Consider the following 57671-nt stretch of genomic DNA (forward strand, 5'->3'; position numbering starts at 1 on the left):
AGTCATAAATCTTAGGAATAATACCTGAAGTCGATACTGTAATATGACGTGCACCGATATTTAAACCATTGTCATGATTGACAATTCTTAAGAAGTCCATCATTTCATCATAGTTTTCAAACGGTTCGCCGATACCCATAATAACAATTTGCGATACACGTTCATCTGTCGCATCTAAAGCTTTTTGAACAGTCAATACTTGAGAAACAATTTCCCCTGCTTCTAAGTTGCGTTTCAAACCGCCTAATGTTGACGCACAGAACGTACAACCGATACGGCAGCCGACTTGTGTTGTCACACATACAGAATTGCCGTATTCATGACGCATTAATACTGTTTCGATTGTATAGCCGTCTTGCAGTTCAAATAAGAATTTGATGGTACCGTCACGGCTTTCTTGTTTCACTACCGTTTCTAGTGTTGTAATTGTAAAAGTGTCCTTTAACAATTCACGCAAGTCTTTAGATAAGTTTGTCATTTCATCGATACTATCGACACGTTTTTCGTAGAGCCATTGAAAAATCTGCTTTGCTCTGAATTTCTGTTGGCCATGTTCCACTAACCAATCTTGCATTTCTTCATAACGCATTGAATAGATTGATTGCTTGTCAAAATCGGGAAGAAAACGATTCTTTTTCTTCTTTTGAGTAGTAATCATTACTTAATTTTCCTTTCTTCTTATCTTTGTAATAAAGAAACCATCTGAATTAAAGTCTTGCGGCAAGATTTGCAACGTCTTGACCTTCTCTCCGGTTCTAGGATGCGAGAATGGTTCAAATTCAAAGTCTTTGTTTTGTTTTAAAAATGTATAGATAACATTTTCGTTTTCCATCTGTTCTATTGTACATGTTGAATAGACAATTACGCCACCCGGTTTTACGAAATCTTTAATATTATTCATGATTTTCAGCTGTAATTCGACTAAACCGTCTACAGTATCTTTTGTCTGTGCATATTTTATTTCCGGCTTATGACGCAATACGCCTAACCCGCTGCAGGGTGCATCCACTAAAATTTTATCATATTTTTTATCATAAGGCTGTGTCGCATCGTGTTGGAAAGCATGTACATTATTTAAACGCAGCTTCTTGATGTTATGTTCGATTAATTCAATTTTGTGTTCGTGAATATCTGTCGCATCAACCTGTCCGGTGCCTTGAAGCAATTCTGCTGTTTGGCAAGCTTTTCCGCCAGGTGCACTGCAGGCATCTAAAATCATTTCTCCTTCAGACGGTGCTAAAATTTCAGCGACGAACATCGAACTTTTATCTTGAATCGATACATAACCGTCTTTGAATGCACGGCTTTCAACAACTGGACGGCCATAGATATGCAGACAATATGCAATATCGTTGTCTTGCTGTACTTCGTACTCTTCTTTTTCTAATCGTGCAATCGCATCTTCAACAGTTGTACGATTCGTATTGACGCGGACTGTTTGTCCTGGACGTTCAATCAAAGATTTTGCGATAGCTTCAGTTGTTTCAAGCCCATGATGTGTCACCCAGTGTTTCACAATCCATTTAGGAAGGCTGTATTCAATCGCAATACGCTGCTGATCATCTTTAATCTCTGACGGATTTGGTAATACACTGCGCATCATATTACGCAAAATACCATTCACAACTTTACTGTTATGCAGGCCGCCGCGTTGTTTTGCGATTTCTACGGCTTCATTAATAATCGCATGATCTGGAATTTTATCTAGATACTTATATTGATAGATGCTCATCCATAAAAGCGTACGCATCCACCCTTTGATTCTTGTTTGTACAAACGGCTTTAAATAATAATCTAAAGTGAATTTATGTTTTAAAGTACCATACACTAATTCTGTGAATAAGCCTTTATCTGCACGGCTCATGTCGCTTTCTTTCAGTACTTCGTTAATTTTCAAATTACTGTACGCTTTGTCTTGGTTAATCGACAATAAAGTTTCAAATGCTGCTTCTCTCACTGTTTGCATTAATTTAAGACCTTCCCAACTAAGTAATCTTGATAACCGCTTAAGAAATTCGCAGTCGGCATACGTTTTTTGCCTGACAATTGAATTTCCGTCAAGGCAATCGCATCCGCTGAACCCGTTCCTATGATAATCGCTTTTTTCGTTGTTTCTATAATTTCTCCAGGTTCGCCGTTTTTGCCTTCAACAATTTTTGCCGCATATAACTTCATATTCGTATCATCTAATTTAGTATATGCTACTGGCCATGGTGATAAACCGCGGATATGGTTGTAGACTGCTTGTGCAGGTTGTGTCCAATCAATACGTTCATCTTCTCGGCTGATATTTGACGCAAAAGTAGCTTCTGATTCATTTTGTTCAATACGATCATTCGTTCCGTTAATAATATCCGGTAATGTTTTCGCTAATAAATCTGCACCTAAGAAACTTAATTTATCATGCATTGAACCCACATCATCATTTGCTTCGATATCAATGGCTTGCTGCGAAATAATATCACCCGCATCTAATTTAGGTGCCATATACATAATTGTGACACCTGTTTCTTTTTCGCCATCGATAATCGCTTGGTGAATCGGTGCACCGCCTCTGTATTTCGGCAATAAAGAAGCATGCACATTAATCGCACCGAGTTTTGGTGCATCTAATAAAGCTTTAGGAAGAATTTGACCGAATGCAGCTGTTACAATCAAATCAGGCTCCAAGTCAATCAACTTCTGCAAGTCATCTGAAGTTGAAATCTTTTCAGGTTGATAGACTTCAATTCCATGCTCTAAAGCAACTTTTTTAACAGGCGGAGGTGTCATCACACGTTTACGCCCTACCGGTCTGTCTGGTTGTGTCACCACTGCGATAACATCCTCTTTAGCTATCAGCATTTCTAATACTTTTGTAGAGAAATCAGGTGTTCCCATAAATATAATTCTACTCATCTTCTAAATACGCCTCCAATTTTTCTTCTGTCAATTGCTTTTCTATCTTATCGGTAAATGGAATGCCTTCTAATTGATCTATAATATGCAGCAGCATTCTCGCAACATCATCATAGGCTGTTAATTCTACTGTGTTGCCTTGTACATCATTGCTTTGAACGACAATCATTTTGCTTCTTTCTACTGTCCCGAAAACACCAGGAAATGAAACATCGCCTTCTAAATCTGTAATAGTTTCATCAGATTGCCGAACAATTTTCGGATTGATCAACTGTAATAAACCTTCCGCTTCCATATCTATAATGGCTGCTTGTTGTGAAACCCCGATTTGCGGTGCGCATAACGCTGACGCTTCACAATCATACAAAGTATCTTCTATATTTAATAATAACTGTTTTAAGTCACTGTCAAACTTATTTATGCTTGATGCAGGTTGGCGCAAAATTTTACTGTTCGCAGATACAAGAGGTTTCACTGCCATTTTTATCGACTCCTTAAAAATTCATCATTCCATTATAGCGTAAATCTACCAGAAAAGCGACCATTGCTTTTCTCCCTCATTTTCTACATTTTTGTGAAGAGGGTTCAATTTTATATGAAATGGGTATACTATTAACATTGTATAAAAATTTGATTTATACGGATAGTTTGTTGAAGGTGGTGAAGTAAAATGGATGATATCACAAGAGATCAAGCATTTATCGTTGCAGTGCTTTATAAGTACTACACAGAACATTTAAATGCAGGTATGTCACCAGAACAAGCCAATGATTTCAAAGATTCACATACGCTTCATGATGATTATTTCTGTGACAAAGACAAAGCAACTTTCCTAGACAACCTCAAAGTCCTTTTTGATAAAGACTATGTTGATGGTGAATGGGATGGTACAAAAATAAATGATGTACGTGTTTCAGAAAAAGGGTTTGACGCAGTGGATACAAATTTATTAAGTAAATAAAAATAAGAGATAAAAACAGGCGGGTAATTTTCTAAGAAAATGAAAATCACCCGCTCTTTTATTCTTTATTTATAATCTTTGCTGAAAACTATATTCTTTTTAATTAACACTAACATGTATGGAGCAAGCACAATTAAGAAACACCAATTATAGATTGCAATCCGATCAGAAAATGCTTGGAAACCAAACAAACCGAACTCAGTACCTGATAATAAAAGATATTTCATTAAATCTGCGGTAATAATTTTTGTTAGATACAATCCTAAACCTAATATAACAATTAAAATTGTGAACACTAAAAAATCTAAACGGTTACCACTAGACCCAGATAAATAGTAAAACTGAGCTGATGTATACTCCTTAAATATAGACAATTGTCCAAATATTTTTTGGTTTATTCCAGTTAAAAATAACAAAATTGACAGTCCAAATGATATAAATGCAAATCTCACGCGAATATAACGACTCAACATTAAAATCGGTACTATTAAAATACTGGAAGTATGAATCAACGGCAATAATAAAAACCATAGCTTTTTCCACTTTTTAAAATGAAACATAACTATTACCAAACTAATAACCAGCAAATGTCTAATAATGTTTGTAGACATGGTTAAATAGATAGGGCTATAAGTATAAAAGATAAGTGCAAACAAAGCTAAATTTTTATCATCATAAAAATGGTAGATTCCAATTGCAATAAGTAAGTTAATGATAACTACAATGATGATAAACGTATATTCTTGAAAACCTTGCAGTAACAGCCAAGCTATTATTCTGAACAAAGGTTCAAAAATATCCAACGTAAAAATATGTACAAAATCAGTGTCTTTTATATCTTCAAATGCAATCTGATATGCTTCGTAATCCGTGGCACTTGTAATTTGTTTCTCAAACAATACATAAAATAAATTTGCTGTAAAAATCATATAAATACAAAATGCGATACCCTTACTTAGTTGAATGTGAGAAAGATAAATAACAATTAATAATAGTATGAGAGTCAAAGTGATAAATATCATAAGCAATCAAAGTTCCTATCTCCAATGCCGTTATTACATATTCCACGGCATAATTGTTTCGTTTTTAGCAGTACTAAATTCAAACACTTCTCACACTCCTTTTAAATTCAAAAATTTACTACGACCACCACACAATTTATACATCCTTAAGAGCAGAATAGGTTGTCATTAACTTTAGGTTTTTAAAACAACCAAAACTTCTTATGCGATGTTTCAATCGGCTGATATTTTGTAATGCGTTGATTTTCAATCACCTTTGTATTATTTTCTATCATTTCGTTAATTTCATTTTGATAATCTTTTAACCTGTGGACCTTTTTTAGTTCACCTAATCGAAATGGTCTTTGTTCTGCGTGATGTGCATCAGATCCTATGAAATGAACAAGTTGATGCTCAATCATTTGCAAGGATTGGTTTTGAATTTTCCTTCCCAAATCACCTGCTAATGAAGATGCTGTTAATTGGCTTAATGCACCTGCACTGACAAGTTGGTATAACAAGTTAATGTCTTTCGAAATTGCTTTATTACGTTCAGGATGAACAATAATTGGTATAAAACCTTTAGTTTGTATTTTATAAATCAAACTAGGCATATAGTGAGGTACAGCGTTTGTAGGCATTTCGATTAATAGATACTTTGAACGATTCACGCCTTTTATTTCACCGTTCTCGATTTCATTTATTATTTGGTCCGAAACTCTAATTTCTTGTCCTGGATAGATTATCAAATTTAAATCTCTAACCGCTTCTAAAGCATTTAATTTTTGAACACACACTTCCACTTGGTCAAACGTATTATTATAGTAATGATGAAGATGGTGTGGTGTTGCAATTATCCCAGTAATGTTTTGCTGTGCAGCTTGTTTCAATAATTTTAATGTTTCATCAATGTTTTGTGCGCCATCATCTACGTTTGGCAAAATATGATTGTGAATATCTATCATTTACCGCTTTCTCCATAATAAGAATAATAACTTGAAGAATTATCTTCAGTTGTTTTGTTTAAAACCACCCCTAAAATTTTGGTACCTGTGTGTTCCAATAACTCTTGAGCTTTCTTAATATCATTGCGATTATTCTCTTTAACATCTATAACTAAAACGACATAACCACTATGTTCTGCCAGTAATTGCGCATCCGTCACTGTATTAACGGGCGGTGTATCAATTATGATCAAATCATAAATTTTATATAGTCGATTCAATACAGTTTGAAATTGCTTAGATCCAAGTAACTCTGAAGGATTAAGCGGTATTGGGCCTGATGTTAATAAATCTAAAATTTCCACATCAGTGTGTTTTATTGCTTCATCAAACTCTGCTTGATTAATAATTAAACTCGACAACCCATTACTATTCGAAGTGTTAAAAACATAATGTTGTGTTGGTTTTCTCATATCCCCGTCAATCAGTAAAGTTTTGTACCCCGCTTGTGCATATGTGACTGCCACATTAGAAGAAACGAATGATTTCCCGACTGAAGGTCGTTCTGATGTAAACACTATAGATTTAATATCATCTTTTTCTGTTGAAAACATGATATTGGTACGAATACCTTTAAACTTTTCACTAATGACAGATTTAGGATCATTTTTTGTAATTAAACCATCTTGGATGACGTGTTGGCGCTGCTTAGACATAAGTCAAAAACGCCTCCCTTCTATTTCTTCTTGCTTAATTCAGTAATTGAACCTAACACAGGCAGATTCAATACTTCTTCAACATCATTTTCATTCTTTATTCTTTTATCAAACAGCAGCTTTAAAACAATGATAAAAAAAGCTGAAATTATGCCGAGACAAAAACATATACCACCATTAACCAATGGTCTAGGAGATACCTTTTTAGCATCGACTGCTTTCGATAAGACAGACACATTATCAATATTCATGATTTTGCTTGCATCACGACTAAAAACATTTGTAATTTCATTAGCTACCGTTACTGCATCTTTCTCACTCTTACTTGTAACGGTAATATTTATAATTTGAGATTCTGCTTGATTGTTAACTGTCAACATTTGAGATATTACTTTACTTGAATATTTACCTTGCAATTCTTTTGATACTTTATCTAAAATCCTAGGACTCTTAATAATTTCACCATAAGTTTTAACAAGATGAATATTTGATTGGACTTGTTGTGCCATCATTTCATTGTTGCTTTTCTTTTGATTCACTAAAATTTGAGTGGTTGTTGCATACTTTGGTTGTATTAAAAAAAAGCTAATGAATAGACCTAAAACTAGAAAGCATAAAGGTAAAATAATCAATAACTTAATATATTTTTTTAAAATGACCAACAAATTGACTAAGTCTAATTTCTTTTTTATGATGTCCTCCGCTATATGTATTTTGCACTATTTTATTGCACGTAATACATTATATAGCATGTTCATGTATTTTTGTATTGGAAATTCTTTAATTTATATAAATTTGTGCAAAAAAAGCACCTACTTAATGAATAAACATTAGTAGATGCTATAAATTAATATAAGCGAACATACTGCAAAAGATTTCCATTACTGAATTAGTATCACTCTAACTTCCAATTCTTTATTCACTTACAAATCAAGAGTTTAAATGCTGACGCTTTAATACCTTTATCTTTCTGATTTGATATTTTAATTTTTCAAACTGACAAGCTATTACAAATGTTGCTTTGTTGATTTTACCTGCTTTGTATAATGCATAAAAGACATAGAGTACGCCTTCATGCATTTTCTTTAGATTCGCAGTCAAACCACTATCTCCAAAATCTTCTTTAAATGAATAACACATTACTTTATTGATAAAGACGCCTTTTTTATGATCGCCTAATAATCTGCCCCACATCATTAAATCTTCTACATATCGCATTCCTGGTTCAAATTGATATTGTCCATCATTTTTCATGATTACAGAACGTACTGGAATTTTGTTTTTTAATAATATTGGTAATAATTTAATCGGTTGTGTAGTGAATGCAGCATCTTGATCTACTGCAGTTTGATCAAACTGTTCAGATTGATGCGCACTAAAATATGCATTTGTCTCTTCCATCACTTTCATTTGTACTTCTATTTTGTCCTTAGTCCATGCATCATCAGAATCTAAGAAAGCAAGATACTCACCAGTTGCAACTTCAATGCCTTTATTTCTTGAAGGACCGCAGCCAATGTTTTCTTTAAGCGAGACTACTTTCACCCCTTCAATTTGATTCAACGCTGCTAACTTTTTATCATCTTCAATTGTATTACTGCAATCATTGATAATAATGGTTTCTTTTACTTTCCTTGTTTGTGCTAACACTGACTCTACTGCTCTTTCAATCGTGTCATGTGCTTTAAAATATGGGATAATCACTGATACAGATTTTTGATTTTTCTTCATTATTTAAAATACCTATTAGCATCTATCTCTCTGTTTTGCCATATCCTTTCTGAGTTGTTCATTACATATGTTTTGAATTCATGGTTTTCTATCCGGTTATAACATTGATCAATACAAAAGATTCGCTTGTTGTTATTATGTGCATCACTACCAATAATATGAAATTTTTTATGTGCAATCATATATTGAGCTGTATTTTTTGTTGATTCACCATAATCACCAAGTATCGAAGCCGCATTCATTTGAAGTAAACAGCCTTTCGCTGCTAGTTCATCTAAACGGTGAAGTTCTTCACGAATTACTGCATTGCGTTCTGGATGCGCAATGATTGGTGAATACCCTCTTTCAATAACAAAATCAATTAATTCATCAATATAGTATGGATAACTATCAAAGGGCAATTCTAATAAAATATAGCGATGACTTTGACCTAGAGTCAGCAACTTATTATTATTAAAGTGTGTCATAAAATAAGGGTCTAAGTGAATTTCTTGCCCACCTTTAAGTTCAATATCTATACCTAATTCTTTAAATTTTTCATTTAATTGCTTAACCTTATACAAAATTTCATCTTTATCTGACTCGAAAACTTTCGTTTTAAAATGCGGAGTTGTTATGATTTTATCAATTCCAATCGAGGCAGCATAACGAGCCATTTCTATTGATTCTTCCATTGTTTTCGGACCATCATCAATGTCAAAAATAATATGATCATGTATATCAATCATATAGATTTCTCCTTTCTCAACATACTTCTTAACACAAATATCAGATGTTCATTTTTTAACATTAAATTACAAATTAAATATATTAAAATTCCCGTAATAATTTCGATCATTGTCGTTAACATAGGGGGATGTAAATAAGGTGCAATAAATACAATTACAATATACATCAAACAACTTGATATCAAACTTTTTACAATACTTGCTGAGTGATATATAATTCCTTCTTTTTTTATGTCGACAAAACGCCAAATTAAAATAATTGTTTCAGCAATAATACGCGCAACAGCGATACCATATATTCCTATGGGAAATATCAATGCAAATGACAAAATAGTATTTACGAGACCATCCACAATCAGCGACAAATTATATGAAGCTACGCGATGTTTAGCCAATAAATATTGGCGGCTCATCATCATGTTTAATGGAATAATGACCAGCAAAATAGATAATACCGTCATCAATGGTACTGATTCATAAAAAGATTTGCCAAAGAACCAAATATAAAACTGAGGCATAATCGCTATGACACCAAAAACCATTGGGATAGTCAGTAACAATTGCACATGAATGTTACTTTCTAATATTTTTTTAATAGATTTGTGGCCGTTTTGAGTTAATTTTGTTAAACGCGGCAACATAACTAAATCAATTGTATTAACTAATATAATTGCAACGGTCAAAATATTGAATGTATTTGAAAATATCCCAACATCTTTGTAAGTTAAACTAACACCTATTACTAAACAGTTCAGACTGGTAAATAAGTTTAACTGTCCATTAGGCAAAAAATAAGCGAACGAAGACTTAATAATAAATCCTACTTGCCGCCATTGAATCGATGTAAATTCAATCTCCCTAAACAAATTGAAAAACAATGGAATTTGATTAAAAACAGTAATGGCCGCAATTATGAAAGTATAAAGTGCTAGATCTGATGGATCATGTACAAAGCACACTACTACTATTAAAACTAAAAAGGACATTAACATATTTATTAAACTTGGCAATTTAAACTTTTCCACGCCTGCATAGTACCAAGATATATCAAAAAATGCTCCAATTAAAAATATTCCCTGCAAATAAAAAATCAATTGGTAACTATCTATAAACCAAAATACCATCAACAGATAACAAAATAATACAACTATTGATAACAGTGCCTTGCTTACAAATATATTCCAAAACGTTTGGGAAAGTTTTCTTTTTGATTGATCATTCTCTGCTATCAGACGATTAAAATAGAGTTGTACTCCTAAACTCGCAATCATTAAAAAGTACTGGACAATTGTAAATGAAAATGAGGAAACACCTACACCACTTGGTCCAAATGCTCTTGAAACTATTGGAATTGTAATCATAGGTGTCATCATTCTAATAACTTGATATAACCCTTGATAAATTAAATTTTCTTTTAAAGTGCCCTTATTCACATACTTCACTTCTTTTCTGGCTAATATACTTACCTATTCCAAAGATAAGACCGATAATCAAAGCGACATAACGTGAGTTATTAAGTGAAACGGTCATACTATATATCACTATGACACCCGAAATGATAATCAAATAATTATAATTGTCTTGAATTTTACGCACTTTCAGTAATTGATATAGCCGTTGAATCAATAAATATATAAAGATGATCGTAAATACAGCGCCCCATTCAGCTACGATTTGAATTAAAGTGTTATGGGCTACAAATCCAACGTTATTAATTTGTTGACCAACATGTGTATATTCTAATAAACCAATACCAAAACCATACGTATACCGAATAATATCAATACCATTTTGCCATACTAGTATTCTATTGGATCCTCCTACATTAATAGATGCTGTTCCTTCCGAAAAAACACTTAACATTCTTGCGGCAGAAGGAATACGCTCTATTACTTCAAAATTAGAAATAATTATCTTTACAGTACTTATTATCATAAGCATTATTAATCCCAAAGTAATCAAGAGATGTTTATAACTTTGCTTTGCAATTTTAAGCAGTAAAAATATTGCATAGTAACCAATCAGTATTACTAAAATAACTAATGATGTTTTAGAACCTGAAGTAAATATCGCTCCAATTGTGATTATGGCAGCAGCCATCTTTAATCCAAATGGTTTCACAAATTTAAATATTAAAATAAGGGTAACTATCTGTGTTAAAGCAAAATAATTAGGATCATTCATTAACCCTCTCGCTCTAACAATATCGTAAAAACAGAATTCTAAAAGTAAAGGAGCATGCGTAATCATACCGATTATACATAAACTTGCAATCACTAAACTGGAAACGATATAGCTTTTCATAAAGACAACTGCTTGTTTTCTATATAACGTTAAATGATATCCTGCTAAAAAATAAATAAAGACCATACTTATTTTAAAAATAGATCCGCATATTTCCTTTAATCCGATATTTAATTCATGATTAAATATCACAAAGATAAGCGTTATAATAATACGATAAGTTAATAAAGCAGTGAAAAATATCCATACATATTTCAAATGTGTATGCTCACATTGTCGATATCTTTTATATAAATATATACATAATAATATTACAATTATGTCAGAAAAAGACGTATTTACATTAAGAATCACTGTAGACTGTTGGATGAAAACAGATAAGAGAATCAACAATACATTGAGGTAATAATCTCGATTAGTGTTTTGATTCATAAATGGTTTCCAACTTTTTCAGCATTTTGTCTTCAGTGAACTTATCTAAATAACGATTGTAAGATTTTAAGATATCTTTTTTAATTCTGCCTTGATCAAAATAAGTCTTCATTGCAATGGCTATCGCTTTAGGTGTATTGTTTTCTACTAATATTCCGTTGTCGTTAATTAATTCGTTAATACCGCCCACATCACTAGCTATGATAGGTAATCCTTCTGACATGGCTTCAATAATACTTATTGGCAAACCTTCATGTTTGCTTATTAATACAAAGACATCATATTGATATAAACTCGCTTTAACATCATATACATTACCTAAAAATTTGATATAAGGTGTTAAACCTAATGCAGCGACTTGTGCTTTACATGCTTCCAAATTCAAACCGTCTCCAATAAACGTCAAATCAAACAATCGGTCGGTTGATTGTTTTAATAATTGAATACCTTTTATGACCATTTCATGTAACTTCGGATATTCAAAACGTGCCACCATCACAAATCGAACCGGCGGTACTTTAATAGATTCAACTTTATCTAAAACCTGATTCTGACTTTGTTTCACACTATTATGCAATGTAATCAATTTATTTCCATCAAAATTATTACGCAGCGCTAATTGCCTATCATAATCCGAAACACAAATTACCTTATCAGTAACTCTCAAAAGCCATTTTTCTATTTGTTTGAATAAAAAGCGTTTTAGAGGTTTCACCCCTTCTGTAAATGCCCAACTGTGTGCAGTGAATATAACATGTGTATTATATTTCTCACTGCATATATAAGCTAAACGTCCTAATGTACCAGCTTTAGAGGAATGCAAATGCAATATTTTTGGCTTAATAAGTCGAATAAGCTGTGCCAATTCTTTCGCACCTAATATATCTTCTTTAATATCAATTGGACCTTTCAGATGTTTTAAACGAATTATTTTAATATTACTATTTAACTTTTGCAGCATCGGACCGTTGTTTCCAACAGCTACATACACTTGATACTTTTTAGAGAAGTAATTTGCTAATTGAATAAGGTGTGTTTGTGCACCTTTAATGTCAGCTTTAGTTATGACATATAATATTTTCATGATGTTCTCCTATATTAATCATAGATTGTTCTTCTTGTGTTGCAAGACGTCAAAACTACATTGTGAAAATTATACCTTTAGGCTATAAAGTTTAGCACAATTACATAATATTATCACTATATAAATTTAAGACTTCTTCTAGTACATTAATACTTAACTTTTAAGAACTTGTCAATGAACTATTTCTTTTTGAAGATATTGTTCGATTTATAAATATCTGATTATTTTAGGACAATACCAGGGTGAACACCTTTATTTTTCGTTGTGTTAAACCTAATAAAATTATAAAATAATATGCAACCACTACTTTAAGTTATAGTAAATTCGACTATTTTCAACAATGGCCTATTCACACCTTTAAGGAGGAAACATCTATGGCAAATAAATTTAAAAATCTTGATTTAATCCGTGAAACAGTACTTAAAGATAATGAAATAATTAAACATGCAATTTTCGGTGCTTATGAAACTTCAACATTAGGCACTGAAACCATTAGAAAAGGAGTGCTAGCCGCAACCAATAAACGTGTTATTTTTTATTCCAAACGACTTACCGGTTATGATTTAGAAAACTTTGATTACAGTCGCATTAGTACTTTTGAATTAAGTAAAAAATTAATGGGTAATAAAATTACTTTTTATTCTAGCGGTAATAAAGTCTCTATGAAGTGGATACAAGATAATGAATTAGATGACTTCATTAACTATGTGCACACTATGATAAACGGTGCTCATAAAAACAGCACCAAACCAATTGATCAAGAAGATAACCCAGAAATACAAAACCTAAAGCAGATCAAAATGCTTAAAGAATTATTAGATATGGGTGCTCTTACAGAGGAAGAATTCTCTAAAAAGAAATCAGAATTGCTTTAATTGAATTAAAAAAACTGCGTGAAAGTAGTTGTTTAACTTCTTCCACGCAGTTTTTTTAATTTAGACTTTTAAACAGTAACGTTATTCTTTATTGCAATACAACAAAAAATACGATAATTAAGACACTAACCACAAATCGTACACTTTGTGCTAAGAATATAACTTTGCCGAATGTTTTCTTTTGGTAAATACCGATACCGATTTGTATCATCGCTAGACCAATAATCAGCATGATGAGCGCTGGTACAAAGCCAGCGATAAGTGCACCGATATCTAATAAGATACTCCCTGCAATCAATAAGATTAAAACGATTTTAGGTAATTTCGGATTACGTGTCAGCATGAGTATTGCAGATAAAAATGTAAATACTGAAAATGCAATGATAAACGTTTTGAGTAGGATCATTTAATCACTCCTTGATTAATTATTATACACGAAAACCCCTTCCTTTTTGTGCGTATTTGTCTCTTTTTAAATTTTGATTCAAAAATTAATTGTAGGTATGCACAAATAAATGATGAAATAGCCGTTACATTTAAAAAGGCAAACCCCTTTCTGTTCAGAAACAAGATTTGCCTTTCATTTACATCATGACATATGGATTAATATCAATTTTTAATGAGAGTTTGTCTTTAATATAACGTTCATGATAAAAGTCATCTAAATACTGCAATGCTTTGTGCAGCTCTGGTTCACTTTTGTATTTGACTAGCACTTGGAAGCGGTATTCTCTGTTGATTCTGGCAATCGCTGCAGGAGAAGGTCCTAATATCAAAGCTCTATCCGTCAGATGTTGTAATAAAATTTTATGCACATGTGCTGCAGCTTGCATGACTTCTTTCATATTTTGATGCGAAATAGTGAAATTGATTAAGAAATAATACGGCGGATATTTCCCGATTTGACGATATTTCATTTCTTTATGATAGAAAGAGAGATAGTCATTTAATTGTACATCTTTAATCGCATAGTGATCTGGATTATAAGTTTGGATAATGACTTCCCCTTCTTTTTCGTGTCTTCCTGCACGTCCAGCAACTTGTGTTAACAGCTGGAACGTACGTTCACTTGCACGAAAGTCCGGCAAGTTCAGCATAGTATCCGCATTAAGTACACCTACAAGCGTAATATTCGGGAAGTCGAGTCCTTTCGCAATCATTTGTGTACCTAAAAGGATATCGCCTTTACCTTCTCCGAATTCATTCAATAATTTTTCATGTGCACCTTTTCTTGATGTCGTATCAGCATCCATCCGAATAATCTTCGCGTCTTCAAATTCACGATTCAATAATTCCTCGACACGTTGTGTTCCTGTCCCCATTTGTCGAATGTGTTCGCTTTCGCAGTTAGGACATTTATTCGGAGGTGTTTCTTCATAGCCGCAATAATGACATTTTAATTTGTCGCTCGATTTGTGATAAGTCAGCGATATATCACAATTCGGGCATTGCGGCACATGACCGCAGTCACGACATAAGATAAAGGATGAATAGCCGCGTTGGTTTAAGAATAGAACGATTTGTTCATTGCGGGATAATCTATCTTCGATAGCTTCGCGTAATTGTGTTGAGAACATAGAACGATTGCCGTTCGCTAGTTCATCACGCATGTCTACGATGTTGATGGCAGGAAGCGGCTGGTTATTGACACGATCCGGCAAACTCAATAAGTGATACACACCTTTTTCGGCACGTGCATATGATTCTAAACTTGGTGTAGCACTTCCTAATATCAATGGACAATTGTGATACTCTGCTCGCCATAATGCAATTTCTTTTGCATGATAGCGCGGATAATCTTCTTGTTTGTAAGTGGCTTCATGTTCCTCATCAATGATAATCATACCGAGATTTTTAAACGGTGCGAATACACTTGAACGTGCACCGACACTGACTTGTGCACGGCCATCTCTGATTTTCTGCCATTCATCATAACGTTCGCCTTTAGATAACGCAGAGTGCAGTACAGCAACTTCATCACCGAATCTGCGCTTAAAGCGCAATACCATTTGCGGTGTTAATGCAATTTCCGGTACCAGCATCATCGCTTGTTTGCCTTGTGCTAATACCGCTTCAATCGTTTGTAAATAAACTTCTGTTTTACCGGAACCTGTCACACCATGTAATAAGAAGGTCGCTTGCTTTTCTTCATCTATGACCTCTTTAATGGCATCATAAGCCACTTGTTGACCAGGTGTCAGTTGTCTTTTAGCTTCTTGTTCAAACACTCTTGAAGCATAAGGATCGCGTTCTACAATCGCGTCATATTTTTCAATCCATCCATTACGTTCTAATGTTTTCACACTTGAAGCCGATAATCCAACCTCTTCAATTTCTTTTAGAGGCACATCTCTGTTTTGTGCATCTAATAAATAAGCATACACATCGTATTGTTTAGGATAGCGTTCCAACATACCTAAGACTTCATCTGGACTATGATCGTCTCTTATACGTATAGCGCGCTGTGTTTTCTTTTTAGTATTTTGAGAGAGCAATGTTTCTTCACGGACAGTGCCGTCATTTAATAATGGGACTAAACGTTCTAATTCCCCATTTTGCTGAGCCGCTTTATATGCATAATGTCCTTCCTTATTGAAACGTTTTAATAAATCTTCTGGAATTTGTTCATCTTCAACGATTTCAAATACTTTTGTATATCTTGCTTTAATCGCACTTGGCAGCATTGCCTCTAATATTGAAATACGTTTTGTGACATGATATTTTCCGTACCATGCACTTAAATTCACGAGTTCAGGTGTTAATTCTGGTTTAATATCTTGTATTTCTTTAATCGACTTTAACTTTGTTAAATCCAAATTAGGATCTGGTTCCTCAGTTATTTCCATGACATACCCTTGAATCGTTCTCGGCCCAAAGGGAACAACGACTCGCACACCAACTTGAATGATGGGTGCGAGTCGTTCTGGTATTAAATAATCAAAGGTAAAGTCTACGTTTTTTGCTGGTACATCAACGATAACCTTTGCGTACATTATTTCCACCTACGTTCTAATTCTTCTAAGATTCTGCCGGCAAGTGCCTGCTTTTTGCCTTTCTCTATATTCACAGCTTCTCCGCTCTTAAAGAAAAGCGTTACTTCATTATCATCAGAGTTGAATCCGATAGATGTATCTCCGACATTGTTAGCAATAATTACATCTGCATTTTTTCGTTCTAATTTATCCTTCGCATACTTTTCGACTTCTTGCGTCTCAGCTGCGAACCCGATAAGTTTTTGGTGAGTTTTATTTTCACCCAAATATTTTAAAATATCTTGCGTTCTCGTAAATGCGATTGTTAAATCGCCGTCTTGTTTTTTCATTTTATGCTCTAATTGTTCTGCAGGTTTATAATCCGAAACTGCGGCTGTTTTGAAGACAAAATCTTGAGCTTCAAAACGTTCAGTTACCGCATTAAACATATCTTCTGCACTCGTTACAGGTACAAAATCTACATTGTCTGGCGGTGTTAAATAAGTCGGCCCGCTGACTAATGTCACTTTTGCGCCTCTTTTTTGTAATGCATCTGCTAAAGCATAGCCCATCTTGCCAGACGCTCTGTTAGAAACAAATCGAACAGGATCAATAACTTCGACTGTAGGTCCTGCAGTAACTAAAACTTGTTTGCCATAGAACCAATCAGTTTCATCGGGTTGACTCTGTGTTGTAGTTTCATCCATTGTTTGTCTCACAAAAGCAATAATATCCAATGGTTCCATCATACGCCCTTTAGCAACATAGCCGCAGGCTAAGAACCCTTCTCCAGGTTCAGCGAAATGATAGCCGTCTTCAGCGAGTACTTGCATATTAGCTTGCACACGCGGATTCTCATACATATGCACATTCATTGCTGGTGCCATAAATTTAGGAACTGTTGTCGCAAGCAAAGTAGAAGTAATCATATCGTCAGCAATTCCATTAGCAAGCTTACCGATAATATTAGCAGTTGCTGGCGCAACAATGACCGCATCTGCCCAGTCTCCTAAAGCAATATGCTGAATCTCTGATGGATTTTCTTCTTTGAATGTACTCGTATATACCGGATTTCGGCTAATCGCTTGGAAAGCAAGCGGTGTCACAAATTCTTGCGCATGTTTTGTCAACATCACACGTACATCAAATCCTGCTTGTGTCAATTTACTTGTTAAATCAATCGCTTTATATGCGGCAATACCGCCTGATACTGCCAATAAAATATTCTTCATCGCAATCATTGCCTCCAAGTTCATTCTCTCTTTATGTATACGGCGTTATAATAAAAATGAGTCCATCTTAAATGGCCCCAATCTTTCATCATCAATCATGTTTTATTTTAACACTCTAAGTCAAAAAAGTCCTTTGCTTTGCAAGAAGCAATAAAGTTGCTTCTTTTATGAGAAGCGCGTAAGATTACTTTCGATATAGCAAAGAAAGAAGGTTTGAATATGGAGACTTTGAAGCAATACAGCGATATCGTTCACCACATTGAAAACGAAGATAAGTTCTTATTATATGTCATGGCAAAAGGCTGCTCAGTCTGCCATGCAGACCAGCCGAGAGTCGATGCACTCGTTAATGAAATAGATGTGCCTGGGGCACAAATCATTGTCAATGATATCCCAGAAGCTGCTGGACAATTGTCCCTCTTCACATCCCCTGTTGTTATTCTCTTCAACCGCGGCAGAGAGTTTCACAGACAAGCACGTATCATTGACTTCGATCAGCTTAAACGCTCAATGGAACAATTGAAAATGGCTTAATAAAGCAAACAAACCCGTATCTGCAGTTATCTGCTTCATACGGGTTTGTTTACTTATTCATAATTGAAATCAGTCTTTTGTTTCAAATTCACTTTCATTCAATTCTGGTTCGATTGGAGTGATTTTGCCATCTGCGATTTCTTCTAATGCTTCGCCAACTGTTTTTACAGAATGATAGTTTTCTATTAAAGCAGTTTCTGGTTTATCATATAGCTCACGTGCGCGTTTGGCAGCCACTGTTGCGATTAAATATTTTGATTTTACTTTTGAAGTTAATTGGTTTAATGGTGGGTTTAACATTATTTTTTGGCCTCCAATATCATTTTTCTATACTTTGCTTCTATGCGTTCTCGTTTTAAATGTTCCGCTGCTACGATAGATTGAATACGTTCTTTCGCAAGTTCCACTTCATCGTTTACCACGACATAGTCATAAAGATTCATCATTTCAACTTCTTTTCGTGCTTCTTTCACACGACTTTGAATCTTTTCATCAGATTCTGTACCGCGGCCGACTAAACGTTCTCTTAGGTGGTCTAAACTTGGCGGTGCCAGGAAGATAAATAATGCATCAGGGAATTTCTTGCGAACTTGCTTCGCACCTTCTACTTCAATTTCTAAGAAGACATCATGCCCTTCATCCATTGTATCCTTTACATACTGTACAGGTGTACCATAATAGTTGCCTACATATTCAGCATACTCTATGAATTGATCTTGTGCGATAAGCTGCTCAAATTCTCGTTTTGTCTTGAAAAAATAATCAACGCCATCTTGTTCGCCTTCACGCATCTCTCTTGTAGTCATCGAGATAGAATATTTATATGATGTTTTAGGATCATCAAATATTTCTTTGCGGACCGTACCTTTGCCGACTCCAGATGGACCTGATAAGACAATCAGTAAACCTTTTTCATTATCCATGCCTTACGACCTCTCTAAGCTATTGTTGTATTATATAATGATACCATATTCTAAATAAAATTGTATAGATGTCAAAAGGTAAAATCTTATTTTGGCAGTGCCCCTCTTGTACATGGTACAATAGAAAGAACGTTGTATTATGAACGAATAATTAAAGGTGGTTAATGATTATGGCATTTGATGGCTTATTCACAAAGAAAATGGTAGCAGAATTAGAATTTCTTCAAGGCGGCCGCATTCATAAAATCAACCAGCCTGATAACGATACAATTATAATGGTTGTTCGTCAAAATCGTAAAAACCATTCTTTGTTACTTTCAATCCACTCTAATTTCTCACGTATCCACATTACTAAGAAAAAATATGATAATCCATTTGAACCGCCGATGTTCAACCGCGTCTTCCGCAAACATTTAGACGGTGGTATTATCCAAGCGATACGTCAAATCGGCAACGACCGCCGTATTGAAATCGATGTACAAAGTACAGATGAACTCGGCGATAAAATTTATCGTACAGTGATTTTAGAAATTATGGGTAAACACAGTAACTTGATTTTAGTCGATGATCAACGAAAAATCATAGAAGGTTTTAAACATTTAACACCGAACACCAACCAATTCCGTACTGTTATGCCAGGCTTCCAATATGAAGCACCGCCGACACAAAATAAAACAAATCCTTATGAAGTTTCAGGACAGGATGTATTAAAATATATTGATTTTAATAAAGGGAACATTGCTAAACAACTATTGCAGCATTTTGAAGGCTTCAGTCCATTGATTACAAAAGAAATTACAGAACGTCGTCAATTCATGACAACTGAGACCTTACCTGCAGCATTCGATGAGGTCATGAAAGAAACACAACTTGAACCTGTCCCGATTTTCCATAAAAATCACGAAACAGGCAAAGAAGATTATTACTTCATGCGTTTGAAACAGTTCGATGATGACAGCGTTACATATGATTCATTAGATGAATTATTAGACCGCTTCTATGACGCTCGCGGTGAACGTGAACGCGTTAAACAACGTGCTAATGATTTAGTCCGCTTTGTGCAGCAGCAATTACAAAAGAACCGCAATAAACTCGTTAAACTTAATGATGAGTATGAAGGTACGCAATCAAAAGAAGATATGCAGCTGTATGGCGAACTTATTACCGCAAACATCTATCGTATCCAACAAGGCGATGCAACTTTAACAACAGAAAACTATTACACAGGCGAAGAAGTCACAATCAAACTTGATCCGACGAAATCGCCTTCTGTCAACGCTCAATATTATTACAAACAATATAATCGTTTAAAAACACGTGAACATGAATTGGAACATCAGATTCGATTAACTGAAGAAAACATTGCTTACTTCGAATCCATCGAGCAGCAATTAGCACATATCACTGTCGAAGATATTGATGAAATCCGTGAAGAGCTGGCTGAGCAAGGCTTTATGAAGCAGCGTCAAAACCGCAAGAAAAAGAAACAACCGCAAATGCAGCTTCAGACTTATCGTTCCACTGACGGCTCAACAATCTATGTGGGTAAAAACAATAAACAAAACGACTATCTGACTAACAAAAAAGCACGTAAACATCATCTATGGTTCCATACTAAAGATATCCCAGGCTCACATGTCGTTATCTTTGAAGATGAACCTAGCGATAAAACAATCGAAGAAGCCGCAATGTTATCTGCCTACTTCTCAAAAGCCGGCAGCTCAGGACAAATCCCAGTAGATTATACTGAAATCCGCAACGTCCACAAACCTTCTGGTGCTAAACCTGGATTTGTGACATACGACAATCAAAAAACACTCTATGCAACACCTGACTATGACCATATTCAGTCTATGAAAGGTGAAGCAGAAAAAGTGAAGATGAAATAACAGTAACCAGTCGATGTTAATATAGACATCGACTGGTTTTTCATTAAAACAAATAAGCTTTCAATTCTTTAGAATATGTCGGCAACTTAGGAGTATTTCGATTGATAGAACGATTACTCACTATCGCATCTGCATTATCAATCAACGCTTTAATTGTATGATGAATAGGTTTTAAACCTGTTTCTTCAAATAATCCATTTAAGATGAATGGTCGATAATCATATTGATGGGCATCTGAAGCGATGAAATGTGTAAGGTTAGAGCGGATCATTTCAATGGAAGCGAGTTGCAAACCTTTACCGAAAAAGCCGCCTAAAGATGCGGAAGTAATTTGACTTAATGCCCCTTCACTTACTAATTCATACAAGAGATTCATATCTTTCATTATTGCACTATTACGTTCAGGATGTGCAATGATTGGTGTATAATCTTCTCTTAGTAATGCTTTAAAGAGTTGCTTTGTATATTCTGGTACTTCATTCGGAGGAAACTCAATCAACAAATAATTTGAATCATTGAGGCCTCTGACTTTACCAGATTTCAAATCATCTAAAACATGATCTGATATTCTTACTTCTTGTCCCGGATAAATATCAATTCCTAATGCTTTCACTTCTTTTAATTTACATAATTCTTTTACTTTCAACTTAACTTTATCGAAAGTATTTTTATAAACTGAAGTATAATGTGGTGTCGCAATAATTCCTGTTACACCTTCATCTTTTGCTTGGCGTAATAATTGGATGGCTTCTGCTTTATTTTGAGGTCCGTCATCTGCTTTGATTAATATATGGTTATGCATGTCTATCATTGGTGTTCATCTCCTGTTGGCTAACAAATATTTCTAAATCAAAATACATGTACATGATAATATTACATCATTTGTATAGAAAATTCATTATTAAATAGAGCAGTAAAAAGACTTTTGCTGTATTTTTAGCAAAAGTCTTTAAAATACATACTATGTTGTTAAGTTAGTGAAAATCTTTCGGTCTTTCTGTTTTAAATCCAAAGTAATATTCTATAATATCACAAATACGCTTTGATGTTTTACCATCACCATACGGATTGCTAGCTTTACTCATTTTTGAATATTCTTCTTTATTATCCAAAATGTTTTTAGTTTCATTATAAATCGAGCTGTATTTTGTACCTATTACTTTTAATGTACCAGCTTTAACACCTTCCGGTCTTTCAGTGTTATCTCTTAGTACTAAAACAGGCTTTCCTAATGATGGTGCTTCTTCTTGAACCCCTCCAGAATCAGTTAGAATTAAATAAGATTGATTTGCAAAATTATGGAATTCTAAAACATCTAGAGGTTCAATTAACTCGATGCGATCATGATTTTCTAAGTATTTAGAAGCTATTTCTCTAACTTTAGGATTTCTGTGTATTGGATACACCACAACTATTTCAGAATATTCATCAACTATATCTCTAACTGCTTTGAAAATATTTTCCATCGGTTCACCAATATTTTCTCTTCTGTGAGCTGTTAAAAGTATTAATTGCTTATCTTTATATTTTTCAATAATTTCGGAATCATAATCTTTTTTAATAGTTGTATTTAATGCATCTATAGCTGTATTGCCTGTAATAAATATACTGTCTTTATCTTTACTTTCTTTCAACAAGTTTTCAGCTGATTTTTGTGTAGGAGAAAAATTCAACTCAGCCATATTACCAACCATGAGACGATTTATTTCTTCTGGGAATGGTGAATATTTATTACCGGTTCTCAACCCAGCTTCTACATGTCCTACTGGAATTTGATTATAAAAGGCAGCTAAACCTCCAACAAAAGTAGTTGTAGTATCACCATGAACTAGAATCATATCCGGTTGTTCTTCCTTTATTACTTCATCAAGTTTAGTTAATGCTCTAGATGTCAATTCAGCTAGTGATTGATTTTTTTTCATAATATTTAAATCATGATGTGGTTGAATATCAAAGATTTTTAAAACATTATCCAACATTTCTCTATGCTGTGCTGTAATTACAATATTAGGCTCTAAGTTAGAATTTTGTTCTAACTCTTTAACTAAAGGTGCCATTTTAATTGCTTCTGGCCTAGTACCAAAAATAACCATGATTTTTTTCATATCTTTTATCCTCTTTCCTCCACATTATTCATTAACCAAACTCTAAATTTGCAATGGAGAACTTATTTTTTTACTGATTCAAACAGATTGCCATAATTAAAATACTGAGTGTCTTCAAACGATGTTTCTACTACATTTTTTGTATCAAAAATAACCTTGTTTTCCATACTGTCAAAATCAGCATCTTTAAATTGTTTGAACTCAGAATGATTCGTTAAAATCAGTGCAAGTGATGAATCTTGTAAAGCTTTGTTTAAGTCTTTTTCCACAAAACCTAATTTAACATGCGGATCATATGCTTCTACTTCGATATCATTTTCTTTTAATAGCAGTTCATAAATATCAAAAGCCGGTGATTCTCGAATATCATCAATGTCACCTTTATAAGTTAATCCAAGTACGGTTACTTTATGTCCTTTAACGTCATTTAAAAAGGCTCTGGTTTTTTCAACTACAAATTCAGGCATTGAATTATTAATTTTTCTGCCCCATTGAATTAAAGGAGAATTATCTGGATCTTTAACGATAATAAAGTATGGATCAACCGCTAAACAATGTCCGCCGACACCAGGACCTGGCTGATGAATATTGACACGCGGGTGTTTATTAGCCATATCAATCACATCTAAAGCATTGATATTTAAAGTGTTGCAAATCTTAGTTAATTCATTTGCTAAAGCGATATTAAGATCTCGATATGTGTTCTCCATCAATTTGCTCATTTCAGCAGTACGTGCATTCGTTTCAATCATTTCACCTTTAACAAAAGTACTATACACACGTTTTCCTGCCTCAATACAATTTTGTGTCACACCGCCGATAATACGATTGTTGTTAACAAGCTCTTCTAAAATTTTGCCTGGTAATACTCTTTCAGGACAATGTACTAAGAAAATATCTTCTCCAACTATAAAGCCTGCAGCTTCAACTGCTGGCTTTATATGGTCGTCAGTAGTTCTTGGTGCAATTGTAGATTCTACAATAATAGTATTACCCTTTTCTAACAATGGAATGACATTGTTGACTGCACTCATGACGATTGAAATATCGCATGATCTGTATTGGTCATCATTATTTGGTGTAGGTACAGAAATAATGAAAACATCTGATGCTTCTGGCTCTGTAGCTACTTTTAATTTACCTGACTTGTGCACCTCTTCATATACTTCTTGCAAACCTGGTTCTTCAATATTGATTTTTCCTTGCTTTAAACTGTTAATATTATCTTGGTTGATGTCAACACCTAAAACTATCTTTTGTGACTAATGAATGAGATGGATAGTGCTTCTTCTTTTTTCTGAACATATTTGACTCCTTTAGCTCTGAGTTGTTTTATATCGCATTAAATTGAATTGTATGATATCTAATCAGTGTCAATTTAATCATTTGTGGCACTTCAGAGATAGAACGAATCAAAAGTAATTGTCTGTATAAAAGTTTTTTGTTGTAAAACTTACTGTGAATGCAAATTGAATAGCACTTAATCTTTTGGCAGTAAAAAAGCAACCCATCACATAGATGGGCTGCCATATTTCAAATGATTCTATTAATCCATTAATGCAAGTTGGAAATTAACGCCGAAACGATCTTGTACCCATGCAAATTCACGATATGGGCCAAGTTCTGATTTAGCCATTAAGATTGCGCCGCCTTTTTTAAGACCGCTGTATAAACGTTCCATTTCCATAGCGTTATCTACAGTCACAAATAAAGAAATAGCTGGATTCATAGGAATCTCAGTCCCGTTTGAATTATCAATAGCCATAAGTACTTGGTCTTTTAAACGAAAGATGGCGTGTTGAACAGCACCTGCTTCTCCGCTTCCAAACTCATCATACTTCACCATTGATAAGACTTCACTGTCCTCAAACAATGAGGTATACAGTTCAATTGCTTCTTCAGCTTCATTATTAAACATTAAAAACGTTGTGACTTTTGGTATATGCACACTATCCCCTCCTGTTTATTCTCATACTGAAAAGCCCTTTCAGTATATGTATGACGCTATTCATAGTATAATACGTATATTCAAAATTGATAAGTAATTTACGCAACATGCGCATCAATTGATTGGAGGTACTATTTATGTCTCATTTTGTCTTACCTATTCTTGCGTTTCTCGCAATTATGATTATCGGCTATATTTTCATTAGAATTTATTTACGTTAATTTAAAAAGTCCGTAAATCGCTTCACTGCTCATCAGTGCTTATGATTTACGGACTTTTTTGCGCTATAGATTAAATATAGCCTTTTTCTTTTATATCAGTTTTGCATTTTTTAAATATATTTTTCTCTTGTTCATTCGATAACCATTGATTTTCATCTGCATCATGGCTGTCATGGCTTTCGCGGTAATCTTCGTTTGCGTTAAGGAATTTGTTTAAATGTGCAAACGGTCGTTGTGAAGTTTGTGTATTCGAATCGGACATGGTCCATCCCTCCATCCAATTCTATCTTATGCTAAATTATCTCTCCATTCAACTAAAGACTGAATATCTGATTCAGAAATTTTACCTTGTTCTTTAGCCACTTCGATTAATTCATTGTAATCACTTAATGTATAGAATGGAATATCAGCATCTTTGAACATTTTATCTGCTTTAGCTAAACCGTAAGTAAAGATCGCAACAACGCCTACTACTTCAGCGCCTGCTTCTCTTAATGCTTCAGCTGCAACTAAAGAAGAGCCGCCTGTTGAAATCAAATCTTCAACGACTACGATTTTTTTACCGTTGCTTTGTGCACCTTCGATTTGGTTTTGTTTACCGTGGCTTTTGCTTTTAGAACGTACATAGCTCATCGGCATATCTAATTTTTCAGAGATGAATGCTGCATGTGGAATGCCCGCTGTCGCAGTTCCAGATACGATTTCTGCATCACTGAAGTGTTCTTGAATTAATGCGATTAAGCCATCGCGGATTTCATTACGTACTTTAGGATACGCTAATGTAACACGGTTATCGCAATAAATCGGAGATTTAATTCCTGAACTCCATGTAAATAAATCATTTGGTGACAATGCTACAGCACCAATATCTAATAATGATTGTGCAATTTTTTTAGACATCTTAACCTAACCAACTTTCTTTAATATGATGATAGCTTTCTACCGGATTTTCACTTTGTGTGATCGGACGTCCTACGACAATGTGTGTTGAACCCATTTCACGTGCTTTATCTGGTGTTGTAATACGTTTTTGATCATCTTGTGCATAATGTGCAGGACGGATACCAGGTGTGACTTTCAAGAAATCTGAACCTAATTCTTTTGTCAGCAACTCTGCTTCTAATGGTGAACATACGACACCGTCAAGTCCTGCTTCTTTTGTTAAACGTGCATAATTTAATACCGCTTCTTCAATAGAAGTTTGGATATTCTGCTCTTTATGCAGCATTTCTTCTGTTGTAGAAGTTAATTGCGTTACCGCAATAATCTTTGTGTCTTTATTGACACTGCGCAAACCTTCGACAGCTTGGCGCATCATTTCTGTACCGCCCGCTGCGTGTACGTTTACTAAATCAACGTTCAAGCGGCCTAAACCTGCCATTGCTTGTTTCACTGTGTTCGGAATATCATGCAATTTCAAGTCTAAGAAAATGTCATGACCGCGTGATTTGATTTTGTTAATGAGTTCTGGTCCTGTTTGATAGTAAAGCTCCATCCCGATTTTGATGTATAAAGGTTCATCAAATAAATCTAAGAAATGTTCTACTTCCTCAGCCGTCGCAAAGTCTAATGCGATAATCGGTAAAGGTAAATTACGATTTGCCATTATTTTGTCACCTCAAAAGTCCTTTTGTAAAATTCATTGATATGGTTTACACCAAGTTCGTCGAGCAATGCAGGCAGTTCATCAATGATTTCCTTGCAAACCATCGGATTTTGGAAGTTTGCTGTTCCGACTGCCACTGCATTCGCACCCACTGAAATATAGTCTATAACATCTTGCGCGTTTTGAACACCGCCCATTGCAATAATCGGAATATCTACTGCTTGTCTTACTTGATAAACCATACGCATTGCGACTGGTTTAATCGCTGGACCGCTTAATCCGCCGACAGTATTTGCGATAATCGGACGTCCTGTTTTCGCATCGATTCGAAGACCGACCAAAGTATTGATCATTGTTAATCCATCCGCATATTCTGCGATAGCTTTCGCCATTTCTACAATATCTGTAACATTTGGTGAAAGTTTCACATAAACCGGTACTTCTGATACAGCTTTAACTTTGCGTGTAAGTTCAGCCGCAACTTTAGGATCAACCCCGAACTGCATGCCGCCTTCTTTAACGTTCGGACATGAAATATTTAATTCCAATGCTTTAACATTCGGATCTTTTGAAATATGCTCTGCTACATAGACATAGTCTTCTTCTTTTGAACCCGCTACGTTAGCGATAATCGGTACATCATATTGTTCTAATGCTTTTAATTCATGTTCTAAAATATGATGCACGCCCGGATTTTGCAGACCAATCGCATTAATCATACCGCTGTCTGTTTCTGCGACACGCGGTGTTTCATTACCGTAACGTACTTCTTTTGTTGCGGCTTTAATCATAATCGCGCCTAATTCGCTCAAGTCGTAGAATTGGCTGAATTCAGCACCGAAAGCAAAACAACCGCTTGCAGGCATAACCGGATTCTTTAAATTTAAACCAGGGATTTCCACATTTAATCGACTCATAGGATGACTGCTCCTTTCTCAAATACAGGTCCGTCTGTACATACTTTGACATAACTTGTTTCAGATTCAGGCGTATGGCACACACATGCATAACATGCGCCGATACCGCAGCCCATACGTTCTTCAAGTGAAATAAATCCTTCAACATCTTGCAGCTTTTCATGTTCTTTAATCGCTTTTAACATAGGTTTAGGACCGCATGTGTAATACACATCGTAATCAACCGGAAGTTCAGAAATGACATTCGTTACGAAACCTTTTGAACCTATTGTGCCGTCTTCTGTCACAATATGTGTTTCGCCGAGCTGTGCAAATTCATCTGCGTAAAACACATCTTTTTTGCTTCTGAAACCAAGCACATGCACTGTTTCAATACCTTGTCGATTTAATTGTTTAGATAACTCATAAAGAGGAGGAACACCAATACCGCCGCCGACAAGCAAAGCTTTGCGCTCTGCTTTTTCGACAGGGAAACCATTGCCTAAAGGTGCGATAATATCAATCGCATCATTTTCACGCATTTGTGAAAGACGCTGTGTTCCTGCACCTTCTGCACGGTACAACATCGTAAATGTGTCGATTTCAGGTTCGATATGGCAAATTGAAATCGGTCTTCTCAACATGTGCAATGATCCTTCACCTACTTTGATATGAACGAACTGCCCAGGTTGTGTCATCTTGCTTGTCACAGGCCCTTTTACTTTAATTTCAAAAATGCGGTCAGCAATTTCTTTGTTTGATACGATAATATTTTGTTCCACCGCTTAATCCTCCTTTAAATATTGAATGGCTTCTCTTTAGTATGATTCATCTTTGATTGAGTTAAATATATATGATTCTTTCACTTAAATAAACAAGTTTGCTCTACATGCTGCGCATTGTAAATGTCATGCTTTCAATAACATTTGTCAATGCATTGGCTGTATCTAACGAAGTCAGACACGGCACACCGTTTTCAACAGAAGCACGTCTGATTTGGAAGCCGTCTCTTTCAATCGTTTTCCCTTTTGTCATTGTGTTAATGACAATTTGCACTTCTCCGTTTTGGATACGTGTCAATAAATCATCTTCACCGCCGATTTTACCGACAGTTTCAACCGGGATATCATTGTCAGCTAATTTTTGTGCTGTACCTGATGTCGCTAAAATTTTATAACCGACTTCATTGAGGCGTTTCGCAATTTTAACCATTTCATCTTTGTCTTTATCACTGACAGTAATCAAGACTGTGCCATGGTCTTTCACTTCTACACCGCTTGCTGTCAAACCTTTGAATAAAGCTTTTTCTAATGTTAAGTCTTTACCCATAACCTCACCTGTAGATTTCATTTCAGGTCCGAGTGTGATATCTACATTTTTCAATTTATTGAAACTGAAGACTGGTACTTTAACATACACACCTTCTGAGTAAGGTTGAAGACCAGGTTGATAACCTAAGTCGCTTAATTTTTCTCCTAAGATGGCACGCATCGCAAGTTGTGCCATAGGAATGTCTGTGATTTTGCTTAAGAATGGTACTGTACGACTTGATCTTGGGTTGACTTCTAAAACATAGACACCATCATGCGCAAGCACAAATTGGATGTTGATTAATCCGATAATGTCTAACCCTTTCGCAAGTTTGACTGTATAAGCTTCTAAAGTTTGAATCACTTCGTCAGACAATGTTTGCGGCGGATAAACCGCAATTGAGTCGCCTGAGTGAACACCGGCTCTTTCAATGTGTTCCATGATACCTGGGATAATGACTGTTTCGCCGTCTGAAATGGCATCGACTTCAATTTCTTTACCTGTGAGGTATCTGTCCACAAGTACCGGATGTTCAGGACTTGCTTTTACAGCTTCTCTCATATAATTTTCAAGCTCAGTATCATTATAAACAATTTCCATCGCACGTCCGCCTAAGACATAAGATGGACGTACAACCACCGGATAACCGATTTCACGTGCATTGTCTAACGCTTCTTGCGGCGAAGTTGCTGTTTTACCTTTTGGTTGCGGTACATCAATCGCATTCAACAGTTCTTCGAATTCTTTTCTGTCTTCTGCACGGTTTAAGTTCTCTAATGATGTTCCTAGAATTTGTACACCGTGTCTTGCAAGTTTGTCTGCTAAGTTAATGGCAGTTTGACCGCCGAATTGCACAACTACACCTTTAGGCTGTTCAAGGTCGATGATATTCATGACATCTTCTTCAGTTAAAGGTTCGAAATAGAGTTTGTCAGAGATAGAGAAGTCAGTTGAAACTGTTTCAGGGTTATTATTGACGATGATAGCTTCATAGCCTGCATTTTGAATCGCCCATACAGCATGCACTGTCGCATAATCGAATTCAACTCCTTGTCCGATACGAATCGGTCCAGATCCAAGTACAATGACTTTTTGTTTGTCTGAAACAACTGACTCATTATCTCTTTCATATGTGCCATAGTAGTACGGTGTTGCAGATTCGAATTCTGCAGCACATGTATCTACCATTTTGTATACTGGTTTAATATCGTTGTCGTGGCGTAATTGATAAACGTCTTCTTCTTTCATTCCGAATCGGTGCGCAATCACTTTATCGCTGAAGCCGTAATCCTTCGCATATTTTAAATACTCGATATCGCCTTTATGTGCTTTAAGTTCGCGTTCGATATCAATAATATGCTGGAATTTATTAAGGAAGAAGTAATCGATTTTTGTCATTTCATGAATCTCTTCGAGCGTTGTACCGCGTCGAATGGCTTCACCAATAAAGAAGAGACGTTCATCATCTTGTTGTAAGATACGTTCTTTTATGTAGTCTAAATCGTAACTTTCTCCATTCGGCAATCCTAAATGATGGACACCATATTCTAATGAGCGTATTGCTTTTAATAATGACTCTTCGTAAGTTCGGCCGATGGCCATAACTTCACCTGTTGCTTTCATTTGTGTACCTAAAACACGTTCGCCTTTTTCGAATTTATCGAATGGGAAACGCGGAATCTTAGAAATGACATAGTCTAATGCGGGTTCGAATGCAGCATATGAAGTACCTGTGACTGGGTTTAACATTTCATCTAAAGTTAAGCCTACCGCAATTTTCGCAGCTAATTTCGCAATCGGATAACCTGTTGCTTTAGACGCTAATGCGGATGAACGTGACACACGCGGGTTCACTTCAATGATGTAGTAATTCATTGAGTAAGGATCTAATGCGAGTTGTACGTTACAGCCGCCTTCAATACCTAATGCACGAATGACTTTCAACGATACATCTCTCAACATTTGATATTCAACATCTGTTAAAGTTTGGCTCGGTGCAACTACAATCGAATCTCCGGTATGAATTCCGACCGGATCGATATTTTCCATGTTGCAGACTACAATCGCGTTATCATTTTTATCGCGCATTACTTCGTATTCGATTTCTTTAAAGCCCGCAATCGATTTTTCAATCAAACATTGTGTTGCAGGACTATAATGCAAACCGTTCGTCACAACTTCTTTAAGTTCTTCGTCGTTATGGCAAATACCGCCGCCTGTGCCGCCCATTGTAAAGGCAGGACGTACGATTAACGGATAACCGACTTGTTCCTTAAAGGCAAAGGCTTGTTCTACTGTATGCACGATATCGCTTTCAGGTACTGGTACATCTAAATCGTTCATTAAGCTTCTGAATAATTCACGGTCTTCTGCTTGTTGAATCGAAGTTAATTTTGTACCTAGTAAACGTACATTGTTAGCTTCAAGCACACCGCTGTCGTGCAATTGAATCGCCATATTCAAACCTGTTTGTCCGCCTAATGTCGGTAATAAAGCATCAGGTTGTTCTTTACGGATAATACGTGCGATAAAATCATGAGTTAACGGTTCAATGTAAACTTTATCTGCGATTTCTTTGTCTGTCATGATAGTAGCTGGGTTGGAGTTGACTAAGATAACACGGTAGCCTTCTTCTTTTAAGGCTAAACATGCTTGTGTTCCAGCATAGTCGAACTCTGCAGCTTGTCCGATAATAATCGGTCCTGAACCGATTACTAAAATAGTTTGGATGTCATTATTTCTAGGCATTGACAAAACGCTCCTTCTCTTTATATTCCTTCATCATCGTAATGAATTGATCGAATAAATAGTTTGAATCAGTAGGTCCTGGGCATGCTTCTGGATGATATTGTACTGAAAAAGCAGGAAGCGTTTTATGTTTTAATCCTTCTACTGTGCCATCATTCAAAGCAAGATGTGTCACTTCTAAATCTGTTTGTGCAACAGAGGCTTCATCAATCGCATAACCATGGTTTTGGCTGGTTAAAGCAATTTTACCTGTTGCTAAATCTTTGACCGGGTGGTTCGCACCGCGATGTCCGAATTTCATTTTAAAGGTTGTTGCCCCTTGTGATAAGGCGAAAAGCTGATGACCTAAACAAATGCCGAAGAATGGAATTTTGCCTAAAATGCCTTTAATCATTTCGACAGCTTCAGGTACATCTTCAGGGTCGCCAGGGCCATTAGAAAGCATGACACCGTCCGGTGACATGCTGATGATTGTGTCAGCCGATGTATTGTAAGGTACCACTGTTACATTACATCCGCGTGCATTCAGTTCTCTAACGATATTTTGCTTTTTACCGAAGTCCACAAGTACTACGCTTAAATCAGATCCTGTTGAAACATAAGGTGATTTCGTAGATACCATCGGTACTTCGTCACGAGAGAGTTCAAAATGTTGGAGTTCTTCTATGAGTTCAGGTATTGCTTCAGGATGGTCTGTAAAACCAGCTTTTAAAACACCGTGTTCACGAATTTTTCGTGTAATACTGCGTGTATCTACACCTGAAATACCTGGAATATCATATTGAACTAATACGTCGTTGAAAGTCTTTTGTTTACGAAAGTTGCTTGGATGTGTGCTGGCTTCTTTAACTACTACACCGCTCAAACTTGGTACAAGTGATTCAAAATCATCACGGTTGATGCCATAGTTTCCAATCAGCGGATACGTAAAGGTAATAATTTGTCCAGTATATGACGGGTCGGAAATTGTTTCCTGATAACCCGTCATTGCTGTGTTAAAGACAATTTCACCTTTTGTTAAATTGTCAGATCCAAGCTTTCTCCCCTCGTAAATTGAACCGTCTTCAAATACAAGATATCGTTTTTCTAACATGGTTGTTTACTCCTCCTTGAATGCCACTTCTCCAGCTACCATAGTGAATACTGGGTTGCCGTATACTTTATAACCGATGAATGGTGTGTTGCTTGCTTTTGAATGGAAATCTTCTGCTTTGATTTCTCTTTCTTCTTCTAAATCGATTAATGTTAAGTCTGCTGTTTTGCCTTCTTCTAGGATGCCGTATGGCAAGTCAAAGATTTGTGAAGGTTTGATTGTTAAGTAGTCGACTAATTGCTGTAATGACCAGTCGCCATTTTTTACAAAGTGTGTGTATAGTAATGGGAAAGCTGTTTCGCTTCCGACAATACCGAATGGTACTTTTGTCATTGGTTGTGCTTTTTCTTCTGCTGCATGCGGAGCATGGTCTGTTGCGATACAATCAATTGTTCCGTCTAACAATCCTTCAATCAGTGCATCTCTGTCTTCTTTACTTCTTAAAGGAGGATTCATTTTATACATAGCGTTGTCGCCTGGGACATCGTCTTCTGTCATTAATAAGTGGTGCGGTGTTACTTCTGCAGTGACATGGATACCTGCTGCTTTAGCGTCGCGAATGGCACGTACACTTTCTTTTGTTGACACGTGGCAGACATGGTAGTGGCAATCTGCTGCTTCAGCTAATAATACGTCACGTGCAATTTGTACTGCTTCACAGATATTCGGAATACCTGGAATACCTAATTCTTTGCTGCGTTTCCCCTCGTGCATAGCGCCGCCGTAGATTAAGCTGTTATCTTCACAGTGTGCAACCACTGCTTTGTTTAATTTTGCTGCTTGCTGCATTGCTTCATACATTGTGCCGGCTGTTTGTACCCCTACACCGTCATCTGTGAATGCGAATGCACCGTGATCAGCCAACCCTTTGAAATCTACAAGCTCGCTGCCGGCTTGTCGGATAGTGATTGAAGCATATGGCAATACACGTACACGTGCATTATCTTTAATCAATTGATTCAAGTTGTCTAAATGTTCAACTGTATCCGGTACAGGACGTGTATTCGGCATTGGACAAACTGTAGTGAAGCCGCCGCGTGCCGCTGCTTTTGTACCTGTTTCGATTGTTTCTTTATGTTCACCGCCTGGTTCTCTTAAGTGCACATGCACATCTACTAAGCCAGGTGCGGCGAAGCGACCTTTGGCATCGATCACTTCAACCTCTGAACCTACTTCGATTTTTGGTGCGATTTCTTTTACTTTATCGCCTTCTACTAAGATAGAAGCTTCTGTTAATTCACCGTCTTTTAATACTTTTGCATTTTTAATTAGCAACATCTATAAAAACCCCTTCCTCTTGTGCCGCAATGATGTGGCTGATGACTGACATACGTAAGAACATGCCGTTTTTCATTTGTTTGAAAATACGTGATTTCGGCGCTTCTACTAATTCTGTATCGATTTCTACGCCTCTGTTTACTGGTGCTGGGTGCATCACAATTGATTTTGGTTTCATGCGGTTGTATCTTTCTTTTGTTAAACCGTATTTTTCATGATATTCAGTCGGGTCAAAGTTTAATTCACCGTCATGTCTTTCATGTTGAACTCTTAATAACATTACAATATCCGTTTTTTCGATGACATCATCGATTTTTACATAAGGAGCGTCTAGTGAGTCGTCTACCCACTCATCAGGTGCTGCGAATTTAACATTAGCGCCTAACGCTGTAAGTGCTTGGTAATTGCTGCGTGCTACACGAGAGTTTTTGATATCTCCGCAGATTAACACGTTCAAGCCTTGGAATTTTTTGTATTCTTCATAGATTGTCATGATATCAAGCAAACTTTGTGTCGGGTGTTGACCGCTGCCGTCTCCGCCGTTGATAACTGGGATTTGCAATCCTTCTAATTCTTTGTAGTAGTCTCTTTGCGGGTGACGGATTACTAAAGCGTCTACTCCGATACTTTCTAATGTTTTGCATGTGTCGTATAATGACTCACCTTTTTTAACAGATGAAGTACTAGTTTCAAATGGAATTTCTTGCATACCTAATCGGCGTTCTGCCATTTCAAAGCTGCATTTTGTACGCGTTGAGTTTTCGAAGAATAAGTTAGCAACATATTTGTTATTTAGTTTATGAACTTGCTTACCTTGTTTGTATTCGATCGCTGTTTCGATAAGTGAATAAATCTCTTCATTTGTTAAGTCTTCCATAGATACTAATTGTTTCATTGTTAATTCCCCCTAAGAATTGGATAAAGTTTATTTATTTGATGTTTCCGGTTTTGCTTTAGGTAAAATTAGATTTAATACGATGCCTGACAATGCTGCCAGTGCCATACCTTCAACTTTTACGCCGTGGATATCGAACATTAAGTTGCCGATGCCCACTACTAAGATTACTGACGCGATTACTAAGTTACGGTTTTCTGAAAAATCTACCTTGCTTTCAACCAGCATTCTCAAGCCGCTTGAAGCGATAATTCCGAATAAGAGAATGGAGACACCACCCATAACAGGTGTTGGAATTGATGAAATCAATGCTGTGAACTTTCCGACAAATGCCAGAATGATTGCGATGACCGCTGCGCCGCCGATAACATAGATACTGTAAATCTTTGTTATGGCAAGGACGCCGATGTTTTCACCGTATGTTGTGCTTGGCGGTCCGCCGATGATACTTGAAAACATTGTTGAAACACCGTCTCCGATAATTGATCTGTGCAGACCAGGCTTTTCGAAGAAGTTGCGGCCGACGACTTTGTTGATAACCATTTGGTGTCCGATATGCTCACTGACTGTGACAAAAACAATCGGCAGCATTAAGAGCACCAGACCGAAGTGGAAACTTGGATGATAATCTACAAATGGTACATAGATGTGCGGCCAGTCAAACCATGATGCTTTCAATACTGGTTTGAAGTCTACAATGCCGAAACAAATACCTGCGATGTAGCCTACGATAATTCCGATCAGTACCGGAATCAGTGCGAAGAACCCTTTCATATAGCCTTGAACCACTAATGTCGTAATTAATGTAATCATTGCGACAATCAGATATGTGACGTTGTAGCCTTTCATATCTCCAGCGTTCTCAAACATTGCCATGTTGGCAGCTGTCGGTGCAAGACTTAAGCCGATAACCATGATGACAGGTCCTACTACAACCGGCGGCAATAAATGCATGATCCAACCGATTCCGCTTAACTTGATTAAGATTCCGATGATGACGTACATGATGCCGCTCATGAAGAGTGCGACTAACATGTCTCCTAAGCTGTGTGTGCTTAATCCTGTGATAATCGGTGTAATGAAGGCGAAACTTGAGCCTAAGTACGCTGGAATCATTGCTTTCGTGATTAAGATGTAAAGCAGTGTTCCGATTCCTGATGCAAGCAATGCCGCAGATATCGGCAAGCCTGTTAAGAATGGTACTAAAACTGTTGCGCCGAACATTGCGAATAGATGCTGCAAGCTTAAGAATGCCCATTGGCCAGCCTTAGGCTTTTCATTTACATCTAATACGGGTTTCACCGTTCGCTCAAACATTTGTTCATTTTCCATTTCTCTTTTTCTTCCTTTCATGAAAAAAATCTCTTTACAGCAATCAGCATGCAAAGAGACGTTTGTGGGGGAAAGATAAGAAGTTGTTGTCAGGTTTGAGATACAGATGTACCTCGGTAGAAGTTGTTTCTTACAGTTGTGCGCCTCTCGTGCGCTTGGTTGTAAGTGACAACGCCATCCTATCTAACCCTTTGTCAGTCTCTCGTACTGATTTAAAAGGGTAAGCTATTCAATTATGACTGCGTTGCGACCGTCCGTTTCATCCACGTAGACTGAAACTTCTTCGTCTTTCGCAGTTGGAATATTTTTACCTACGAAATCAGCGCGTATCGGCAACTCGCGATGACCGCGATCTACCAACGTGGCTAATCCGATTTTTTGTGGTCGAGAATGAAGTAAGATTGCATCCAATGACGCACGTACAGTTCTGCCTGTGTACAGCACATCATCAATAATGATAACGACCTTATCTGTGATATCAACATCAATCACAAATGATTTCTCTGACATCTTAGGTGTCGGTAATTCTAAATCATCTCGAAATTGTGTGATGTCTAAAGTTCCTGTCGGTACTGTAGTATCTTCAATCTGCTGGATTTTATCTTGGATACGTTTCGCTAAAAACTCACCGCGCGTTTTCACGCCCAGCAATACAAGATCCTTCGTACCTCGGTTATACTCTAAAATCTCATGTGCAATTCGAGTTAAAGTTCGCTGCATTCCCGCATCATCTAATACAATACGTTCTGTCATTCCCGCACTCACCTTTCCATAAAAAAATCCCATGCCTCAATTGAGAGACACGGGATTCTTGAAGACCATGGAGATTGAACTATCTCAAACACTTGCAGTCACACTTTTGTCGGTTGCTTTATTAAATCTGTATGGCAATCAGGGTTGGTGAATTACTTAATCATACAAAACTGCATCTTAATAAAGCACTGAATCGATTCCTGCTTATCGTGTTTACATGGTAAAAATTATCCTGTCTTCGGAGCATCTCTGTACCCTCAATTAAAGACTTACGATTTCTTTATTAAACTGTAATTAGTTTAACACAGATTAACAAAATGTCAAAGGAATTTTTTGGTAATCACCAAGTAAAATTAATTCAGCAAATGATGTATCAACCAATTCATTCAAAAGTTGCAAACAATGGCATTGAATGTACCACATTTTAAAAGATCATAATTCTAAAACCAAACCCGACCGCAAAGAGCCGAAACAAAGTTTCACTTCATTCTAAAAGATCATAATTCTAAAACGTCGCCGGAGCTGGTGCATGTGTAGCAGGGTTTCACTTCATTCTAAAAGATCATAATTCTAAAACAAAGAAGCAGAATAATGTGCGGTAGAGGTGTTTCACTTCATTCTAAAAGATCATAATTCTAAAACGCTTTAACTTCTTTAAGTTTTAATTTTTTATGTTTCACTTCAATCTAAAAGATCATAATTCTAAAACATAGTTAAAAACCCGTTTATAAGAGAATAGTTTCACTTCATTCTAAAAGATCATAATTCTAAAACCTCAAACAACGAAGTTTCAAGGTTTTAGAGACCTTAATAATGACAGTGAAAACTTATTTATTAACAAATTTCAAAAAGAAATCATCGTCTAAATACGGGTGTTGACTAAATTCATGATACGCAATCATTTTGACCGTTGTGTCTATATTTTCGATGTCTTCATCACCTTTAAATAAATACAATTCTTCATGTATTTGGTTTAAATCTACCGCTTCACCATTCGATTTAATCAGTGATAGATTATCTGATTCAACAATAAAATAAGGATGGTTGGTAACGATAATCGTATACATATTTAATTTTCTTATTTGATTTGCAAATAACTTCATATCTTGTAATCCTAAGTGGCATTCGGGGAACAGTAATATAATAATATTTTCTTTTTCGTTAGAAACCAATGTGTCTATAAACAATTGCCTTTGTTCCAGAGCACATAAGTCTTCTAAGTTATTGTGAAAATCAGGTTTAAACATGCCTAATAACTTTTTCAGGACAATATTAAAATTTTGAAAGTCCACTTGATAATTATCATGTGTAATTTCTAAGGAAATTAGTAACTTCTCAATGCTTGACTCAACATCATTATATAACATATTAATGTTTAAATCGTTATATACTTGTTGCTCAAATTTACTCAATAATGCATCTTTAAATACTTTACTTTGAAATATGTTCAACTCTCCGCAAGGAACCATTATTATGTTTAATTTTGACGGAGTGATTGTCGAATAATCATTAGTTATAAGCCTTACACTTCCATCATAATTCTTTGCTTTAGAATTACTATAGTTAATTAAGGCTTCAGTAAAATGATTCACATGGTTGGTTAGTTGAAAAGAGATTACATTTAACGTTTGCTTGTGCAGATTTATCGGCTTATTAAACTCCCCTGCAATTTTCATAATTCAAGCATTCTTTCTGTAGTGTTAACATCATATTTTGTTCTTGGTTCACCTATTAAATAAGCCATATCTGAAAATTGTTTTTCAGTTACAATCAAGGTTTGTACAATTCCATTTGTCGGTAAGTGCTGCTTAAGTTTACCAATTTGATGATTTAATGTCCCTCGGTTTAAAATCAGTTTGCAATAAATCGAATATTGACTTCTTACATAGCCTTCATTTAAAAGAAATTTCACAAATTGCCTATACTCTCTTCGTTCTTTGGAGGTCTCAACTGGTAGATCAAACATAATAAACAGTCTCAAGAATCTCATACTGCTCCTTTCAGAAACCTAAGTTAAAATTCAAAAACAGGCATTTTAATACAGGCTTCATCTCCAGAATCTAAATATTTAAATATACCGTCTAAATATATTTCAATCGCATTAACCAAATAATAGTTCTTACGATTCAATTTAATTTTCATATCAAACATACTTAAAATAGCTCTTTTTTCCTCTTTTTCAAACTGCTTATGGACATTTTGTATTACTAGAAAATCTACTAACGGCCTAAAAACTTCCATAAAATCAGATGCTAGATTGTAAGGATTGAATTCATTTTTATGTTTTATGCCAAGCTCACTTAAATATCCTTTAGCTACAATTGTTCTTACAAAGACTGCTAATAAAACTTGATAGCCATAATCCAAGCCAGCATTGACATATTCTTCAGAATTTCTGGATACACCTGAATCTAAAATTATATTAAAATAATACTTCGCTGCTAAACCTTCTCTGTTTGTACTATCATTCAACTTCGTATCACGAATACAGTTATCCAAAAATCCTGTGTCCAGATTACGATAAAAACATTTAACAACTTGTTTCTGATTTGTAATTTTATTTTTAATAATTCTTTGCCATAAAACCTCTTTAAATTCTGACTTCCAGTTCATTTGTTTAGTAATATGCCTAGATTGCTTGTGATACCCATATATTGGCACCACAAACGAATTTGGCAAGTGTTTCTTATCACATAATAAGGTGATGATTTTATTTTGTGCTAAAGCATTTAATAAATGTCCCGTAATTGAAACACTCGGGTTTTCAATTACTACACATAAAATTTCTTGTAATGGAATCTTATAAAGCTCATCTGCATTTACAATCAAATGGTTCATCCTTAAAGACAACTTGGACTCTTTAGTGATAATTACAGTTCTAAAGCTCATTTTTGGACTCCGCAAGTTTAAAAATTGATTTCGGCTTAGTAGATTTTAAGCCTGTTATTGACGTATATTTTATTTTAGCTTCTTTATCAGGTTCTAATAACGTTTTAGGAGTTTGACTTCCCCATCTTATTTTTAACTTTGAAGATCTATCAGCTGATACTTTTGTCATTTTCAACACTTCAAGAATACATTGTACAAGTGATCCTTTAGACTTATCAGTTTCATTAAATTGATTAATTATTAAATCAATTTTATCCTCTCTAGATTTCACTCCAAAACTTTGTGAAAATTCTTTTATTACTTTTTCAGCAAACTGGTTATAAAACTCCACTTTTTCTTGTTCGGTCATTTTATTAAATGGACTCAATGCTTCTTTTAATTTTCTTTGCATAGAAATATCCAGTTCTATCTGCTTACCATTAATACGTTCTTTTGCTGAAACATATAAAAACGGATGATTGTTTAAATAAATGGCATCTCCTTTATTCAAACTGAATAAATACTGTGCATCTTTCACATCAAGTTTTGGATATGTTTTTCGAACAATATTTAAGGCACGCTCATTCATATCTTTATCAGCACTGTTAACATAATCAAACACAGTTTCGTTAAAGACGCCATAGTCTACAATTATTTCACCTTTTTTAACATGGCCGTAACTTACTACAATGCCTCGTTTGTTTTTCATTTCTTTATAAACAGCTGTCTTGTTTTTATTTGACTCGTACAGTGGTGTCGAAATTTTAGGTGAAAAAGCGCTTTGTTTGTAGAAGGCGCTTTCTGCACTTTCTACTTTTCTAGAATAATTGAACTTAAAGTTATCCAAATCAAAAAGCAATTTTGAAATCATACCTTCACCATTTTCATTCACATAAGTTTCCATACGCTTAAACAAGAAAAATTCTCTTTTTTTATTATTCTTATTAAAATCACCTAATTGTTTCCATTTTTCACGTACTTTTTCCCACTTGAAGTTAAATTCAAATAAGTTAACATTTGGATAAAAGACCCGTGCTGCTTGATAAACAAAACCATTTAGATAAGCATCTACCGCATGATGCCAATCATTGAGCTGGCGGATTTTAGGTATGTCAAACTTGCGTCTGAGTTCAGAAACAATATTCGCTTTCATAGGTACTACTGTTGTTGATGGATATTCCTCTGTTAAAAAGTCACTGACATGAGAAATGATTTGTCTTGTTTCAACAAGTTGTCTTTGAATGAACCCTTCTTTGTCTAAGTCATTAAATTCCTTTTTCATTAATCTAGACAGTTTACTGCTGCTGATTAAGTTGTTTTCATGAAGTAATCTCCAAAATGGTACTAGCTTTCTACTATCAACGAATTCAAGCGGCATTTTATCCCCGGATTTTCTTTGATTGGCATCCTGTTTCACAAGCACCTTATTATTGATACTGTCATCTTTTACAAATGTTCTAGGTAAAATATGATCGATTTCATAAAGTCTGTCATTTGTATCAGAAAGCAATCTTTCCAAGTCTATAGACTCTTTAGTATACATACACTTACCATTTTGATGAATATAGAGCCACAGCTTTGGATTAGAAAAATCTAATTCAGGAAATGCCTTAAGTTCTTCAAATAACGCACTGAATTCTTTATTTCTTTTCAAATTATGCTTTTTAACAAGATCATCCCAAAGTTCACTTCTAGATTTTTGACGTTTTCCTTTTTCTTGATCTTCAGTCGCAAATTCAATAACGATTTTTTCCGGCTCCCCCAAAATACTAGTGATTTCTCTCACCATTTTTATCGCATTCCATATACCTTTTTTAAGTGCTGGAGACGTTCTTAATTCTGCAACATCCTTATAAGATATTTTCGCATTTTTCACCTTATTGCTGTTCTTAATAAATTGATCAAACCCTAAAGATTTATCCGTAATGATTTCCATAAAATTATTTTCAGTTCTATACATTAAATCGATCACAGATTGACCATTTACTTCCTTAGTTAATAACTTTTCACTTAATTTGCCCCAACCAGAATAGTTCAGCTTCAAAATTCGGTTAATTTGCTCATCTGTCACGTTTTTATATTTTTCTTCAATTTTTTCTTTTAATATCGCTTTGTCTTCAAAAATGGTAATCCACAGCACTAATTCCTCAATCATATTACGGTTATCCTCAACAGAACCAAAAATTGCTTTCATGTCATTATAAGTAGAAAGTTTAGACGCAAATTTCGACTCATTTTGGGTACCGAACACTTTAATGGTTTGTCCATTCTTTTTAGTGAGTATATTTCTGAATTCTGAGTTTTCAAGTAAGGTGATTAAATCTTTATGAGATACATTCTTTTTCTTTTTAAAGAGCTTTTGATAAATAAATTGTTTTACTTTAGGGTCTAATCTATGAATTCTATTTTTCGGTTCATTTTCCCCTCTAAGTTGAACATTATTAAGCTCATTTAATACTTCCATTTCTTGATATAACAAACTTTGTTTCGGTAATACATCTTCTTCCAATAAATACGTACATTTACTTGTCATACGTCGAATGAACTTTTCAGCACTTTGAGATTTGTCAACAACTTTTTCAAAATTCCAAGGTAAAACTTTATCATCCGATTTTCTAATCATCCAAGCAAAATCTGATTGCCCATTTTTTTGGGCAAGCGGACCTACGTAGTAAGGAATTCTAAAAGAAATCAATGTAATGACTTTTTCTATCATCTCGTCAGTGATTTCAGGATAATACTTTTGCTGATTCTTAAGAATGTTTTCCGCTTCAAACACATTATTTTGATACGGTATACTCGCATTATCAGTCGTATTTTGAATAACTAAAAACTTGTGCTCATCTATTGAATTTAATACTTCATCATATTCTTTTGGCACTAGTTTTTTTAAATCTTTCATCAATTTTTCATACTGATCCTTAGGATGAATTAAATATTGATCAAACTTGGATAGTTTACCAAATGCTGCAGCATCAGGTTTCTCATTGTAAGCTCTCATATCTTCTTTGCTTGTAACGAAAAACTCATGATATTTATCTTGCTTATGGTTGTAAACTATATCTTTAATAAGTTTCAACTGATCTTTAAATGTATCATAATCTCTTCTCTTTGCAGCTGATATACTTGCAGCACCCTTTAGAATTCTATCTAATACAACTCCCATATTAAAAGTGTTTGCAGCTTCTATAAAATTCAACTGTTCATCTGATAAAAATTCAGAAAGATTTTCATAATAATCCTCAGATAATGAAATTGAATCACTACCAGTAGTAGTATCTTTAATTTCATCAGTGTTTTCCATTTTTTCAAATAGATTACTTTGTTTAAATTTCAATCCAAGAAGCATTTTGAACAATTCAGCATGAGCTTTTGAAACATTCTTCTTTAAATAATTCAGTTTATCTTTTCTAGTTAATTGCTGATCTTTCAGCGTATCAACAATCACTCTAACATCATTATTAGCAATCATATTTTCGTAAGGATTGATATTCTGATACAAGGTTAACAATTCTGATAGTTGTACTTCATTATCCACTGTTTTTCCTTGATTAAAATTTAAGTTGTTAAATAAAAAGTGGCCACGATATTTGACTAAGTGGTAAAGTGCTAAGAAAATTAATTCCGGTTCAAATTTCTTTTCAGGTTGTTTTTGTATAGCTTGTTGTAAATGATAAATTGTAGGGTATTCTTTTGGATTTTTACCTAATGACTTCATCACTTCTGATAAACTGCGGTGCTTAAAATCCTCATTCGAATTTTTCCATTTATGTACGTTTAATAATTGATAAAAATCAGGGTTTTTTACGAGGGGTGCGACTGCTTCTTGCAATAAACCTAATCGTTTAATTCTTTTGTTATTGCGTCTTCTTGCATTTCTGAATCCTCTTCTTTCAGCTGCAGTTTCAGCAGCTTCAAATATAAAAACACCGATTGCATCTTTATCATGGTGTTTTAGAATATTAAAATCCAAGTCCATACAAGCATATCCAATACTTGCAGTTCCAATGTCTAAACTAAGAATGTACGGGTTTGTTTTCTTCATCTTATCACCTGTATAGTTTTATTAATGCAATTATCTCAAAATTGTTTCAATTTAGAAAGTAATATGTTATTCTTAAAAAGAAGTTTACTTCATTCTAAAAGATCATAAATAAGTTAAAACAAGCTTAAAGCGAAAATGTAGCTTAAATGCTAACGTCTTGCTGTGTCAGCAAGACTCTTTTTTTATGCTTTTTTATCCTTTCATTGTTATATTCTATATTGTTTTATTTCATAATACACAAAAGCACTAGGCAACCATTTAAAGATTGTCGAGTGCTTTAATTTTTATAATTTACGCTTCTCTCTTACGAATATCTTCAAGTATTTCCTCAAAGTAATCTGGAAGAGGTGCTTTTCTTTCGATGTATTCACCAGTAACTGGGTGTATGAAGCCGATGACACCTGCATGTAAGGCTTGTCCGCCGATATCCATTGTTTTCTTTGGTCCGTATTTAGGGTCGCCGACTAATGGATAACCGATGTATTTCATGTGTACACGAATTTGGTGGGTACGTCCTGTTTCAAGTTCGCATTCTACTAATGTGTAATTGTTAAAGTGTTCTAACACATTAAAGTGTGTAACCGCATCTTTGCCGTCATCGACGACTGCCATCGCTTGGCGGTCGATTTTGTTTCGGCCGATCGGTGCATCGATTGTACCGTAATCATGCGGGATATTGCCGTGAACAAGTGCAGTATACTTACGTGTTACGTTTTTATCCATTAACTGTTCTACAAGGCCGCGGTGAGCCACATCATTTTTCGCAACCATCAATAAACCAGATGTGTCTTTATCGATACGGTGTACAATACCAGGTCTGATTTCACCGTTAATACCGCTTAAATCTTTAATTTGATACATTAATCCGTTTACTAATGTACCTGTATAATGACCAGGTGATGGATGAACCACCATACCTTTAGGTTTATACACAATCGCAACGTCTTCATCTTCATAATAGATATCAAGGTCTAAGTTTTCCGGTTTAATATCCGCTTCAACTGTTTCCTTCTCAGTCACTTCTAATGCATCATTTTTTCTTAATTTATAATTGGCTTTCACCATTTTATTATTCACACGCACTAAATCTTCTTTAATCCAGTCTTGGATTTGGCTGCGTGACCAATCTAAGTTCTGTTCAGGCAAGAATTTATCTATACGCTGACCAACATGTTCATCTTCTGTTATTTGATAATGAAATTGAGTCATTTCAACACTCCTTTACTTCACTTTGCTTTTCTTCGAATCAAAGATTATCAAGATTAATATTAAAATTACACCTACTGTCAAACTAGCATCTGCGACATTAAAGATTGGGAAATCATAACCGAATATATACGTATCAATGAAGTCCACGACTTCACCATTTCTCATACGATCAATAAAGTTGCCTAATGCGCCCGCAAATAACAAGCTGATCGCAACTTGCATCCAGAAATTGCCTTTCGCTTCTTTAATGTAGAAAAAGATTAACAGACCTAAGACAATAATAGTCACAATAAAAAAGAAACTCATTTTTCCGCTTAAGATTCCCCAAGCAGCACCTGTATTGCGATGTGATGTAATATTTAAAAAGCCGGGAATTACCGAATAAGAATCTCCCACTGACATAGTTTTAGAAATAAATGCTTTGGTTACTTGGTCTAAAATCAGTATCGCGAGTGTTACGAATAATGAGATACTGATAAAATATGGTTTTCTCATGTCTTCCTCCTTGAAGCAATCCGATAAAAACACGCGCTTATCTTTGCTTCACACTTCTTCTTAACAACATTGTATATTATAACAAATTGCCAGTAGAACAGATACTAAAATTATCAATTAAACATCTTTAGTATCTTGCACTTTCGGATTCTTTTTCGGATGAATATAATGATAATCTTGAACGCGTTCAGGTTGAATCGTACGTGAAGTAACTTTGTGCGGTGCCTCGTAATTCATTTCAGTCACATATAATGCGCCATTGTCATGAATCGCTTCAATGTAAGCTACATGGCCTTGTTCTCCTCTAGGCGACTGCATTAATGACTTTACTTTCGGCTGCTGGTTCACTTGATAGTCATCTTCTTTGGCTTTAGTATGCCAATACTTCGCATCGCCCCAGCTTTTGCCGATCATATTGCCGTCTTTCTTTACTTTTTCAAAGACATAATCTGTACATTGCCCTTTATCATAAGGATTGAAGGCCATTGGGTCAGGTTTCATTTGTTTGATATAGTGTTCAATGTCGTCTTGATGGTCAACTGCCACATAAGCAGCACCTCCAAGTACAACCAGCAGCGCACCTGCTGAGATTAGTTTCTTCAATCGCTATCAAACTCCTAGATAATTAAATCGAAATTCTATGCCGTCTGGTCCTTTCAGCCATTTATGTGTGGTAGCCGGATAATGATAATCTACCAGTGCCAAACCATAAGTATCATCACTTTCCATCCGCTGCATGCTCGACATCCAATGATTGACTGCCAAGTTATGATGATAACCGCCTGTAGACATAAACAATGAAGTCTTATTAACATAAGATGATTCTTCTAAACCAAAGTGTTTTAAATAATAGTCTTTGACTTCAGATAAACGTACCGTCTTCAAATGAACATTGCCGATTTGACTGTCTGACGGCATGCCTTGCCAACCTTGCTGGCTGCGCAGATTCATTAATTTAGATGCATATAAATGACGTGTATCCATAATTACACGGTTTTCTTTATCAAATTCCCACGTTTCTTCTGGCGCATCCGCATAAAATTCAAAGCCGTTGCCTTCTGGATCGCTGAAGTATAGTGAAGTACTGACATCATGTTCTGCACCGTTCAGCACAATATTATTTTCTGTAAGGTGCGCCATTAAATCTGCTAATTCGGAATGCGAACCTAAACGAATACCGATATGGAATAGTCCTGCTTCAGACACCAACGGTTCTCTCCCATGATCTAATTGGCGCAATGTAATACGGTGACCAGAATCTCCTACTTCATATTGTATAGAAGTATACGTCTCATTCATCACATTAAAACCTAAAAGGTCTTCATAGAAAGATTTTAACGCTTCTTTATCTCTGACATTCAAGGTCACACCGTTGACGTAATTTTTCAATCGATATTGATTCAATTTCGCCGCTCCTTTCTGTCTATTTTCAAATTGACGTTCAATAAGGGTAATCTCCATTATAACGAGTTTTAATCTGAATTACTTATGATTGGCTCAAAAAATCGCTTATAAAAAAAGTTGTACGCACCAAAAAAGCACTCTGAATTAACAGAGCGCTTTTAGAGTGTGTACTGTAAGTACTATTTAATTAATGCCTGCACTATTAAAGTGAAGCTACAACGCCTTGGCAGCGTGGGCAAAGATGATCTAAACCATTTGCTGAACCAAGTTCAGTGCTGTAGTTCCAGCATCTTTCACATTTTTCACCATCGGCGTGTACGACTTTGATGTCGCCGTGATAGTATTCAGTACCATCTTCAACTTTGTCCTCAACTTCAACTTGAGACACGATGAATAATTGATGCAAGTTTTCGAAGTCTTTTAAGAAAGCTTTCGCATCAAAGTGTTCATTGTTTCCGATGATCACTTTAGCTTCTAATGATTTACCGATAACTTTGTCGTTACGCGCACTTTCTAAAGCACGGTTGACATCGTCGCGTAATTTCATAAATGCATTCCATTTTTCTAGTAATTCTGCATCTGGTTCAACAACTTTCGGCATGTTAGCTAAGTGTACACTTTCTTCTTCAACATGAGGGATATAAGACCAAACTTCTTCAGCAGTATGTGCTAAGATTGGTGCTAATAATTTTGTCATGTCGACTAAGATTTGGTATAACACTGTCTGCATGCTGCGGCGTTTAGGTGAATCTTGTTTTTCGATGTACAAGATATCTTTACCATAATCTAAGTAGAAGTTACTTAACTCAACGTTGATGAAGTTTTGAACTTCTTGATAGATGTTTAAATAGTCGAAGTTATCATAATGTTTAATGATGTTTGCTGTGAATTCGCGTAAACGATTCAATAAATAACGGTCGACTTCTAATAATTCGGATTCAGGCAATGCATCTGTATTCGGTTTGAAGTCATTGACGTTACCTAACATGAAACGTAATGTGTTACGGATTTTACGATAAACATCTGCTGTTTGTTTTAAGATTTCATCAGAAATACGAACGTCAGCTAAGTAGTCCACACTGCTTACCCATAGACGTGCGATATCTGCACCTTTTTGTTTAACGATTTGATCAGGAACGATAACGTTGCCTAATGATTTACTCATTTTCTTACCTTCTCCGTCCATTACGAAACCGTGAGATAATAAGAATTTATAAGGTGATTGGCCGCGTGTCGCAACTGCAGTTGTGATAGAAGAGTTGAACCAGCCGCGATATTGGTCACTGCCTTCTAAGTAAAGGTCAGCTGGGAATGATAATTCCGGACGTGTTTCTAATACACCGCGGTGTGATGAACCTGAGTCGAACCATACGTCCATGATATCTTCTTCTTTTGTGAATTCGCCGTTCGGGCTGCTTGGATGTGTGTAACCTTCAGGCAATAAGTCTTTTGCATCACGGTCGAACCATACATTTGAACCATATTTTTCAAATAAGTCTGCGATATGGTAGATGATTTCTTTGTCCATGATGATGTCGCCGTTTTCTGCATAGAATACTGGTAATGGCACACCCCATACACGTTGACGTGAAATTACCCATTCACCGCGGTCGCGGATCATGTTATAGATACGTGTTTTACCCCAATCTACTTTGAAGTGTGTATCTTCGATAGCATCTAAGATATCTTGACGTACTTTACTGATAGATGCGAACCATTGCGGAGTCGCACGGAAGATAACAGGTTTTTTCGTACGCCAGTCATGAGGGTAACTATGTGTGATGAATTGTAATTTCAATAATGAACCATTTTCTTTAAGCAAGTCAGTAACTGCTTTGTTGGCTTTGTCATAGAACATACCTTCGAATTGTCCGCCTTCTTCAGTGAAGACCCCTTTATCATCTAAAGGACTGATTACAGGCAAGCCGTATTTTTGACCTACGATATAGTCATCTTCCCCGTGTCCAGGAGCAGTATGAACACAACCTGTACCAGCGTCAGTTGTTACGTGCAAGCCGTTGATAACTAAAGAAACACGATCGATAAACGGATGTTGTGTTTCCACATATTCTAATTCTTTACCAGTGAATGTTTTTTGTAACTCAATGGCATCTTTGTCCCAGCCTAGTTCTTTTGCAACTTCTTCAACTAAGTCTGCACCGACAACGTATTTTTCACCGTTCACATTATATTGACCGTATTTCAAGTCAGGGTGTACAGTAATCGCAACGTTTGAAGGTAATGTCCAAGGAGTAGTAGTCCAGATGATGAATTTCGCATCTTCATCTACAACGCCTTTGCCATCTTTTACATCAAAAGCAACGTAGATAGATGGTGAACGTTTATCATGATATTCGATTTCTGCTTCAGCTAATGAAGATTCACTTGAAGGTGACCAGTAAACTGGTTTTTTACCTTTGTAAATTAAACCTTTATCTGCCATTTCACCGAATAAACGGATTTGTGCAGCTTCATATTCAGGTTTTAAAGTGATGTATGGATCGTTAAAGTCGCCATTCACACCTAAACGTTTGAAGTCTTTCTTTTGAAGTTCGATTTGTTCTAAAGCGAATTCCTTACATAATTCACGGAATTCAGAAACAGGCATTTCTTTACGTTTAATACCTTTTTTTGTTAATGCTTGTTCAATCGGCAAACCATGAGTATCCCAACCAGGAACATATGGTGAATAATAACCTTGCATTGATTTATAACGTACAATGAAGTCTTTTAAAATTTTATTTAAGGCATGACCCATGTGCAAGTTACCATTCGCATATGGCGGTCCGTCATGTAAAATATAAGTTTCATTTCCCTTGTTTTTCTCTAAGATTTTGTGATATAAATCTTGTTCGTCCCATTGTTTTTGGATTTCTGGTTCTTTCTTAGGTAATCCCCCTCGCATTGGGAAGTCTGTTTTCGGCATTAGTAGCGTGTCTTTGTAGTTCATTAATTTTCACTCCTTAAAATATAAAAAAGAACTCTAAGTTCAATTAACAGGGACGAACAACCGCGGTACCACCCTGCTTAACTCAATTTAGAGTTCTCTTAATTCTTACTAATATAATGTTGAATAAGACAGTGATATAAGAATTAAACATATATTAGGCTCACACCATCCCTAACTCGCTGTTATGTTAATATGCGACTTAATTCTTACGCGTCTGTCTCATGACTTTGCTTGTTATTTATTTTCTTTATCTTTCGCTTCTTGTGCAGGTTCGCTGCCTTCTTGCGCTTCAGCTTTTTGTGCTTGCGCTTGCTGCTTTTCTTGTTCAGTTACATCATTTTGATGCAGATGCTGGAAGTTTTCTTCTGTCACTTGTTGTGCATCCAAGTCATAGTTTAATAAATAATCCCAATCATCATTCTTCAATAAATCCAACTGCGCTTCAACCAGCATACGGAAACGAGAACGGAAAATTTTAGATTGACGTTTCATATCTTCTGTTTGGAATGAAAGTCTTCTTGCTTTTTCCACACCATCGTTTACAATACGATCTGCTTCAGCTTTTGCTTTTGATACAATCGCTTCAGCTTCTTTCGTTGCTGCTGCTTTTGTTTCTTGGCTTGCAGTTTGTGCTTGCACTAAAGCATCGCTTACAGATTGTTGTACTTCTTTGTATGCTTTTAAGTTGTTTTCTTTTTCTTCAACAACTGTTTCCAATTGTTTCTTTTGTTCTTTTAAATGTTCAATTTCTTGGCTAAGCTGGCTTAAATAATCAGCGACTTCTGTTGGTTCCAGGCCATTCTTAGTTTTTGAAAATTCTTTGTTTTTAATTTCGTTCGGTGTAAAAGACATCTTATATTGTCCTCCTTAATCATACACTATTTGAATAAAGTTTCATATACTATGCGCAGTTTGTCTTTCTTTGTTTTATGACCGATTTCAGTCACTCTCGCACGGCCATGTCCTTGTATCGACAGCAAATCTCCAGGTTCAAGTTGGAAATCTGGACGTTCAATAATTGTATGATTCACTTTGATACGTTTCTTTTCAATATATTGTTTCGCAATTGAACGTGATTTACGAATCATTTCCTTCAGTACAACATCTAAACGCATTGCACTGACAGTAGCTTGATGTAAAGTCCAATTCTCTTTTGATTGTATCATATCTTCTAGTGGAACTTCATGCAGTTTGACCGGAACACCCTTGATTCGCTTTAATTCCAACATTATATACGATTTAATATTCTTTGTCAAAATAAACTGAATTTTATCGCCTACAATAATATCGCCCAACTGATCTCTTTCAATACTTAAAGACATCAACGTACCTAACACATTGCGGTGGTCGATTGTCGCGAACTTTTCAGGATATTCTAAATCAAGCAGTACCAGCTCAAAATCTTCCTCTGCCGGTGTGAAATAATCCGGCGCAATCACAGCACGTTTGCGTTCGCTTGAAGGCTGCCCGCCATTAAAGGTGACATGCAGGTCATCATAACTGCCTACAATAACCTCTAAAATATATTTTGCGCGCGGATCTAGGAAATGTGTCAGTACCGGCGCATAGTTGCGCTCGGCTTGTTGTACTTTATCGATTAACATGGTAATTATCGGTTGTTCTTCTCTTCTGAAATGCTGATAGATATCTATGTCTATTCACCTCTTTACAAAATAAAAAAGGTAAGCCTAGTCGTTTGAAGCTTGGCGTACCTTTTTAGAAATGATATTAAGCTAATTGTTGTAAAATCAACACGAATATAGCATGAAGTCCTTTTTGGAAGAAAATAAGGACAAAAATTGCTGCGATACTTGAAATATCAATCATACCGATCGGCGGTATGATTTTACGAAACGGTGCTAAAAACGGTTCGTAGATTTTATGCAGGAATCTGCCGAAGGCTGAACCTTGTGCATTTGGAATCCATGACATAAAGAAGTAGATAATCATACCCCAATAATATACCGTAAGCAATATCTCTATCACACTAAATACAAGACTTAAAAATCCAACTAAACTCATAGACGTTTACCTCATTCATAATCAAATTCTGACGTGTCTAAGTCTTCTGTAATACTGCCGGCAACTTCTACATTATCCGGTGTACATAAGAAGATATCATTACCTACACGTTGAATATCCCCGCCGATTGCATAAACTGTACCGCTTAAGAAATCGATAATTCTTTTTGCGGATACGTTATCAATACGCTGCAAGTTCACAAGTGTGGCACGTCTGTTTTTCAACTCATCCGCAATATCTTGCGTATCTGAGAACACGCGCGGCTCGAATAAACACATTTTTGAACTTTCGTGCAAGTTCGCTGCGTTCATATTCACGACATTTCTAGCAGAATCATTGGATGTTTGATTAGCCATATGATACTTCCTTTCGTTGGAAGACGACTGCAATCTTTTACCTTGCGTTTGACGTTTCGGGACAGTCTTAATTGCACGCTGTCTTTCATTATAGTAATTATTGTTTTGTTGCGGTGATGTTTGCTGACTTTGAGAAGGTTGTTCTGGTTGCGGCTCAGGCTCTGGTTCAGCTTGTACTCTGTTTCTGTTTTGCTGCTGGTGATCAGCAACTTCTTCTTCCTCTTCTATCACAAAAAAATTGCTAAATAGGTCTTTTAAAGCCAAGTGGCTCACTCCTCTTTTCCTACTAATTTAGTACCGATTCGTACAAAAGTTGCGCCCTCTTCTGCAGCAATTTCATAATCATTGCTCATGCCCATAGATAATTCAGTGCACGGCGCATAGTCTAAGTTTTTCGCTTTGATTTCATCGCGTTTATTTCTAAGTTTTTCAAAAATGTCTCTGATTTCTGATTCGTCATCAGTATAAGGCGCCATTGTCATCAGACCTACGACTTTAATGTTTTCATATTGTTCAAGTAATTCGATGAAAGCATCCACTTCTTCTAAAGCAAGACCATGTTTGCTTTCTTCTTCTGAAACATTCACTTGAACAAAACATTTCACAACATGTGATGCACGTTTATTGATCTCTTTTGCTAAGCTTTTGCGATCTAATGCGTGCAGATAGTCGATGTCATCGATAACTTCTTTCACTTTACGTGATTGCAAAGTGCCGATAAAGTGCATAACAGCGTCATCCGGCAAAGCTTCATGCTTCTCTTGGAAACCTTCTAAACGGTTCTCGCCGAAGTGTCTGATACCGGCATCATATGCTTCTTTAGCTCGCTCTATTGTAACATATTTTGTTACAGCAATCACGTTAGGTCTGGCAGTGCGGTTTGCTTTTTCCAAACTTTTTGTAATATGGTCGTTGATTTGTTCTAGATTTTGTTTCACATTCATTTCAATTACTCCTTACTTCTACTGTCCAATAAATGCTAACATCCGGCCAGTCTTACTCTTCTCTACCCTATATGAAAAGAATAAGTCTAAGTTTTCAGATGTCGCATATTCTGTCACATCAATATTTACTTCAGGTACACCTGCTTGAATTAATAATCGGCGATTGGCCTCTTTTAAATCAATTCCGTGTCGATCGCTTCCGCGTGTTTCGATAAACGCACTTGCATCCACAGGCAGCGCTTCAAACTGTGCTTTGATATCATCATTGATTTCATAACTATTCGAAGTTGCGGGACCGATAACTACCTTCAAGTCTGCTAAATCAAAATCAATTTGTTTAAGTATTTCCTCAGAAATACGTCCGACAGTCCCTTTCCATCCTGCATGAGCAAGACCGATAAAATGATGCTTTGTGCTGTAAAAATAAACAGGCACACAATCTGCATAGCACATTGTCAGCAGCAAGTTTGAATCATACGTATAAAGCCCATCTACACCGTGCAGAGCATCTGTTAATGTATCAATGTTCGTATTCGCATCTTTTGTTGTCACTTCAACGACATGATTGCCATGCGTTTGTATCGGGAAGACCCATTGCTTTCTGTCAAAGCCGATGGCTTGTGCAAGTGTCTTCTGATGCGCATGTACATTTTCAGCCTTGTCGTCGATATATAATGCCATATTAAAAGCATTGCTGGGATATGGACTCTGTCCATCTTCTCTTGTCGTAAATCCCAATGTAATTTGATCTGACTTTGCGTCAGTATGTTCTAAGTAATGTGGTTGCTTCGTAAATTTCTCTGGCATAACTATCTCTCCTGTTTATTAATAGATGCTATACTTACGTACCTTATCAACTTAATAGTAAGACTTACACACTCAAAATTCAAATATATAAAAAGTGTCACCAGATCCATCCGATCTGATGACACTTTAGATTATTGTTCTCACTAGACCACTCGATGACCTGTTGCATCTAATCTTGCGTGATACTATGGTTGATTGCTCAATGCAAACTCTATAGAAAGATATTAACGTCTAGTTCTTCTTGAACGTCTTTCTTCTCTGTTTCTGATGAAACTTGGAATATCATCTTCTTTAGTAGTGTGTGTTCTTGGTTCGCTTGTTGATTCAGAACTATGAGATCTTGGCGCATGTCCGATTCCTTCGTCATTTGAAGTTCCCGCACTGCTTGCGCTTGATCCGAAACCTGTATTAGATTGTTTGCGTGCATGTGTTGCTGGTTTGTCTTCGAAACCAGTCGCAATCACTGTTACCACGATTTCATCTTGTAATTCAGGGTTGATTACTGTACCGAAGATCATGTTTACATCTTCATCAGCCGCATCTTGAACGATGTCTGCAGCTTCTTGTGCTTCGAATAAAGATAATGATTCTCCGCCTGTAATGTTCATTAGGACACCTTGTGCACCAACGATTGATGTTTCAAGCAATGGAGATGAAATAGCTTTTTTAGCTGCTTCAACTGCACGGTTTTCACCAGAAGAAACACCGATACCCATTAACGCTGAACCTTGGTTAGACATGATTGTTTTTACGTCTGCAAAGTCAAGGTTTACTTCACCTGAAACAGCGATTAAGTCAGAGATACCTTGTACACCTTGGCGTAATACGTTATCTGCTTCTTTGAATGCTTCCATCATTGGCGTTGATTTGTCAACGATGTCTAATAAGCGATCGTTTGGAATTACGATTAATGTATCCACAGCTGCTTTCATTGATTCTACCCCTGCAGCAGCTTGTGTTTGACGTTTGCGTCCTTCGAAACTGAATGGGCGTGTTACAACACCTACTGTTAAAGCACCCATTTCTTTTGCGATTTTAGCAACAACCGGTGCAGCACCTGTACCAGTACCGCCACCCATACCAGCAGTTACGAATACCATGTCAGCGCCTTGAATTGCATCTTCAATTTGCTCACGTGATTCTTCGGCAGCTTTTTTACCGATTTCAGGGTTCGCGCCAGCACCTAAACCGCGTGTTAACTTTTCACCGATTTGGATTCTGGACTCAGCTTTAGATAAGTTTAATGCTTGACCGTCAGTGTTGATTGAAATAAATTCAACATTGTCCATTCCGTGGTCAATCATTCGGTTTACAGCGTTGTTACCACCGCCGCCAACACCAATGACTTTTAAAGTCGCTAAATGATTAAATCCTTGTTCAAATTCTAACATTTAAATTTCCTCCTAGTTTTAATGGGCAATCAATCAAATAGAGATTTCAATAATTTTTTAAATTTGCTCTCTTCTTGTTTCTCATGAGATTGGTCTGAGTTATAATCACTATCTTGCTTAGGATGTGTTTCTTTCGGTTCAGAAACCGTTTCATCCCCTTCAGTCGGTTCTTCAGCAACAGGCTCGTCATGAGACGGCTTGCTTTGTTTCTTCTTGAACCAGTCGAAACCGCTTGATTTTTCAGTATACTCTTTAGGGTTCGACTCTATGACTTCTTCTTCAAATTCTTCATTATCATGATTACTAATTGTAACATAATCTAATAATTCATCAAAAGCGATACTGCTGGAAATCGTTGAAATTGCTGAAGAGAATTCAGGTTTTCTGATTCCCATTTGCGAAGGTGTATGTATTCTAACCTTCTCATTAACCATATCTTGCAGTAATTCACGAACACCTAATAAGTTGGCTGAACCGCCTGTTACAACAAATCCGCCGTTTACTTTTGTTAAACCGAGTTCTTGCAATAAGTCGAAGACATTGAAGAAGATTTCCTCTACACGTGCTTCAATAATATCTGCTAAATCTTTTTGTGTAAATTGTGCATCCTCTTCGCTATCGATTTGTTCTACTGTGAAAACATCTTGGTCTGATGCTGAATTGTAGAAAGCGTGACCGTATTGATGTTTGACTTTCTCTGCAGTATCAAATGAAGTGTTAAGACCTTGTGCAACATCGTCTGTGATGTCGCGTCCGCCCATTTCAATTGAATCCGCATCCACTAAGTCGCCGCGTTCGTAGAACGCCACTTGTGTCAAGTCTTGACCAATGTCAATCACACATGCGCCAAGTTCTTTCTCAGTCGGTGTAAGGATTGATCCGTAGTTGTATGCATCAGAATAAACATCTAATACATCTACACCGCATGCTTCCACACATTTAATCAAGTTGACTAGAATTGATTTTTGAATGGCAATGACGCCTGCTTCCACTCTTAAAGAGTGTCTTGCAATCAATTCTTTAGGATCAGAAACTTCATTATCGTTATCAACGATGAAACGAATTGGGAATGTATCCACAACTTCAGTTTCTTCAACATCATTTTTGTCTCTGATGCCTTCTAATACTGTTTCAATATGTGTTCCTTTTACTTCTGTATCTTCATAAAATTCAATTTCATTGGTTTCATCAAAAACTTCAGTAGCGACAATCGGCAATTTCAAGAAGACTTCTTTAATGTCAACGCCAGATGCGATTGAAGCTTTCTTAATTGTATCTTTCACAGCTTGTTTAGCTAAATCAAAATCATCGATTAAGCCGTTCTTAATTCCGCTTGTATAGGTTTGTCCTGTACCTATCACATTAATTCCATTATGAAATTTTTCGCCTACTATTGTTTTTACACTAGATGAACCAATATCTACACTTACATAGTAATGTTCCTCCATAGATAGGCACCTCCTGACAATTTCTTTAAAAAATACACTATAGTTAGTTTACAATACGTTTCTATGGTTGTGAACTATAAACACATGATATTCAAGACTTTTTTAATTATTTGTACTACTTTCTTTCTTTGACTTATCATTCTTTGACTTGTCATCGTTTGTTTGATCATTAATTTTGTTCAATGTTGCTTGTAATTCGTCTTTCGCTTTATCCTCCATCGCTGTGCCTTCTTTAAGTTTCATACTGCTGTCAGAAGACGTTGATGAACCATCTTGATAAGGAATAAATGATGCGCCGACTGATAAATCAATGTAACCTGATTTTTTCAGTTCTCCGGATGCATCTCTGTCTAACGCACTTGCCATATCCGGATAATACTTC

The 57671-nt window shown here is 35.9% G+C and carries 54 protein-coding genes and 1 pseudogene (2 of these 55 cut by a window edge); 4 read left to right on the forward strand and 51 right to left on the reverse strand.

Annotated features, from left to right (window positions below):
• The 4 genes in view from rlmN to MUA90_RS08960 are tightly spaced (at most 3 nt apart) and all read right to left on the reverse strand, a layout consistent with a single transcriptional unit that may run on beyond the window.
• Positions 1 to 658, reverse strand: the 5' portion of a protein-coding gene (rlmN, locus tag MUA90_RS08945) for a dual-specificity RNA methyltransferase RlmN (RefSeq protein ID WP_105993014.1). It extends 437 nt beyond the left edge of the window; only the first 658 of its 1095 coding nucleotides appear in the window; its start codon is at positions 656 to 658; the stop codon falls past the left edge of the window.
• Between the two features lie 3 nt (positions 659 to 661).
• Positions 662 to 1966 (reverse strand): 16S rRNA (cytosine(967)-C(5))-methyltransferase RsmB, encoded by a 1305-nt coding sequence (rsmB, locus tag MUA90_RS08950; protein WP_262586403.1) that lies wholly within the window; start codon positions 1964 to 1966, stop codon positions 662 to 664.
• Positions 1966 to 2898, reverse strand: coding sequence for a methionyl-tRNA formyltransferase (gene fmt / locus MUA90_RS08955; RefSeq protein WP_262586405.1), 933 nt, complete (start codon positions 2896 to 2898; stop codon positions 1966 to 1968). The genes rsmB and fmt overlap by 1 nt, the downstream gene beginning before the upstream one ends.
• Complete coding sequence (locus tag MUA90_RS08960; protein WP_262586407.1) at positions 2891 to 3379, reverse strand: peptide deformylase; 489 nt, start codon at positions 3377 to 3379, stop codon at positions 2891 to 2893. The genes fmt and MUA90_RS08960 overlap by 8 nt, the downstream gene beginning before the upstream one ends.
• 189 nt (positions 3380 to 3568) lie before the next feature.
• Here MUA90_RS08960 and MUA90_RS08965 point away from each other — a divergent pair, with 189 nt between their 5' ends.
• Positions 3569 to 3859: a hypothetical protein gene (locus MUA90_RS08965; protein WP_262586409.1), complete on the forward strand. Its 291-nt coding sequence runs from the start codon at positions 3569 to 3571 to the stop codon at positions 3857 to 3859.
• 65 nt (positions 3860 to 3924) lie between these two features.
• Here the strand turns inward: MUA90_RS08965 and MUA90_RS08970 are convergent, their stop codons facing one another.
• The 9 genes from MUA90_RS08970 to MUA90_RS09010 form a co-directional block, all read right to left on the reverse strand.
• Positions 3925 to 4881 carry an EpsG family protein gene (locus MUA90_RS08970; protein ID WP_262586411.1) on the reverse strand — a complete coding sequence of 319 codons (957 nt, stop codon included), beginning with the start codon at positions 4879 to 4881 and terminating at the stop codon, positions 3925 to 3927.
• A 182-nt stretch (positions 4882 to 5063) separates the two neighbouring features.
• Positions 5064 to 5825 carry a tyrosine-protein phosphatase gene (locus MUA90_RS08975; RefSeq protein ID WP_262586413.1) on the reverse strand — a complete coding sequence of 254 codons (762 nt, stop codon included), beginning with the start codon at positions 5823 to 5825 and terminating at the stop codon, positions 5064 to 5066.
• Positions 5822 to 6520: a polysaccharide biosynthesis tyrosine autokinase gene (locus tag MUA90_RS08980; RefSeq protein WP_262586416.1), complete on the reverse strand. Its 699-nt coding sequence runs from the start codon at positions 6518 to 6520 to the stop codon at positions 5822 to 5824. Before MUA90_RS08980 ends, MUA90_RS08975 begins: the two co-directional genes overlap by 4 nt.
• A 20-nt stretch (positions 6521 to 6540) precedes the next feature.
• Positions 6541 to 7233, reverse strand: coding sequence for a Wzz/FepE/Etk N-terminal domain-containing protein (locus MUA90_RS08985; protein WP_316959810.1), 693 nt, complete (start codon positions 7231 to 7233; stop codon positions 6541 to 6543).
• 217 nt (positions 7234 to 7450) lie between these two features.
• On the reverse strand, positions 7451 to 8251 hold the full coding sequence (locus tag MUA90_RS08990) for a glycosyltransferase family 2 protein (RefSeq protein WP_262586418.1): 801 nt from the start codon (positions 8249 to 8251) through the stop codon (positions 7451 to 7453).
• Positions 8251 to 8979, reverse strand: coding sequence for a tyrosine-protein phosphatase (locus MUA90_RS08995; RefSeq protein ID WP_262586420.1), 729 nt, complete (start codon positions 8977 to 8979; stop codon positions 8251 to 8253). The genes MUA90_RS08990 and MUA90_RS08995 overlap by 1 nt, the downstream gene beginning before the upstream one ends.
• A complete protein-coding gene (locus tag MUA90_RS09000) occupies positions 8976 to 10412 on the reverse strand; it encodes an oligosaccharide flippase family protein (RefSeq protein WP_262586422.1) in 1437 nt (478 codons plus the stop codon). Before MUA90_RS09000 ends, MUA90_RS08995 begins: the two co-directional genes overlap by 4 nt.
• Positions 10405 to 11481: an O-antigen ligase family protein gene (locus MUA90_RS09005; RefSeq protein ID WP_262586424.1), complete on the reverse strand. Its 1077-nt coding sequence runs from the start codon at positions 11479 to 11481 to the stop codon at positions 10405 to 10407. Before MUA90_RS09005 ends, MUA90_RS09000 begins: the two co-directional genes overlap by 8 nt.
• 157 nt (positions 11482 to 11638) lie before the next feature.
• Positions 11639 to 12739: a glycosyltransferase family 4 protein gene (locus MUA90_RS09010; RefSeq protein WP_262586426.1), complete on the reverse strand. Its 1101-nt coding sequence runs from the start codon at positions 12737 to 12739 to the stop codon at positions 11639 to 11641.
• A 374-nt stretch (positions 12740 to 13113) separates the two neighbouring features.
• On the opposite strand from MUA90_RS09010, the gene MUA90_RS09015 reads away from it, so the two are divergent.
• Complete coding sequence (locus tag MUA90_RS09015) at positions 13114 to 13614, forward strand: PH domain-containing protein (protein WP_262586427.1); 501 nt, start codon at positions 13114 to 13116, stop codon at positions 13612 to 13614.
• 88 nt (positions 13615 to 13702) lie between these two features.
• Here MUA90_RS09015 and MUA90_RS09020 read toward each other — a convergent pair whose 3' ends face one another.
• The 3 genes from MUA90_RS09020 to coaBC form a co-directional block, all read right to left on the reverse strand.
• Complete coding sequence (locus tag MUA90_RS09020) at positions 13703 to 14020, reverse strand: hypothetical protein (RefSeq protein ID WP_114603556.1); 318 nt, start codon at positions 14018 to 14020, stop codon at positions 13703 to 13705.
• A 178-nt stretch (positions 14021 to 14198) separates the two neighbouring features.
• Positions 14199 to 16607, reverse strand: coding sequence for a primosomal protein N' (gene priA / locus MUA90_RS09025; protein WP_262586429.1), 2409 nt, complete (start codon positions 16605 to 16607; stop codon positions 14199 to 14201).
• Positions 16607 to 17818, reverse strand: coding sequence for a bifunctional phosphopantothenoylcysteine decarboxylase/phosphopantothenate--cysteine ligase CoaBC (gene coaBC, locus MUA90_RS09030; protein ID WP_262586430.1), 1212 nt, complete (start codon positions 17816 to 17818; stop codon positions 16607 to 16609). Before coaBC ends, priA begins: the two co-directional genes overlap by 1 nt.
• Positions 17819 to 18037: 219 nt before the next feature.
• Between coaBC and MUA90_RS09035 the strand changes: the two genes are divergently transcribed.
• A complete protein-coding gene (locus tag MUA90_RS09035; protein ID WP_262586431.1) occupies positions 18038 to 18352 on the forward strand; it encodes a thioredoxin family protein in 315 nt (104 codons plus the stop codon).
• A gap of 69 nt (positions 18353 to 18421) precedes the next feature.
• Here MUA90_RS09035 and rpoZ read toward each other — a convergent pair whose 3' ends face one another.
• Positions 18422 to 18652 carry a DNA-directed RNA polymerase subunit omega gene (gene rpoZ / locus MUA90_RS09040; protein WP_105993042.1) on the reverse strand — a complete coding sequence of 77 codons (231 nt, stop codon included), beginning with the start codon at positions 18650 to 18652 and terminating at the stop codon, positions 18422 to 18424.
• Positions 18652 to 19275, reverse strand: a complete 624-nt coding sequence (gmk, locus tag MUA90_RS09045) for a guanylate kinase (RefSeq protein WP_105993043.1) — start codon at positions 19273 to 19275, stop codon at positions 18652 to 18654. The genes rpoZ and gmk overlap by 1 nt, the downstream gene beginning before the upstream one ends.
• Before the next feature lie 170 nt (positions 19276 to 19445).
• Between gmk and MUA90_RS09050 the strand changes: the two genes are divergently transcribed.
• Complete coding sequence (locus MUA90_RS09050) at positions 19446 to 21164, forward strand: Rqc2 family fibronectin-binding protein (RefSeq protein WP_262586434.1); 1719 nt, start codon at positions 19446 to 19448, stop codon at positions 21162 to 21164.
• Positions 21165 to 21207: 43 nt separating this feature from the next.
• Here MUA90_RS09050 and MUA90_RS09055 read toward each other — a convergent pair whose 3' ends face one another.
• The 33 genes and pseudogenes from MUA90_RS09055 to MUA90_RS09215 all read right to left on the reverse strand — a co-directional run.
• Entirely contained in the window at positions 21208 to 21975 is a 768-nt protein-coding gene (locus MUA90_RS09055; RefSeq protein WP_262586435.1) for a tyrosine-protein phosphatase, read from the reverse strand.
• A 163-nt stretch (positions 21976 to 22138) separates the two neighbouring features.
• A complete protein-coding gene (gene wecB, locus MUA90_RS09060) occupies positions 22139 to 23269 on the reverse strand; it encodes a non-hydrolyzing UDP-N-acetylglucosamine 2-epimerase (protein WP_262586437.1) in 1131 nt (376 codons plus the stop codon).
• Between the two features lie 62 nt (positions 23270 to 23331).
• Positions 23332 to 24519, reverse strand: a pseudogene (locus MUA90_RS09065) (nucleotide sugar dehydrogenase); the annotation flags it as partial.
• 296 nt (positions 24520 to 24815) lie between these two features.
• A complete protein-coding gene (locus tag MUA90_RS09070) occupies positions 24816 to 25217 on the reverse strand; it encodes a VOC family protein (RefSeq protein WP_105993901.1) in 402 nt (133 codons plus the stop codon).
• Between the two features lie 291 nt (positions 25218 to 25508).
• A complete protein-coding gene (locus MUA90_RS09075) occupies positions 25509 to 25700 on the reverse strand; it encodes a hypothetical protein (RefSeq protein ID WP_105993900.1) in 192 nt (63 codons plus the stop codon).
• Between the two features lie 26 nt (positions 25701 to 25726).
• The gene (pyrE, locus tag MUA90_RS09080) at positions 25727 to 26338 is read right to left on the reverse strand and encodes an orotate phosphoribosyltransferase (RefSeq protein ID WP_105993899.1); all 612 of its coding nucleotides are present in this window, start codon (positions 26336 to 26338) and stop codon (positions 25727 to 25729) included.
• A gap of 1 nt (position 26339) precedes the next feature.
• On the reverse strand, positions 26340 to 27044 hold the full coding sequence (gene pyrF / locus MUA90_RS09085; RefSeq protein ID WP_114603562.1) for an orotidine-5'-phosphate decarboxylase: 705 nt from the start codon (positions 27042 to 27044) through the stop codon (positions 26340 to 26342).
• Complete coding sequence (locus tag MUA90_RS09090) at positions 27044 to 27961, reverse strand: dihydroorotate dehydrogenase (protein WP_262586441.1); 918 nt, start codon at positions 27959 to 27961, stop codon at positions 27044 to 27046. The genes pyrF and MUA90_RS09090 overlap by 1 nt, the downstream gene beginning before the upstream one ends.
• Entirely contained in the window at positions 27958 to 28722 is a 765-nt protein-coding gene (locus MUA90_RS09095; protein WP_262586444.1) for a dihydroorotate dehydrogenase electron transfer subunit, read from the reverse strand. Before MUA90_RS09095 ends, MUA90_RS09090 begins: the two co-directional genes overlap by 4 nt.
• 103 nt (positions 28723 to 28825) lie before the next feature.
• Positions 28826 to 31999: a carbamoyl-phosphate synthase large subunit gene (carB, locus tag MUA90_RS09100; RefSeq protein ID WP_262586446.1), complete on the reverse strand. Its 3174-nt coding sequence runs from the start codon at positions 31997 to 31999 to the stop codon at positions 28826 to 28828.
• Positions 31992 to 33092, reverse strand: coding sequence for a carbamoyl phosphate synthase small subunit (locus MUA90_RS09105; RefSeq protein ID WP_262586448.1), 1101 nt, complete (start codon positions 33090 to 33092; stop codon positions 31992 to 31994). Before MUA90_RS09105 ends, carB begins: the two co-directional genes overlap by 8 nt.
• Positions 33093 to 33098: 6 nt before the next feature.
• Positions 33099 to 34370: a dihydroorotase gene (locus MUA90_RS09110; RefSeq protein WP_262586449.1), complete on the reverse strand. Its 1272-nt coding sequence runs from the start codon at positions 34368 to 34370 to the stop codon at positions 33099 to 33101.
• Positions 34357 to 35265 carry an aspartate carbamoyltransferase catalytic subunit gene (locus MUA90_RS09115; protein ID WP_114603568.1) on the reverse strand — a complete coding sequence of 303 codons (909 nt, stop codon included), beginning with the start codon at positions 35263 to 35265 and terminating at the stop codon, positions 34357 to 34359. The genes MUA90_RS09110 and MUA90_RS09115 overlap by 14 nt, the downstream gene beginning before the upstream one ends.
• Before the next feature lie 30 nt (positions 35266 to 35295).
• Positions 35296 to 36597, reverse strand: coding sequence for a uracil-xanthine permease family protein (locus MUA90_RS09120; RefSeq protein WP_262588830.1), 1302 nt, complete (start codon positions 36595 to 36597; stop codon positions 35296 to 35298).
• Between the two features lie 225 nt (positions 36598 to 36822).
• Positions 36823 to 37350 (reverse strand): bifunctional pyr operon transcriptional regulator/uracil phosphoribosyltransferase PyrR, encoded by a 528-nt coding sequence (pyrR, locus tag MUA90_RS09125; RefSeq protein WP_105993891.1) that lies wholly within the window; start codon positions 37348 to 37350, stop codon positions 36823 to 36825.
• An 827-nt stretch (positions 37351 to 38177) separates the two neighbouring features.
• Positions 38178 to 39026, reverse strand: a complete 849-nt coding sequence (locus MUA90_RS09130) for a hypothetical protein (protein ID WP_262586450.1) — start codon at positions 39024 to 39026, stop codon at positions 38178 to 38180.
• The gene (cas2, locus tag MUA90_RS09135) at positions 39023 to 39340 is read right to left on the reverse strand and encodes a CRISPR-associated endonuclease Cas2 (RefSeq protein ID WP_316959789.1); all 318 of its coding nucleotides are present in this window, start codon (positions 39338 to 39340) and stop codon (positions 39023 to 39025) included. The genes MUA90_RS09130 and cas2 overlap by 4 nt, the downstream gene beginning before the upstream one ends.
• A gap of 23 nt (positions 39341 to 39363) precedes the next feature.
• Positions 39364 to 40239, reverse strand: coding sequence for a type II CRISPR-associated endonuclease Cas1 (gene cas1, locus MUA90_RS09140; RefSeq protein ID WP_262586453.1), 876 nt, complete (start codon positions 40237 to 40239; stop codon positions 39364 to 39366).
• Positions 40229 to 44263, reverse strand: coding sequence for a type II CRISPR RNA-guided endonuclease Cas9 (gene cas9, locus MUA90_RS09145; RefSeq protein WP_262586455.1), 4035 nt, complete (start codon positions 44261 to 44263; stop codon positions 40229 to 40231). The genes cas1 and cas9 overlap by 11 nt, the downstream gene beginning before the upstream one ends.
• A gap of 291 nt (positions 44264 to 44554) precedes the next feature.
• Positions 44555 to 45472 (reverse strand): RluA family pseudouridine synthase, encoded by a 918-nt coding sequence (locus MUA90_RS09150; RefSeq protein WP_262586456.1) that lies wholly within the window; start codon positions 45470 to 45472, stop codon positions 44555 to 44557.
• Between the two features lie 12 nt (positions 45473 to 45484).
• Complete coding sequence (gene lspA / locus MUA90_RS09155; RefSeq protein ID WP_114603575.1) at positions 45485 to 45967, reverse strand: signal peptidase II; 483 nt, start codon at positions 45965 to 45967, stop codon at positions 45485 to 45487.
• A gap of 117 nt (positions 45968 to 46084) precedes the next feature.
• On the reverse strand, positions 46085 to 46570 hold the full coding sequence (locus MUA90_RS09160) for a CHAP domain-containing protein (protein ID WP_262586458.1): 486 nt from the start codon (positions 46568 to 46570) through the stop codon (positions 46085 to 46087).
• A 6-nt stretch (positions 46571 to 46576) separates the two neighbouring features.
• Positions 46577 to 47371 (reverse strand): VOC family protein, encoded by a 795-nt coding sequence (locus MUA90_RS09165; RefSeq protein WP_262586460.1) that lies wholly within the window; start codon positions 47369 to 47371, stop codon positions 46577 to 46579.
• Positions 47372 to 47573: 202 nt separating this feature from the next.
• Complete coding sequence (gene ileS, locus MUA90_RS09170) at positions 47574 to 50321, reverse strand: isoleucine--tRNA ligase (RefSeq protein ID WP_262586462.1); 2748 nt, start codon at positions 50319 to 50321, stop codon at positions 47574 to 47576.
• Positions 50322 to 50555: 234 nt separating this feature from the next.
• On the reverse strand, positions 50556 to 51173 hold the full coding sequence (locus tag MUA90_RS09175; protein WP_262586464.1) for a DivIVA domain-containing protein: 618 nt from the start codon (positions 51171 to 51173) through the stop codon (positions 50556 to 50558).
• A gap of 26 nt (positions 51174 to 51199) precedes the next feature.
• Positions 51200 to 51925 (reverse strand): YlmH family RNA-binding protein, encoded by a 726-nt coding sequence (locus MUA90_RS09180; RefSeq protein ID WP_262586466.1) that lies wholly within the window; start codon positions 51923 to 51925, stop codon positions 51200 to 51202.
• A gap of 124 nt (positions 51926 to 52049) precedes the next feature.
• Positions 52050 to 52343: a YggT family protein gene (locus MUA90_RS09185; protein WP_105993881.1), complete on the reverse strand. Its 294-nt coding sequence runs from the start codon at positions 52341 to 52343 to the stop codon at positions 52050 to 52052.
• Between the two features lie 11 nt (positions 52344 to 52354).
• Positions 52355 to 52963, reverse strand: coding sequence for a cell division protein SepF (locus tag MUA90_RS09190; RefSeq protein ID WP_262586467.1), 609 nt, complete (start codon positions 52961 to 52963; stop codon positions 52355 to 52357).
• Positions 52964 to 52968: 5 nt separating this feature from the next.
• Positions 52969 to 53643 carry a YggS family pyridoxal phosphate-dependent enzyme gene (locus MUA90_RS09195; protein ID WP_232167132.1) on the reverse strand — a complete coding sequence of 225 codons (675 nt, stop codon included), beginning with the start codon at positions 53641 to 53643 and terminating at the stop codon, positions 52969 to 52971.
• A gap of 18 nt (positions 53644 to 53661) precedes the next feature.
• A complete protein-coding gene (gene pgeF / locus MUA90_RS09200; protein WP_262586468.1) occupies positions 53662 to 54450 on the reverse strand; it encodes a peptidoglycan editing factor PgeF in 789 nt (262 codons plus the stop codon).
• Between the two features lie 224 nt (positions 54451 to 54674).
• Positions 54675 to 55841, reverse strand: a complete 1167-nt coding sequence (ftsZ, locus tag MUA90_RS09205; RefSeq protein WP_262586470.1) for a cell division protein FtsZ — start codon at positions 55839 to 55841, stop codon at positions 54675 to 54677.
• A 29-nt stretch (positions 55842 to 55870) separates the two neighbouring features.
• On the reverse strand, positions 55871 to 57289 hold the full coding sequence (gene ftsA, locus MUA90_RS09210; RefSeq protein WP_262586472.1) for a cell division protein FtsA: 1419 nt from the start codon (positions 57287 to 57289) through the stop codon (positions 55871 to 55873).
• 102 nt (positions 57290 to 57391) lie between these two features.
• On the reverse strand, positions 57392 to 57671 hold the final stretch of the coding sequence (locus MUA90_RS09215) for a cell division protein FtsQ/DivIB (RefSeq protein WP_262586475.1). It continues 650 nt past the right edge of the window; 280 of the gene's 930 nt are visible here — the last part of the coding sequence; the start codon falls outside the window, past its right edge; the stop codon is at positions 57392 to 57394.

This window comes from Staphylococcus sp. IVB6181 (assembly GCF_025561445.1).
GTDB lineage: Bacteria > Bacillota > Bacilli > Staphylococcales > Staphylococcaceae > Staphylococcus > Staphylococcus simulans_B.

Bases quoted from the DNA above. Each gene is read 5' to 3' on its own strand.
- MUA90_RS09185 (WP_105993881.1), bottom strand. From the start codon at position 52,343: ATGAGTTTAGTTGGATTTTTAAGTCTTGTATTTAGTGTGATAGAGATA.
- MUA90_RS09175 (WP_262586464.1), bottom strand. From the start codon at position 51,173: ATGTCTTTTACACCGAACGAAATTAAAAACAAAGAATTTTCAAAAACT.
- MUA90_RS09055 (WP_262586435.1), bottom strand. From the start codon at position 21,975: ATGATAGACATGCATAACCATATATTAATCAAAGCAGATGACGGACCT.
- MUA90_RS09120 (WP_262588830.1), bottom strand. From the start codon at position 36,597: ATGGAAAATGAACAAATGTTTGAGCGAACGGTGAAACCCGTATTAGAT.
- MUA90_RS09035 (WP_262586431.1), top strand. From the start codon at position 18,038: ATGGAGACTTTGAAGCAATACAGCGATATCGTTCACCACATTGAAAAC.
- MUA90_RS09075 (WP_105993900.1), bottom strand. From the start codon at position 25,700: ATGTCCGATTCGAATACACAAACTTCACAACGACCGTTTGCACATTTA.
- MUA90_RS09130 (WP_262586450.1), bottom strand. From the start codon at position 39,026: ATGAAAATTGCAGGGGAGTTTAATAAGCCGATAAATCTGCACAAGCAA.
- cas9 (WP_262586455.1), bottom strand. From the start codon at position 44,263: ATGAAGAAAACAAACCCGTACATTCTTAGTTTAGACATTGGAACTGCA.
- pyrR (WP_105993891.1), bottom strand. From the start codon at position 37,350: ATGACAGAACGTATTGTATTAGATGATGCGGGAATGCAGCGAACTTTA.
- priA (WP_262586429.1), bottom strand. From the start codon at position 16,607: ATGTACGCAAAGGTTATCGTTGATGTACCAGCAAAAAACGTAGACTTT.
- MUA90_RS08980 (WP_262586416.1), bottom strand. From the start codon at position 6,520: ATGTCTAAGCAGCGCCAACACGTCATCCAAGATGGTTTAATTACAAAA.
- MUA90_RS08960 (WP_262586407.1), bottom strand. From the start codon at position 3,379: ATGGCAGTGAAACCTCTTGTATCTGCGAACAGTAAAATTTTGCGCCAA.
- MUA90_RS09015 (WP_262586427.1), top strand. From the start codon at position 13,114: ATGGCAAATAAATTTAAAAATCTTGATTTAATCCGTGAAACAGTACTT.
- cas1 (WP_262586453.1), bottom strand. From the start codon at position 40,239: ATGAGCTTTAGAACTGTAATTATCACTAAAGAGTCCAAGTTGTCTTTA.
- ileS (WP_262586462.1), bottom strand. From the start codon at position 50,321: ATGAACTACAAAGACACGCTACTAATGCCGAAAACAGACTTCCCAATG.
- MUA90_RS08975 (WP_262586413.1), bottom strand. From the start codon at position 5,825: ATGATAGATATTCACAATCATATTTTGCCAAACGTAGATGATGGCGCA.
- MUA90_RS09150 (WP_262586456.1), bottom strand. From the start codon at position 45,472: ATGACTCAATTTCATTATCAAATAACAGAAGATGAACATGTTGGTCAG.
- MUA90_RS08970 (WP_262586411.1), bottom strand. From the start codon at position 4,881: ATGATATTTATCACTTTGACTCTCATACTATTATTAATTGTTATTTAT.
- pyrE (WP_105993899.1), bottom strand. From the start codon at position 26,338: ATGTCTAAAAAAATTGCACAATCATTATTAGATATTGGTGCTGTAGCA.
- MUA90_RS08990 (WP_262586418.1), bottom strand. From the start codon at position 8,251: ATGAAGAAAAATCAAAAATCTGTATCAGTGATTATCCCATATTTTAAA.
- cas2 (WP_316959789.1), bottom strand. From the start codon at position 39,340: ATGAGATTCTTGAGACTGTTTATTATGTTTGATCTACCAGTTGAGACC.
- pyrF (WP_114603562.1), bottom strand. From the start codon at position 27,044: ATGGCAAATCGTAATTTACCTTTACCGATTATCGCATTAGACTTTGCG.
- rsmB (WP_262586403.1), bottom strand. From the start codon at position 1,966: ATGCAAACAGTGAGAGAAGCAGCATTTGAAACTTTATTGTCGATTAAC.
- MUA90_RS09090 (WP_262586441.1), bottom strand. From the start codon at position 27,961: ATGAGTCGATTAAATGTGGAAATCCCTGGTTTAAATTTAAAGAATCCG.
- MUA90_RS09110 (WP_262586449.1), bottom strand. From the start codon at position 34,370: ATGTTGCTAATTAAAAATGCAAAAGTATTAAAAGACGGTGAATTAACA.
- fmt (WP_262586405.1), bottom strand. From the start codon at position 2,898: ATGAGTAGAATTATATTTATGGGAACACCTGATTTCTCTACAAAAGTA.
- ftsZ (WP_262586470.1), bottom strand. From the start codon at position 55,841: ATGTTAGAATTTGAACAAGGATTTAATCATTTAGCGACTTTAAAAGTC.
- ftsA (WP_262586472.1), bottom strand. From the start codon at position 57,289: ATGGAGGAACATTACTATGTAAGTGTAGATATTGGTTCATCTAGTGTA.
- gmk (WP_105993043.1), bottom strand. From the start codon at position 19,275: ATGGATAATGAAAAAGGTTTACTGATTGTCTTATCAGGTCCATCTGGA.
- MUA90_RS09010 (WP_262586426.1), bottom strand. From the start codon at position 12,739: ATGAAAATATTATATGTCATAACTAAAGCTGACATTAAAGGTGCACAA.
- carB (WP_262586446.1), bottom strand. From the start codon at position 31,999: ATGCCTAGAAATAATGACATCCAAACTATTTTAGTAATCGGTTCAGGA.
- MUA90_RS09020 (WP_114603556.1), bottom strand. From the start codon at position 14,020: ATGATCCTACTCAAAACGTTTATCATTGCATTTTCAGTATTTACATTT.
- wecB (WP_262586437.1), bottom strand. From the start codon at position 23,269: ATGAAAAAAATCATGGTTATTTTTGGTACTAGGCCAGAAGCAATTAAA.
- MUA90_RS09115 (WP_114603568.1), bottom strand. From the start codon at position 35,265: ATGAAACAATTAGTATCTATGGAAGACTTAACAAATGAAGAGATTTAT.
- coaBC (WP_262586430.1), bottom strand. From the start codon at position 17,818: ATGAAGAATATTTTATTGGCAGTATCAGGCGGTATTGCCGCATATAAA.
- rpoZ (WP_105993042.1), bottom strand. From the start codon at position 18,652: ATGTTAAACCCACCATTAAACCAATTAACTTCAAAAGTAAAATCAAAA.
- MUA90_RS09195 (WP_232167132.1), bottom strand. From the start codon at position 53,643: ATGAATGTGAAACAAAATCTAGAACAAATCAACGACCATATTACAAAA.
- MUA90_RS08965 (WP_262586409.1), top strand. From the start codon at position 3,569: ATGGATGATATCACAAGAGATCAAGCATTTATCGTTGCAGTGCTTTAT.
- lspA (WP_114603575.1), bottom strand. From the start codon at position 45,967: ATGAGAAAACCATATTTTATCAGTATCTCATTATTCGTAACACTCGCG.
- MUA90_RS09180 (WP_262586466.1), bottom strand. From the start codon at position 51,925: ATGTTAATCGATAAAGTACAACAAGCCGAGCGCAACTATGCGCCGGTA.
- MUA90_RS09050 (WP_262586434.1), top strand. From the start codon at position 19,446: ATGGCATTTGATGGCTTATTCACAAAGAAAATGGTAGCAGAATTAGAA.
- MUA90_RS09105 (WP_262586448.1), bottom strand. From the start codon at position 33,092: ATGTTAGAAAAACGATATCTTGTATTTGAAGACGGTTCAATTTACGAG.
- MUA90_RS08995 (WP_262586420.1), bottom strand. From the start codon at position 8,979: ATGATTGATATACATGATCATATTATTTTTGACATTGATGATGGTCCG.
- pgeF (WP_262586468.1), bottom strand. From the start codon at position 54,450: ATGCCAGAGAAATTTACGAAGCAACCACATTACTTAGAACATACTGAC.